The organism is Pseudomonas abyssi (assembly GCF_003444685.1).
Classification (GTDB): domain Bacteria; phylum Pseudomonadota; class Gammaproteobacteria; order Pseudomonadales; family Pseudomonadaceae; genus Halopseudomonas; species Halopseudomonas abyssi.
On the sequence record NZ_LMAZ01000001.1, the window covers coordinates 205,020 to 262,300 of the forward strand.

The 57,281-nt window shown below is 61.1% G+C and carries 46 protein-coding genes and 1 riboswitch (1 of these 47 only partly in view); of the genes, 17 read left to right on the top strand and 29 right to left on the bottom strand.

Annotated elements, in window-relative coordinates; genetic code table 11:
- Positions 1-145: 145 nt before the first annotated feature.
- Together ASB58_RS01065 and ASB58_RS01070 are read right to left on the bottom strand one after the other, a co-directional pair.
- Positions 146-1,468, bottom strand: coding sequence for an NAD(P)/FAD-dependent oxidoreductase (locus ASB58_RS01065; RefSeq protein WP_096003872.1), 1,323 nt, complete (start codon positions 1,466-1,468; stop codon positions 146-148).
- 89 nt (positions 1,469-1,557) lie between these two features.
- The gene (locus ASB58_RS01070) at positions 1,558-1,734 is read right to left on the bottom strand and encodes a DUF3094 family protein (protein ID WP_083727909.1); all 177 of its coding nucleotides are present in this window, start codon (positions 1,732-1,734) and stop codon (positions 1,558-1,560) included.
- 144 nt (positions 1,735-1,878) lie between these two features.
- Between ASB58_RS01070 and ASB58_RS01075 the strand changes: the two genes are divergently transcribed.
- Together ASB58_RS01075 and ASB58_RS01080 are read left to right on the top strand one after the other, a co-directional pair.
- The gene (locus ASB58_RS01075) at positions 1,879-2,562 is read left to right on the top strand and encodes an energy-coupling factor ABC transporter permease (protein WP_096003873.1); all 684 of its coding nucleotides are present in this window, start codon (positions 1,879-1,881) and stop codon (positions 2,560-2,562) included.
- A gap of 62 nt (positions 2,563-2,624) precedes the next feature.
- Positions 2,625-2,840, top strand: a complete 216-nt coding sequence (locus ASB58_RS01080) for a hypothetical protein (protein WP_096003874.1) — start codon at positions 2,625-2,627, stop codon at positions 2,838-2,840.
- Positions 2,841-2,949: 109 nt separating this feature from the next.
- On the opposite strand, the gene ASB58_RS01085 is transcribed toward ASB58_RS01080, so the two are convergent.
- Entirely contained in the window at positions 2,950-3,651 is a 702-nt protein-coding gene (locus ASB58_RS01085) for an SIMPL domain-containing protein (RefSeq protein ID WP_118129054.1), read from the bottom strand.
- Positions 3,652-3,826: 175 nt separating this feature from the next.
- On the opposite strand from ASB58_RS01085, the gene ASB58_RS01090 reads away from it, so the two are divergent.
- Together ASB58_RS01090 and ASB58_RS01095 are read left to right on the top strand one after the other, a co-directional pair.
- Positions 3,827-5,095, top strand: coding sequence for an ATP-binding protein (locus ASB58_RS01090; protein ID WP_118129055.1), 1,269 nt, complete (start codon positions 3,827-3,829; stop codon positions 5,093-5,095).
- The gene (locus tag ASB58_RS01095; RefSeq protein ID WP_096003877.1) at positions 5,095-5,649 is read left to right on the top strand and encodes a response regulator transcription factor; all 555 of its coding nucleotides are present in this window, start codon (positions 5,095-5,097) and stop codon (positions 5,647-5,649) included. Before ASB58_RS01090 ends, ASB58_RS01095 begins: the two co-directional genes overlap by 1 nt.
- A gap of 228 nt (positions 5,650-5,877) precedes the next feature.
- Here the strand turns inward: ASB58_RS01095 and ASB58_RS01105 are convergent, their stop codons facing one another.
- Positions 5,878-6,720, bottom strand: coding sequence for a Tim44 domain-containing protein (locus tag ASB58_RS01105; RefSeq protein ID WP_096003878.1), 843 nt, complete (start codon positions 6,718-6,720; stop codon positions 5,878-5,880).
- Between the two features lie 165 nt (positions 6,721-6,885).
- Here ASB58_RS01105 and ASB58_RS01110 point away from each other — a divergent pair, with 165 nt between their 5' ends.
- Entirely contained in the window at positions 6,886-7,914 is a 1,029-nt protein-coding gene (locus ASB58_RS01110; RefSeq protein WP_118129056.1) for a Leu/Phe/Val dehydrogenase, read from the top strand.
- On the opposite strand, the gene ASB58_RS01115 is transcribed toward ASB58_RS01110, so the two are convergent.
- The 5 genes from ASB58_RS01115 to ASB58_RS01135 all read right to left on the bottom strand — a co-directional run bounded on the left by ASB58_RS01115 (position 7,915) and on the right by ASB58_RS01135 (position 14,100).
- Positions 7,915-8,733: an SDR family oxidoreductase gene (locus ASB58_RS01115; RefSeq protein ID WP_096003880.1), complete on the bottom strand. Its 819-nt coding sequence runs from the start codon at positions 8,731-8,733 to the stop codon at positions 7,915-7,917. It abuts the gene before it with no gap.
- Positions 8,734-8,743: 10 nt separating this feature from the next.
- Positions 8,744-9,214 (bottom strand): multidrug transporter, encoded by a 471-nt coding sequence (locus ASB58_RS01120; RefSeq protein WP_118129057.1) that lies wholly within the window; start codon positions 9,212-9,214, stop codon positions 8,744-8,746.
- 150 nt (positions 9,215-9,364) lie between these two features.
- On the bottom strand, positions 9,365-10,162 hold the full coding sequence (locus ASB58_RS01125; RefSeq protein WP_118129058.1) for a TatD family hydrolase: 798 nt from the start codon (positions 10,160-10,162) through the stop codon (positions 9,365-9,367).
- A gap of 262 nt (positions 10,163-10,424) precedes the next feature.
- Positions 10,425-12,011, bottom strand: coding sequence for a peptide chain release factor 3 (locus ASB58_RS01130; protein WP_118129059.1), 1,587 nt, complete (start codon positions 12,009-12,011; stop codon positions 10,425-10,427).
- 190 nt (positions 12,012-12,201) lie between these two features.
- Positions 12,202-14,100 carry a hypothetical protein gene (locus ASB58_RS01135; protein WP_118129060.1) on the bottom strand — a complete coding sequence of 633 codons (1,899 nt, stop codon included), beginning with the start codon at positions 14,098-14,100 and terminating at the stop codon, positions 12,202-12,204.
- Between the two features lie 104 nt (positions 14,101-14,204).
- Here ASB58_RS01135 and ASB58_RS01140 point away from each other — a divergent pair, with 104 nt between their 5' ends.
- Positions 14,205-15,032: a helix-turn-helix transcriptional regulator gene (locus tag ASB58_RS01140; RefSeq protein WP_118129061.1), complete on the top strand. Its 828-nt coding sequence runs from the start codon at positions 14,205-14,207 to the stop codon at positions 15,030-15,032.
- Here the strand turns inward: ASB58_RS01140 and ASB58_RS01145 are convergent.
- The 10 genes from ASB58_RS01145 to ASB58_RS01190 all read right to left on the bottom strand — a co-directional run bounded on the left by ASB58_RS01145 (position 15,029) and on the right by ASB58_RS01190 (position 30,999).
- The gene (locus ASB58_RS01145; protein WP_118129062.1) at positions 15,029-16,054 is read right to left on the bottom strand and encodes an asparaginase; all 1,026 of its coding nucleotides are present in this window, start codon (positions 16,052-16,054) and stop codon (positions 15,029-15,031) included. The genes ASB58_RS01140 and ASB58_RS01145 overlap by 4 nt on opposite strands.
- On the bottom strand, positions 16,051-17,454 hold the full coding sequence (locus tag ASB58_RS01150) for an aspartate ammonia-lyase (RefSeq protein ID WP_118129063.1): 1,404 nt from the start codon (positions 17,452-17,454) through the stop codon (positions 16,051-16,053). The genes ASB58_RS01145 and ASB58_RS01150 overlap by 4 nt, the downstream gene beginning before the upstream one ends.
- Positions 17,455-17,511: 57 nt before the next feature.
- A complete protein-coding gene (locus tag ASB58_RS01155; RefSeq protein ID WP_118129064.1) occupies positions 17,512-18,942 on the bottom strand; it encodes an alanine/glycine:cation symporter family protein in 1,431 nt (476 codons plus the stop codon).
- Positions 18,943-19,086: 144 nt separating this feature from the next.
- Entirely contained in the window at positions 19,087-22,701 is a 3,615-nt protein-coding gene (gene uca, locus ASB58_RS01160) for an urea carboxylase (protein WP_118129065.1), read from the bottom strand.
- A gap of 88 nt (positions 22,702-22,789) precedes the next feature.
- A complete protein-coding gene (locus tag ASB58_RS01165) occupies positions 22,790-23,428 on the bottom strand; it encodes an urea amidolyase associated protein UAAP2 (RefSeq protein ID WP_118129066.1) in 639 nt (212 codons plus the stop codon).
- An 11-nt stretch (positions 23,429-23,439) separates the two neighbouring features.
- On the bottom strand, positions 23,440-24,156 hold the full coding sequence (locus ASB58_RS01170) for an urea amidolyase associated protein UAAP1 (protein WP_104738922.1): 717 nt from the start codon (positions 24,154-24,156) through the stop codon (positions 23,440-23,442).
- Positions 24,157-24,182: 26 nt separating this feature from the next.
- On the bottom strand, positions 24,183-24,965 hold the full coding sequence (locus tag ASB58_RS01175) for an ABC transporter ATP-binding protein (protein ID WP_118129067.1): 783 nt from the start codon (positions 24,963-24,965) through the stop codon (positions 24,183-24,185).
- Positions 24,965-25,783 carry an ABC transporter permease gene (locus tag ASB58_RS01180; RefSeq protein WP_096003893.1) on the bottom strand — a complete coding sequence of 273 codons (819 nt, stop codon included), beginning with the start codon at positions 25,781-25,783 and terminating at the stop codon, positions 24,965-24,967. Before ASB58_RS01180 ends, ASB58_RS01175 begins: the two co-directional genes overlap by 1 nt.
- 46 nt (positions 25,784-25,829) lie before the next feature.
- Positions 25,830-26,873: a putative urea ABC transporter substrate-binding protein gene (locus ASB58_RS01185; protein ID WP_118129068.1), complete on the bottom strand. Its 1,044-nt coding sequence runs from the start codon at positions 26,871-26,873 to the stop codon at positions 25,830-25,832.
- A gap of 53 nt (positions 26,874-26,926) precedes the next feature.
- A riboswitch (guanidine-I (ykkC/yxkD leader) is annotated at positions 26,927-27,027 on the bottom strand.
- A gap of 189 nt (positions 27,028-27,216) precedes the next feature.
- A complete protein-coding gene (locus ASB58_RS01190; protein WP_118129069.1) occupies positions 27,217-30,999 on the bottom strand; it encodes a DUF1631 family protein in 3,783 nt (1,260 codons plus the stop codon).
- 438 nt (positions 31,000-31,437) lie between these two features.
- Here ASB58_RS01190 and ASB58_RS01195 point away from each other — a divergent pair, with 438 nt between their 5' ends.
- The 4 genes from ASB58_RS01195 (at position 31,438) to ASB58_RS01210 (ending at position 36,052) form a co-directional block, all read left to right on the top strand.
- Positions 31,438-32,664, top strand: coding sequence for an alginate export family protein (locus ASB58_RS01195; RefSeq protein ID WP_181977845.1), 1,227 nt, complete (start codon positions 31,438-31,440; stop codon positions 32,662-32,664).
- A 39-nt stretch (positions 32,665-32,703) separates the two neighbouring features.
- Positions 32,704-34,086, top strand: a complete 1,383-nt coding sequence (locus ASB58_RS01200) for a CmpA/NrtA family ABC transporter substrate-binding protein (protein WP_118129071.1) — start codon at positions 32,704-32,706, stop codon at positions 34,084-34,086.
- Between the two features lie 64 nt (positions 34,087-34,150).
- Complete coding sequence (locus ASB58_RS01205; RefSeq protein ID WP_118129072.1) at positions 34,151-35,170, top strand: ABC transporter permease; 1,020 nt, start codon at positions 34,151-34,153, stop codon at positions 35,168-35,170.
- A 15-nt stretch (positions 35,171-35,185) separates the two neighbouring features.
- Positions 35,186-36,052, top strand: coding sequence for an ABC transporter ATP-binding protein (locus ASB58_RS01210; protein ID WP_328587536.1), 867 nt, complete (start codon positions 35,186-35,188; stop codon positions 36,050-36,052).
- A gap of 61 nt (positions 36,053-36,113) precedes the next feature.
- Here ASB58_RS01210 and ASB58_RS01215 read toward each other — a convergent pair whose 3' ends face one another.
- The 4 genes from ASB58_RS01215 to ASB58_RS01230 are packed head-to-tail and all read right to left on the bottom strand — an operon-like array spanning position 36,114 to position 38,551.
- The gene (locus ASB58_RS01215; protein ID WP_118129073.1) at positions 36,114-36,857 is read right to left on the bottom strand and encodes an energy transducer TonB; all 744 of its coding nucleotides are present in this window, start codon (positions 36,855-36,857) and stop codon (positions 36,114-36,116) included.
- Positions 36,854-37,282: an ExbD/TolR family protein gene (locus tag ASB58_RS01220; RefSeq protein ID WP_096003900.1), complete on the bottom strand. Its 429-nt coding sequence runs from the start codon at positions 37,280-37,282 to the stop codon at positions 36,854-36,856. Before ASB58_RS01220 ends, ASB58_RS01215 begins: the two co-directional genes overlap by 4 nt.
- Positions 37,279-37,674 carry an ExbD/TolR family protein gene (locus ASB58_RS01225; RefSeq protein WP_096003901.1) on the bottom strand — a complete coding sequence of 132 codons (396 nt, stop codon included), beginning with the start codon at positions 37,672-37,674 and terminating at the stop codon, positions 37,279-37,281. The genes ASB58_RS01220 and ASB58_RS01225 overlap by 4 nt, the downstream gene beginning before the upstream one ends.
- Positions 37,664-38,551, bottom strand: a complete 888-nt coding sequence (locus ASB58_RS01230) for a MotA/TolQ/ExbB proton channel family protein (protein ID WP_202974575.1) — start codon at positions 38,549-38,551, stop codon at positions 37,664-37,666. The genes ASB58_RS01225 and ASB58_RS01230 overlap by 11 nt, the downstream gene beginning before the upstream one ends.
- 504 nt (positions 38,552-39,055) lie before the next feature.
- On the opposite strand from ASB58_RS01230, the gene ASB58_RS01235 reads away from it, so the two are divergent.
- A complete protein-coding gene (locus ASB58_RS01235; RefSeq protein WP_096003902.1) occupies positions 39,056-40,219 on the top strand; it encodes a type III PLP-dependent enzyme in 1,164 nt (387 codons plus the stop codon).
- A gap of 301 nt (positions 40,220-40,520) precedes the next feature.
- Positions 40,521-41,432, top strand: a complete 912-nt coding sequence (locus ASB58_RS01240) for a hypothetical protein (protein ID WP_118129074.1) — start codon at positions 40,521-40,523, stop codon at positions 41,430-41,432.
- Between the two features lie 20 nt (positions 41,433-41,452).
- Here ASB58_RS01240 and ASB58_RS01245 read toward each other — a convergent pair whose 3' ends face one another.
- Complete coding sequence (locus tag ASB58_RS01245; RefSeq protein ID WP_118129963.1) at positions 41,453-41,872, bottom strand: very short patch repair endonuclease; 420 nt, start codon at positions 41,870-41,872, stop codon at positions 41,453-41,455.
- Between the two features lie 29 nt (positions 41,873-41,901).
- Between ASB58_RS01245 and ASB58_RS01250 the strand changes: the two genes are divergently transcribed.
- The 5 genes from ASB58_RS01250 to ASB58_RS01270 all read left to right on the top strand — a co-directional run bounded on the left by ASB58_RS01250 (position 41,902) and on the right by ASB58_RS01270 (position 50,677).
- Positions 41,902-43,509, top strand: a complete 1,608-nt coding sequence (locus tag ASB58_RS01250) for a DNA cytosine methyltransferase (protein ID WP_118129075.1) — start codon at positions 41,902-41,904, stop codon at positions 43,507-43,509.
- Positions 43,510-43,586: 77 nt separating this feature from the next.
- Entirely contained in the window at positions 43,587-45,032 is a 1,446-nt protein-coding gene (locus tag ASB58_RS01255; protein ID WP_118129076.1) for an ATP-binding protein, read from the top strand.
- A gap of 11 nt (positions 45,033-45,043) precedes the next feature.
- Entirely contained in the window at positions 45,044-47,869 is a 2,826-nt protein-coding gene (locus ASB58_RS01260) for a Z1 domain-containing protein (protein ID WP_118129077.1), read from the top strand.
- A complete protein-coding gene (locus ASB58_RS01265) occupies positions 47,853-48,869 on the top strand; it encodes a PD-(D/E)XK motif protein (protein WP_118129078.1) in 1,017 nt (338 codons plus the stop codon). The genes ASB58_RS01260 and ASB58_RS01265 overlap by 17 nt, the downstream gene beginning before the upstream one ends.
- Positions 48,869-50,677 carry an AIPR family protein gene (locus ASB58_RS01270; RefSeq protein ID WP_118129079.1) on the top strand — a complete coding sequence of 603 codons (1,809 nt, stop codon included), beginning with the start codon at positions 48,869-48,871 and terminating at the stop codon, positions 50,675-50,677. Before ASB58_RS01265 ends, ASB58_RS01270 begins: the two co-directional genes overlap by 1 nt.
- Positions 50,678-50,686: 9 nt before the next feature.
- Here the strand turns inward: ASB58_RS01270 and ASB58_RS01275 are convergent, their stop codons facing one another.
- The 5 genes from ASB58_RS01275 to ASB58_RS01295 form a co-directional block, all read right to left on the bottom strand.
- Positions 50,687-50,968, bottom strand: a complete 282-nt coding sequence (locus ASB58_RS01275) for a hypothetical protein (protein ID WP_118129080.1) — start codon at positions 50,966-50,968, stop codon at positions 50,687-50,689.
- A 252-nt stretch (positions 50,969-51,220) separates the two neighbouring features.
- The gene (locus tag ASB58_RS01280; RefSeq protein WP_118129081.1) at positions 51,221-52,126 is read right to left on the bottom strand and encodes an SDR family oxidoreductase; all 906 of its coding nucleotides are present in this window, start codon (positions 52,124-52,126) and stop codon (positions 51,221-51,223) included.
- A 205-nt stretch (positions 52,127-52,331) separates the two neighbouring features.
- Positions 52,332-53,684: a sigma-54-dependent transcriptional regulator gene (locus tag ASB58_RS01285; RefSeq protein ID WP_118129082.1), complete on the bottom strand. Its 1,353-nt coding sequence runs from the start codon at positions 53,682-53,684 to the stop codon at positions 52,332-52,334.
- Positions 53,681-55,516, bottom strand: coding sequence for a sensor histidine kinase (locus ASB58_RS01290; protein WP_118129083.1), 1,836 nt, complete (start codon positions 55,514-55,516; stop codon positions 53,681-53,683). The genes ASB58_RS01285 and ASB58_RS01290 overlap by 4 nt, the downstream gene beginning before the upstream one ends.
- Before the next feature lie 85 nt (positions 55,517-55,601).
- A protein-coding gene (locus tag ASB58_RS01295; RefSeq protein ID WP_118129084.1) for a TRAP transporter permease crosses the window boundary here: on the bottom strand, positions 55,602-57,281 show its 3' portion. 507 nt of this gene lie beyond the right edge of the window; only the last 1,680 of its 2,187 coding nucleotides appear in the window; its start codon lies off the right edge, out of view; its stop codon occupies positions 55,602-55,604.

Genomic DNA, 57,281 nt, shown 5'->3' on the forward strand with positions numbered 1-57,281 from the left:
GGGGCGAACCCCGGGTGCACACTCAATCATTCGAGTATTTGGTTAACGGTGTTGGTTGCTTGCCTGTAGCTCTAACTTAGGCTTGCGCGACTCACCAAAACAAAACCCCGCACGCGGCGGGGTTTGTTGGTGGCCTCAGAGGCGCTCAGTGCAGCTTCAGGCGCGGTTCGGTGGGTCGGCCGAACTGGTCGCTCAACATCAGCATCAACGTGCGTGGCACGCCGTACAGAGCCATCTGGTGCATGCGGTAGAGGGAGACATAGAACATCCTCGCCAGACGGCCTTCCAGCATCACGCTGCCGGTCAGGTTACCCATCAGGTTACCTACCGCGCTGAAGCTGGACAGTGAGATCAGCGAGCCGTAGTCGCGGTAGCTGTACTCTTTCTGCGGCTTGTCCTCGAGCAGGTTGCGCAGGTTCTTGGCCAGCAGGCTGGCCTGCTGGTGAGCCGCTTGCGCGCGCGGCGGGACAAACTTGCCGGGTTCATCGGTCGGGCAGGCGGCGCAGTCACCGAAAGCATAGATGCGGTCTTCGCCATTGACCTTCAGGGTGCGGTCGACTTCCAACTGGTTGATGCGGTTGGTGGGCATGCCCAGGCCGGCGAGAAAGGCCGGGGCGCGGATGCCGGCGGCCCAGACCTTCAGGCTGGCGGGAATCTCCTCGCCATTGCCGAGGACCAGGCGGTCGGCCTTGACCTCTTTCACTGGCGAGCCGGTATGCAGGTGCACGCCCAGGTCGCGCAGGATTTGCGTCACCGGCCCGCCAATGCGCTCGGGCAGCGCCGGCAGCAGGCGCGGACTGGCTTCGATGATATTGATGTTGAGGTCTTCCGGGCTGATGCGGTTGAAGCCATAGGCACGCAGCAGCTGGGCGGCGTGGTGCAGCTCGGCGGAGAGTTCGACCCCGGTGGCACCGGCACCGATGATGGCCACATTGATCGGCTCACGGGCGGCGCCGCGTTCGCTGGCCTGCGCTTTCATGTATTGGTTGAGCAACTGGCGGTGGAAGCGTTCAGCCTGGGCACGGGTGTCGAGGAACAGGCAGTGCTCGGCGGCGCCGGGGGTGTTGAAGTCGTTGGTGGTGCTGCCGACGGCGAGGACCAGGTAGTCGTAGTCCAGCTCGCGCGGGGCGATCAGCTCAACGCCGTTCTCGTCCTGAATGGCGGCCAGTTGGATGGTACGGCGCTCGCGATCCAGACCGGTCATGGCACCCAGCTGGAAGGCGAAGTGGTTCCACTTGCCCTGGGCTACGTAGTTCAGCTCGTCCTCGGTGGAGTTGAGCGAGCCGGCGGCGACTTCATGCAGCAGCGGCTTCCAGATGTGGGTCATGTTGGCATCGACCAGGGTGATCTTGGCCTTGCCCTTGCGGCCGAGCTTGCGGCCCAGTCTGGTAACCAGTTCCAGGCCGCCGGCGCCACCGCCGACAACGACAATGCGCGGGGGCGCGCTGGGGTTTGCTGAGTCTGACATCTTGGTTTCTCACGGATAATGGAAACGGGCGTCAGTCTGCGCTCCGGTTGGCTGTCATCAGGCGGGCGGGAGCTGGCGTGGTCGAGTGATCAGACGGCGACGAGCTGGGCCAGCAGGCGTGACAGTAAACCCAGGCCAACAACCGAGCCGACCACCAGGGCGATGAGTATCCAGACCCGGAACGGGCGGCGCTCTACCTGGTGAACCGGTGAGGCGAGGTATTGGTCAACACGCTTCTGGTCTTCGGGGTGTAGACGACTGGGCATGGGCGGCCTTTTTTGTGTGCATTGCAGTGCGTTGCTGCGCCAAGGCTTGACTGACTTTGCGCTCATTCTAGACCCTCGCCCGCCTGATTGCATTACTCCTTTGGAGCTGCCTGCTATCATCGCTGTCACCAATGGGAGGTTGTCATGTTGTCCGCCGCGCTGTTAACACCCGTGCAATCGCTTCTCTGCCTGCTGATTTATGCTGCGGCGACCCTCTGGGCGCTGACCCGGGTCAGTTGGGTCGAGCTGGTGGCCGACAGCCGTCGGCAGCACCTGTTCTACGGCTGCGCCTTTGCCCTGTTTGCGCTGTGGCTGGTACGCCGCGGCTTTGACAGCGGGCTGACGGTGCATTTTCTCGGCCTGACCGCCGTGACGCTGATTCTCGACTGGCCACTGGCACTGGTTGCCGGCGCCATCGCGCAGTTGGCGTTGGTGCTGCTGGGGCTCGACGACCTCGCCGCACTGGGGGCCAACGGGCTGCTGCGGGTGTTGGTGCCGGTCGCCATTACCCTGGCGCTCAGCCGGGCGCTGGAGGCGCGCCAGCCGCGCAATCTGTTTCTCTATATCTTTATCAGTGCCTTTTTTGCAGCGGGCTTGAGCGCGGTGGGGACGGTGCTGACCGGCATGGGGTTGCTGCACTGGTCCGGGCAGCTGGTGCCGCCGGGCAGCCTGGTCGAGTTGCTGGGTTATCTGCTGCTGGTGATGTTTCCCGAGGGATTCGTCAATGGCACGGCAATCGCGGCGCTGATTGTCTTCCATCCGGACTGGGTTGAGACGTTCAATACCGACAGGTATCTGCAGGCGCCACTGGATGACGACAAGCCCTGAGGCAGGTCAATGTCCGGGATTGGCGCCTGTGCTCAAATGCATCATCGAACAGGAGAAAACCGATGTCTGCATACAAGATTGCGCAACAGGTCATGGCCGAGGCTATCGAGAAGGCTGCGGCGGCGGGGTACGACGAACAGGCGCTGGCACGCGCGCTGATGAGTGAAGTGATTGCGGTGTACAAAAAAGGCCGCTCGCAGGCCGATATTGCCAGCGAGCTGGATTTCCTGGCCAACAATCTGGATGACGACCAGGATTACGCCTTCATGCGCCCCTGAGGGGCGCAGAGGGGCTGGCTAGGGTCTGTTGCCGTTTCGTGCGCCTCCTGTTATGGGCGCAACGGCCCCACCGGGCAGGCGGGTGAACCAAACGGCAACAGACCTTAGCTTAGTCGCGCACTTCGATCACGCCGTTGGCGCTGACGCTGACGTCTGACTGACCGCCTTCGACCTGCGGCGCGCTGCCAGCGGCGTCGGAGGCCATCATCAGCTTCTCTGCGCGGTAGCGCACCGGTTGCATGTACTGGGTGTTGAGGTTCAGGTTAACGATCTTGTAGTCGCTGCCGCCGAGGCTGCGCGTGGCGATGTCGGCCCGTGCCTTGAACGCCTCGATGGCTTTGGCGATCAGCTGGTCTTCGGTCTCGCGGCGGCTGTCGGCGGACAGGCTGAACTGCATGCTGCCAAGGCTCAGGTCGCCCAGCAGCTCACCGGTCAGCGCTGAAATGGCGGCAAAGTCGCTGCCCTCGATATTCAGTTCGCCACGTTCGCGCCAGGCAATGATGTTTTCACCTTTCTCGTCATATACCGGATGGCTGCTGCGGCTGCCGCTGCTGACGCGGATGTTCTGGCTCTGGCGGGCGGTTTGCAGCCCGGCATTGAGGCGCTGGGTGATGGTCTCGGCGACCTTGGCCGGGTCGCGATCCTGCGCCTCGGCGTAGAAGGTCACTTGCATGGTGTCATGATTGACCGCCTGCTCGACCTGGGTTTGCAGGGAAATCTGGTTGTAACGTGGCTCGTCGGCCTGGGCGGCGCTGGCCAGCAGGCTGCCGCTCAGTAGCAGGCCGGTCAGGGGCAGAAACAGTGTACGCATGGTGTTCTCCTTGTGCAGTGCTGGATCAGACAGGCGGGTTGCCGGCGGGTTCCCGGACAGCTTGTCGCAGGTAGTTTTTCAGTCGTGCCCCGGCAGTTTATGCGACCCTGTGTCACATCGGCCCCGGCGGCGGGCGCCCTATACTGGAGTTTTTTGCGTGCCCCATCGTACCCTCATGAGTCCCAACACCTTGGCTTTGTCCCCGTCTCGGCAGAACCTCTGGCGCCTGGTGCTGATTCGCCTGCTGGTGTTGCTGGCGCAGAGCGTGTCGGTGCTGGCTGCCTATCTCAGTGGGTGGTTTCCGCTGCCCTGGACACCGCTGCTGGCGGCTCTGAGTGTCTCGGCGCTGGTCAGTATCCTGACGTTGCTAAGGCTGCGCACTCGCTGGCCGGTGACCAGCCTGGAATATGCCCTGCAGCTGCTGTTCGACATGGTCGTTCACAGTGTGCTGCTGTATTACTCCGGCGGGCCCACCAACCCCTTTGTGTCCTATTACCTGGTGCCGCTGACCATCGCTGCGGCAACTCTGCCGTGGTTTTTTACGGCGGTGCTGGCGGTGGTGGCGGTCACCTCCTATAGCGCTTTGCTGGTCTGGTATCAGCCGTTGACGGCCTTTGAAATCCCGCTGGGCGGTGGCTTGATCAATCTGCACGTGATTGGCATGTGGCTCAACTTTGCCATGAGTGCCGGGTTGATCAGCCTGTTTGTGGTACGTATGGCCGATGCTCTGCGTCAGCACGCCGAGCGCCTGGCCCAGCGACGGGAACAGAGCGCGCGCGACGCACAACTGCTGGGCATTGCCAGTGTTGCGGCAGGGGCGGCGCATGAGCTGTCTACACCGCTGTCCACCATGAGCGTGCTGCTCAAGGAGATCAGCAAGGATTACGCCGACCCGCAGCTGCAGGAGGACATGGCCGTGCTGCAAGAGCAGGTCAGGCTCTGTAAGGAAAGTCTGCAGCACATGGTGCGCAGCGCCGAAAGCAGTCGCTTGCAGCCGGAGCAGGACGAGTCGGCGGATGTCTGGCTGCGTGCCCTGCTGGAGCGCTGGCAGTTGATGCGGCCGGAAGCGGCCTGGCAATGGTTGCCGCTGCAGCAGGGCACACCGCCAGTGATGCGCGCGACGCCTGAGCTGGGGCAGGCGGTGTTGAACTTGCTGAACAATGCCGCCGATGCCTGTCCGGACAATATTCAGATCAGCCTGCAATGGGATACCCAGCAACTGACGCTGCGCATTCGTGACCATGGGCCGGGCGTGCCGTTGCATATCGCTGAGCAACTGGGCACGGCCTTTGTCACGACCAAGGGCAAGAAGGGATTTGGCCTGGGGTTATTCCTCAGTCAGGCTGCGGTGGAGCGATTGGGGGGCAGTGTACGGCTGTTCAATCAGGACGGCGGTGGTACCCTGACCGAAGTACAGTTGCCGGTGGCGGCAGGAGAACGTTGATGACCGACGAGTTGAATCAGGAAGAGCAGCCCCGTGTGCTGCTGGTGGACGATGACCCGACTTTTACCCGCGTGATGGCGCGCGCCCTCAGCCGGCGCGGCTTGCAGGTGGATACGGCCGGTGGGGCGGAGGAGGCGATGGAGGTTGCCCGCGCCCAGCGTCCTGATTACGCAGTACTTGATCTGAAGATGGAGGGGGATTCGGGCCTGGTGCTGATGCCGCGCTTGCTGGAGCTCTATCCGGAGCTGCGCATCGTCATCCTGACCGGCTACTCCAGCATCGCCACGGCGGTCGAGGCCATCAAGCGTGGCGCCTGCAATTATCTGTGCAAGCCGGCCGACGCCGACGACGTACTGACCGCCTTGTTGTCCGAACAGGCTGACCCCGAAACGCTGGTGCCCGAGCATCCGATGTCGGTGGACCGGCTGCAGTGGGAGCACATTCAGCGGGTGCTCGCCGAACACGAAGGCAATATCTCTGCCACTGCCCGCGCCCTGGGCATGCACCGGCGGACACTGCAGCGCAAACTGCAGAAGAGGCCAGTGCGCCGCTGAGGCGGCGCACTGGGCGCTAGTTTCAAGCGGCAAGCTACAAGCTGCAAGTAAAACCCGCGCGGTTGCGAATCGCGCGGGTTTTACTTGCAACTAGTCATGGCAGCAAAGCTTGTAGAAATCATTTGACGATCTAGTCGCCCAACCCAAACTAAGCACGCTTGCCGCTTGCCGCTTGCCGCTTGCCGCTTGCCGCTTGCCGCTTGCCGCTAAAGCGCGCCTGCGGCGCGCTTAACCGTTCTGCCGAATACCGGTGATGATCCAGGGTTGGTTGTCGCCGTCGGCGCGTTCCAGTGCCCAGCTTTCGTCGAACCACTGACCGGCATCTTCAGCGCTGTCGCGGTCCAGGCCGCTGAAGCTGACGGTAACCAGGGTGTGGCCGTCGCCTTGGCTGATGCCGTCGAGCCGGACTTCCAGGTGATCGACAAAACCGTTCTCGGTTGGGGGCTGGTATGCGCGCTCCTGCTGCAACTGGCGCACCAGTTGAGGCGTCATGTACTCGCTCATGCCGGCGATGTCATTGTCGCGCCAATGGCGCTGCAGGGTGTAGAAGTGCTCCTTGGCGCCACGCAGGAAAACCTCGGCATCAAACCAGGCCGGCGTGTCGTATGGCTGGGCCGGCTGCGCACGCGAGGCGCTGGCTGTCGGGGTGAACAGTGGCGAGGCTTCGCGCTGCATGCTCGCGGGGCCGCCAGCGGACTGCATCTGCGGCTGCGCGCGGCGACTGAACAGCTTGAACAGGACAAAGGCAATCAGGCCCAGCAGCAGGATGTCGAACAGCTGGATCCCCTCAAAACCGTCGCCAAACAGCATGGCAGCCAGCAGGCCGCCGGCGGCGATACCGGCCAGCGGACCCAGCCAGCGGCGGGCGCCGGAGTTGGCCGCAGCGCCCGGTTGTTGCTGGCGTGGTGCCGCTTGCTGATCACGCGGGGCTTGCTGGCGCTGGGCCGGCTGGCTTTGGTGCGTCGGTGAGCTGCCAAAGCTTTTGCCACCACCCATACGGCGCGCTTCGGCATCAGGAGCGCTGACGGTAATCATCAGCAGCACGGTGAAAAAAGGCAGTAACCAACGCATGTTCAACTCTCCATTAGGCGGGACGGCAAGTTTGCCAAAGCGTCACGGGCAATGGCGGGGAATAGTGTGTATGGTTATTTCACAGGCGATGGCGAACCTTGGCGCTCGCACGCAGGTCGTTTCTCAATCGCCTGATCAGACACTCTGAAAGGTGGGAGAGCATACATGTTTGCAGCCATGCGGTCAGAGCGAATGGAAGCGCTGCATCTGTTCAGCGACCCGGCAACCGGGCTGGAAGCGGTGGTCGCCATACACAACACCCGGCTTGGCCCAGCGCTGGGCGGCTGTCGTTACCTGGCCTACAACTCGCTGGATGACGCCCTGGCCGATGCCATGCGGCTGGCTCGCGGCATGAGCTACAAGGCCGCGTTGGCCGGCCTGGAGCAGGGCGGCGGCAAGGCGGTGATTCTGCGCCAACCCCACATAGCTGACCGTGCGGCGTTGTTCGAGGCCTTTGGCCGCTGCATCGAATCGCTGCGCGGCGGCTACATCACGGCGGTCGACAGTGGCACCAGTAGCGCCGACATGGACTGCATTGCCCAGCACACCGGGCATGTGACCAGTACGACCCATGCCGGCGATCCATCTCCACACACCGCGCTGGGCGTTCTGGCCGGCATGCGCTCGGCGGTCCGCGCGCGCCTGGGTCAGGACTCGCTGGCCGACGTACGGGTGGTGGTGCAGGGGCTCGGCAATGTCGGTTATGCCTTGGCGCAGTTGCTGCAAGCCGAAGGCGCCGAGCTGCTGGTCGCCGATCTGGATCAGGGCAAGGTGCGGCTGGCGGCAGAGGAGTTGGGCGCGCAGCCGCTGGCGCCGGACGCGGTCTACGAAACGCCGTGCGACCTGTTTGCGCCCTGCGGGCTGGGCGGTGCGATCAGTCAGCGCAGTGCGGCTCTTTTGCGCTGTGCGGTGATTGCCGGCGCGGCCAACAACCAGCTGGTGGAGCCGGAGTTGGCCGAGCAACTGGTCGCTCGCGATATCCTGTACACCCCTGACTATGTGATCAATGCTGGCGGCTTGCTGCACGTGGCGCTGACGCATCGTGGCGTAGACGCCGGCGAGATCGCCGCCCGGGTCAAGGGCATTGGCGCACGACTGGACTCGATCTTTGCCGAGAGTCGGGCTGAGGGACGCTCGCCTGCCGAGGTTGCAGATCGTCAGGCTGAGCAGGTGCTGTTCGCCGACGCGACCTGACTACTCCAGTTTGAAGCGTTTGCGCAGGCGCTTGTCGAGGATCGAGGTCGGCAGCCAGCGCTTGAGGCGAACCATGCTGCGCGCGCCTGAGCCGATCAGCGCATTTTCCGGACGTACCGGGTTGCGGATATAGCCGAGCAGTTCGTTGGCGAAGTCGCTGGCACTGGTCGAGCGTGCGTTTTGCGAGGCCTTGGCGCGTGCCTGCACCGCCTTTTCCCAGGGTTTGAACCAGGAGGTTTCTGCCATGGTGATGGCGGCGGTGGCGTTGTTGCCGAAATCCGAAGCAATCGCCCCCGGCATGACGTTCAGTACCTGAATGCCGAAGGGATGCAGCTCCAGGCGCAGGGCGTCGGAGATGGCGTGCAGAGCCGCTTTGGATGCGCAGTAGACGCCGGAGAAGGGGGTTGTGGTAACGCCAGAGACGCTGCCGATGTTGACGATCAGACCCTTGGCGGTGCGCAGCAGATCGGCGCTGTCGCGCACCAATTGCAGTGGCGCAAAGACGTTGGTGTCGAATTGCTTCAGCAGGGTGTCGCGGTCAGCGTCGAGAATCGGCCCCATTGCGCCGTAGCCGGCGTTGTTGACCAGCAGGTCCAGACGGCCGGCTTGCGTGCGGATTTGCTCGATGCACTGCCGGCGTTGCTCCGGGTCGTTGACATCCAGAGCAATGGCGATGGCGCCCTTGTCGGTCAGCGGGGTCAGGGTCTCGGTACGGCGCGCTGCAGCAAATACCTGATAGTCGGCCGCAAGGCAGGCCAGTGCCAATGCCTGGCCGATACCGGACGAGCAGCCGGTAATCAGGGCGACGGGCTGAGTCATGCTTTTCTCCTTATTGTTCTTTGATAAAGTCCGCGCGTACCGTGTCGGCCCGGTATTCCAGCTCGCTCTCACGGTAGCCGCTGCGTAGGCGCGGCAGGCTGTAGCACACCTGGGTATCAGCGCCCGGTTGCAGATCGATGCCCAGGTTGAAACGTTGGTCGCTGCTGGCCACATCGACCAGATTCGAGTTGTACCCGGGCTGGTTTGCCCACAGCTGCCAGCTGATATTGCGCGCCGTCCGGTCGCCGTGATTGCGGATGCTGACAAACAACGGCTGACCGAACGGGCAGCTCTCTGGCTGGTATTGCAGTTCGAACGCCAGCTTGTCGATACGTTGGCCCTGCTGCCACTGCAGAACGCCCATGACCGCTGCGAGCAGCAGGCCGAGAGCGGCGACGATACCGCTGACCGGCAGCATCACGCGGGGGAAGCGCAGCAGCAGTACCAGCCAGATTAGAAACAGTGCAATGCCGTAGGGCATGATGGGTTCCTCGTTGAAGCAGTTTGCCGCGTCGGGCAGGGAGGCCGTATGCCGGCAATTGCATGATGAGCCGCCCGCGCCCGATGCTGGCAGTGTACGACGTGTCAGGGCGCAAGTGGCACCTGTATCACTGTCCCGGTGCTCAGCCTATCAAATCTGGTCTGCTGCACAGGGCCATTGAAACAGCTCGCAACTGTTCTGCCAGCAGCGCGCACTGAACTGGTCGAGCGGCTCGGCGCGCAGCTCGGCCAGCGCCGCGGCAATAGCCGGCAGCAGGGTTGGGCTGTTGCGCTGATGGGCGTGGAAGGCCGGCGCCATATCCGGACTGTCGGTCTCGAGCACGATTTGCTCGGCGGGCAGGGCCGCGACGGTCTTGCGCAGGCGGTGTGCCTGCGGCCAGGTAGCGGCGCCTCCCAACCCCAGCTTGAAGCCGAGCTTGCGGTATTCGCTGGCCTCTTCCGGGCTGCCGCTGAAGGCGTGAATGACGCCGCCTCGGGCCGGGCGATAGCGCTTGAGCGTGGCGATGACGTCAGCGTGGGCCTTGCGGACATGCAGCAGGCTGGGCAGCTTGCAGTCGACTGCCAGTTGCAGCTGGGCCTCGAATAGCTGCTTTTGAGCGGCGCGGTTGGCACGCTTGTCCCAGTAATCCAGGCCGTACTCGCCGACAGCACAGCACTGCGCTGCGCTCAGGCGCTCAGCCAGGTTTTGCTGCAGTGCCGCAATATGCTCCGGCTGATGGTCGGCCATAAACATCGGGTGCAGACCAAAGGCAGCGAACAGGTTGTCGTGCTGCTGACAGAGTCTCCAGACCCCCTCCCAGTTGCTGCGAGTAACGCCCAGCACCACCAGCCGTTCGACACCCAGGCGCGCGCAGTCGCTCAACACCTGATCGCGATCAGGATCAAAGGCAGCGAAGTCGAGATGGGTGTGGGTGTCGATGTAGGGCATGGGGGGGACGCTACGCCTACGCGTAGCGAGCTGCAAGCCGGAAGCCGCTGCGCGGCTCAGCTGCAAGCTACAAGCTACAAGCGAAAAGCGAAAAGCGAGGATCGGCTGTGGGCCTTGCGGGAGTGCGGAGGGGGGGCGCGGTCGTGTGCAGCTGCAGTGCCCTCAAACTACCCGCGCAGCTGGTGACCGCGCGGGTTTTGCTTATAGCTTGTAGCTTGCCGCTTGAGGCTTGCAGCTGAGCATCACTGAGCCGCTGCGCGGCTCAGTGATGCTCTCGCGTCGCGCGGAAGTTGATTTCCGGCCAGCGTTCTTCGGTCAGGCTGAGGTTGACGCGGGTAGGTGCCAGGTAGGTGAGGTGGCCACCGCCGTCAACCGCCAGGTTGTCACTGGCTTTGTTGCTGAACTCGTCCAGCTTCTTGCGATCACTGGAATCGACCCAGCGCGCTGACCAGACGTTGACCGGCTCGTAAATGCACTCGACCTTGTATTCCTGCTTCAGGCGCTCGGCCACGACGTCAAACTGCAGCACACCGACCGCGCCGAGGATGATGTCGTTGTTGCGCTCGGGGAAGAACACCTGGGTGGCGCCTTCTTCGGCCAGTTCCTGCAGGCCCTGGCGTAGCTGCTTGGATTTCAGCGGGTCTTTCAGGCGCACGCGGCGGAACAGTTCCGGGGCAAAGTGCGGGATGCCGGTAAAACCGATCTTCTCGCCTTCGGTGAAGGTGTCGCCGATCTGGATGGTGCCGTGGTTGTGCAGACCGATGATATCGCCGGCCCAGGCTTCTTCCAGATGCTCGCGCTCGGCGGCGAAGAAGGTCAGCGCGTCGGCGATGCGTACTTCCTTGCCGGTGCGTACGTGGTGCAGCTTCATGCCCTTCTCGTAGCGGCCGGAGCAGATGCGCACAAAGGCGATGCGGTCGCGGTGCTTGGGGTCCATGTTCGCCTGAATCTTGAATACGAAACCGGTGAACGGCGCTTCGGTTGGCTGCACCTCGCGCTCATGGCTGGCGCGCGGCTGCGGGCGCGGGGCCCAGTCGACGATAGCGTCCAGCACCTGATCGACACCGAAGTTGCCCAGCGCGGTACCGAAGAACACGGGCGTCATTTCACCCTTGATGAAGGCGTCCTGATCGAATTCGTGGCAGGCGCCCTGCACCAGTTCCAGCTCTTCGACAAAGTTGTCGTACAGATCGCCCAGGTGCGCGCGGGCTTCGTCCGAGTCCAGGCCGTCGATCACCTGCTGCTCGGTGCGTTCGTGGCCGTGGCCCGGCACGTAGACGATGATCTTGTCGTCAGCCAGGTGATACACACCCTTGAAGTCGCGGTAGCAGCCAATCGGCCAGGTGATCGGCGCGGCCTTGATGTTCAGTACCGCTTCGATCTCGTCGAGCAGCTCGATCGGGTCGCGGATGTCGCGGTCGAGTTTGTTGACGAAGCTGACGATCGGCGTGTCGCGCAGGCGGCAGACGTCCATCAGCGCAATGGTACGTGGCTCGACACCTTTACCGCCGTCGAGCACCATCAGCGCCGAATCCACCGCGGTCAGGGTGCGGTAGGTGTCTTCCGAGAAGTCTTCGTGACCGGGGGTGTCCAGCAGGTTGACCATCGCATCGCGATAGGGGAACTGCATCACCGAGGTGGTCACCGAAATGCCCCGCTCCTTTTCCATCGCCATCCAGTCGGAGGTGGCGTGGCGGTCGGATTTGCGCGACTTGACCGTACCGGCCACGCTGATCGCCTGGCCCATAAGCAGCAGGCGTTCGGTGATGGTGGTCTTACCCGCATCCGGGTGGGAGATGATGGCGAAGGTGCGCCGCTTGGCGACTTCTTTTTCGATGGCGTTGGACATGTCGGCTACTGGGCAGTTGGCGGGGCGCGATGGTGGCACGCTTAAGCGTGCTGCGGCCCGGCAAGAAAATTGGCTGCGTATTGTCGCCGATCAACCGGGGGATGACAAAGGGAAAAGCCGGCGGGCGGGCCCGCCGGCTTGAGGGTCTGTTGCCTTCTCGTTCAGCCGCCTGCCGGCAGCCGTTCAGGGGTTACTGGAAAGCCTCGCAATTGGCAGTGGCGATTTGCGTCGGGTCGGTACTGGCCTGATCGCGGATGATACCGCCGTTGAACTGCTGCAGCTCCACCTCGCCGTCGTCGCGCAACAGGATCTGCAAACGCTCCATGGCCGCGCGCTCACCGTTGCTTTCGGCTGCGTAGTAGGCGTTGCGCAGGCTGAAGGTTTCCGTACCTTTCTGGCCGTTGCTGATACCGGGTGTGGTGACGCCCTTGGGATTGAGGTCATAACGCCACGGGTCGGCGATGCTGCCGTCGCCCTCGATCAGCAGGTCAACTTCTTCGCAGAGGGTAAAGCCTGATTGCAACGTGCTGTCGACAAACCCGGTCAGGGTGATCGGGCTGCGCGCCTGCAGGGTCTGGAACAGGGTGGTGATTTGCGGTGCCAGCGGGCGCTCTTCCAGGTCCATGTAGCTGTTGCTGTAGGCGCCGGAGCCGATGCGCGTAGTGATTGCAATGCGCCAGGCGACCGGGCTGCTGCGCTGCTGGTCCAGCGTGATGGTCAGGGTATGGGTCACATCCTCGCTGGGCTTGACGGTGAGCTGGTATACCGGCGTGTTCTGGTAGGGCGAGGTGCTGCCGTTCCAGAAGTTGAAGGTGGGGTCGCTCGGGTCAAAGGTGAAGTCTTCGATGCTGACGACGCCGTTGTTCTGCACCAGCACCTGCGCCTGATCGCCCAGCGTCAGTGCAGTGTCTTCAAAACGGGCGCTGCGGTTGACGAAGGTCGGGGTGTAGGTGCCAGCCAGCGCGCCAACAGCGGTGGCGGCGGGGTTGACCGGTTGCTCTACGCGCAGCTGGCCGAGGAAGGCCGGGATGTTGAACGGCCCGCTGGTATTGCTCAGATCACCCACGTTGATCTCGTTGAAATGCCCCACCTCGTTGTCGCTCAGGGCATAGTCGATGTTGCCGTCCTGCCAGATGATTTCCGGCAGATGCGGGCTGTCGCCAAGAATGCGGTGGATGGGGTTGGTCAGGGTCTTGCCGTTGATGGTCAGGCTGTTGTCGGCACCCAGCACCACGCTGACGGCCTGATCTTCGCTGAAGGCGCAGACACTGCCGCAGCCGGCCCCGCTGCCTTGCTTGAAGACCAGATCGAGACTGCCGACCAGCGCACTGTTCAGGGTGGCCGGCACGCTGCCGCCGCCATTTTGCGAACCGGGCGCTGCCGGCAGGCTGGCGCCGCCGAGCAGGGAGCTGACCAGTGCGTTGTAGTCGGACAGGTTGGGGTTGTCGCTGATCGCCTGGGCCAGCGCTTCAAGCAACTGATCGTAGGGGTCGCTGTTCGGGTCCGGGGTGAACGCGGTGCTGAACGGTGCCGTGGAACCGGCGCTCCAGCTGGCTGGCAGCGTGTAGCCGGCAGCTTCCAGCAGCGTGCGCAGGGTATCGGCGGCGGCGCTGAGCTGAGCGCCCAGGGTTGCCAGGTCGGCGCTGCCGTCATCGGGGGCGCTGAACCAGTCTGCCAGGTTCTGCCCCGACAGGTCGTTGACCTGCAGCGCCAGCGCCAGGTCGGTGAGCGGGGTGATGTTGACGTTGCCGCTGGCGGTGGCCAGGCTGTAGAGCGTCACGCTGGGGGCGCCGCCGTTGATGCGCAGGGCACAGGGCAACGCCTGTGCATTGCTGATCTTGCCGCTCCAGCTGCCGTCGGTATCGGTGGTTACGGTGTCGGTGAACCCCGACCCGTCGGCGCAGACGGCGGTCACCGTGCCGCTGGCAATGGGCGCGCCGGTGGCTGCCGTGCCGCTGACGGTGGTACCTGCTGCGGCGCTGCCGCCATCACTGCCACCTCCACCACCGCCGCCAAGACAGGCACTCAACAGCGCGGCGCCAAGCAGGGTGCCCGGCAGTTTCAGGTAACTCCATGGATGATTGATCATGTCCCACTCCCTTTTCATGTACTTGTTCCGGTAGGCTAGCCATGGGCCTGCGCACCGGGCAGCCCGTAAACAGGGGGGTAGGTGCGAACGCGAAGCGAGGGGTTATGGGCGACGATTTTGGCGACAACCTGCGGCTGCTGTGCAGCTACTACAAGTCCACTGCCGAGGTGTGTCGACGGCTGGGTATCAATCGACCGCAGTTCAATCGCTACCTGAACGGCGTCAATCGCCCCTCCGACAGCACCATGCGCCGGCTGTGTGACTTCTTTGGCGTTGAAGTACACGAGATACTGCTGCCGCATGGGCAGTTCCAACGACTGATTCAGGTCCGTCCGCAGCCGGGAGAGCGGCCAGCGCTGGCGACGCTACAGCCGGCTTCGCTTGAGCAGGACTACCTGGAGCGGCTAAACCGGGTCGGCCAACACGGTCTCGACAAGTATCTGGGTTACTACTTCGAGTACTACCTGTCGATGGCCTATCCGGGCAGCATTCTGCGCACCCTGGTATGCCTGGAAGAGCACGACGGCAAGACCTATTACCAGCGCACCGAGCGCATTCGCGAGCGAGCGGGCAGCAAGCCGTTTCACGGGGTGTATCGCGGCATGGTGCAGTTTCTGTCAGATCGCATCTTTCTCGCTGACTTCGAAACCCTGACCAACTTCGAGATGACCCAGACGGTGCTCTATCCCTCGTTCCGCAACCGGGTGGATCGCCTGACCGGCCTGCGCATTGGCGTATCCGGCAGCGGCGAGCGGGTGCCCTGTTGTACGCGGGTGCTGTACGAGTATCTCGGACGGCAGGTGGATCATCAGCGGGTGCTGGCGCTATGCGGGCTGTACGCCTGTGATGATCCGGCGCTGGATGCCGACATTCGCGCGGCGATCCGCAACGACATCGGCCCGGGAGAGTGGCACTTCAGGGCGCGGTTTTAGAGCGTACGTTCGTCGCTGAGGTTGATTGACCAGTCAGCACGCACGGCCGCTGCGCTGCGACCGCCAGCCAGCAACCAGTGCAGCTTGCAGAACGCCGCCTCCGGCGTCATGTCGCCGCCGTTCAGCACGCCCTGTTCCTGCAGCCCGGCGCTGGCGGCATAGGCGCCGGGGCTGATGCCGCCCTGCAGGCACTGGCTGATGTTGACGATCACCTTGTCACGGGCAGCAGCGCGTTTGATGAAGGCATTGAAAGCGGCATCGCGACTCGGGATATTACCGGCACCGAAGCTTTGCAGCACCACGGCCTTGCAGGCATTGTCGGCCAGAATGGCGTCGTACAGGGCTGCCGGCATCGACGGGTGCAGAGACAGCATGGCCACCGCGCCCGGCTGGAAGTCGAGGGCGGCGGCTTCGCGCGGATGGCGGCTGGCGGTTTCTTCGCCCAGCAAGCGCGCGCTATGCAGCTGCGGACGGATATTCAGCTCGGCCAGCGGCGCTGCGTTCGGGGTGTCGAAAGCCGGAAACTGCTGGCTGCTGACCTTGCGCAGGCGGCTGCCGTTGAGCAGGCGGTTGTTGAACACCAGGCCGACATTGCGCAGGCGCGGTCCCGCAGCCAACTGCAGCGCGGCCTGCAGATGGGCAACCGCGTCACTGCGCGGCAACCCCAGGGGCACTTGCGAGCCGGTGAACAGCACGTTGCGTTCGCTGGCGCCGAGCATGAACGACAGCGCCGCAGCGCTGTAGGCCATGGTGTCGGTGCCGTGCAGAATGATGAAGCCGCGGTAACGATCCCAGTGCTCGGCCAGCAGGGCCGCCAGCTGCTGCCAGTGGCCGGGTGTCAGGTCGGCGCTGTCGATTAGCGGGTCGAGCTCCAGCAGGTCGAAGCCGGGCAGCAGCGCAAGACTGCTGCCCAGTTGCTGCTCGATCCGCTGCTGCAAGCCGGCGGCGGGTGCCAGCCCGTTCGGGCCGGGCACCATGCCGATGGTGCCGCCGGTATGCAGGATCAGCACCTCGGCAGTCATGAGGCGCTCTTCTGGGGAGCCAGCATGGACTGCGGACTCAGCAGTCGGTTGAGTTCTGATTCGCTCATCAGATTCTCCTCAATGATCAGTGCCTTGACCGTGTTGCCGGTCATCAGCGCCATGTGGGCGATACGGGACGCATTGCTATAGCCGATGTGCGGCACCAGTGCGGTAATGATACCGATACTGTTCTCTACGTGCGCGGCGCAGGCCAGCTCGTTGGCCTTGATGCCGCGAATGCAGCGGTGCTCCAGCATGTCGCAGGCTTCCTTGAGCATCTTCAACGAGTTGAGCAGGTTGTAGATGATCATCGGCTCCATCGCGTTGAGCTGCAGCTGCCCGGCCTCCGCCGCCAGGGTGACTGCCAGATCCGCGGCAATCACTTGATAGGCCGTCTGGTTCATCGCCTCGGGGATCACCGGGTTGACCTTGCCCGGCATGATCGAGGAGCCCGGTTGCATCGGCGGCAGCTGGATTTCACCAAACCCGGTGCGCGGGCCGCTGGAGAGCAGGCGCAGGTCGTTACTCATTTTGCTCAGCTTGATCGCCAGGCGCTTGAGGATGCCGGAGAAGAACACAAAGGCGCCCATGTCGGACGTGGCCTCGACCAGGTTGCTGGCCGGCACCAGCGGCTTGCCGGAAATGGCCGCCAGGCGGGCAACGACCTTGGCCGAGTAGCCTTCGGGCGTGTTGATGCCGGTGCCGATGGCGGTGCCGCCAAGGTTGACTTCACACAGCAGCGCGCAGGCTTCGCGGATACGGTCCAGGTCTTCACCGAGGTTCACCGCAAAGGCGTCGAACTCCTGACCCAGGGTCATCGGCACGGCGTCCTGCAATTGGGTTCGGCCCATCTTCAGGATATGCGCGAACTCGCGGCCCTTGTCTTCCAGCGCGGCCTTGAGCGAGGCCAGCGCCGGCACAAAGTTGTCGGCGGCAAACTGAATGCCGAGACAGGCGGCGGTCGGGTAGGCATCGTTGGTTGATTGCGAGCGGTTGACATCATCGTTGGGGTGCAGGTGGGCGTATTCGCCACGCGCGTGTCCCAGCTTGGCCAGCGCGACGTTGGCGATCACCTCGTTGGCGTTCATGTTGGTCGAGGTGCCGGCACCGCCCTGGATGACATCAACGATGAACTGATCCAGATACTGGCCGGCGGCGACATCCTCGCAGGCCGAGACAATCGCCTCGGTCTTGGTCGCGTTGAGCAGGCCGTAGTCCTGGTTGGTCAGTGCTGCTGCCTGCTTGACCATCGCCAGCGCGCGAATCAGTTCCGGAAAGTGGGAGATGGGCACGCCGGTAATGGCGAAGTTGTTGGCAGCGCGTTGGGTCTGGATGCCGTACCAGGCATCAGCGGGTACGTCGAGATAACCGAGCAGATCGTATTCTGAGCGGGTGTTCATGGGATGTGCTTCCGCAGGGAAACGGAGCGCCGGAGGGCCCGGCGCTCTCAGGTGGTGTCAGGGGTGTTTGGTGTCGCGTGCGACGGGCCAGGATTCGGCGTCCAGCGTCAGGTCGGCAAACTCTTCGGCGTGGAAGGTCGGTACCTTGTTGCCGCTCTTGAGCTGACGGTCGTAGTCACCGAGTACGCGCTTGCCGGTCTTGAACAACAGCGCCAGGGCAATCAGGTTGACCAGCGCCAACAGGCCCATGGTCAGGTCGGCAAAGCCGAATACCGTGCCCAGGTCCATGATCGCGCCCAGGCAGCAGAGGCAGATCACCACGACGCGGAAACCGTTCATGACGAATTCGTTGCTGCGGCCGGTAGTCAGGTAGCTGACGCTGTTCTCACCGAGGTAATAGTTGTAGAGCACAGTGCTGAAGCCAAACAGCAGCATGGCGATACTGACGAACACCCGGCCCCACTCACCGATGTGGGTGGCCAGCGATGCCTGGGTCAGGGCCACACCCTGGCTGGAATCGGCCAGACTCGGATCGTAGGCCGTGCCCATCAGAATGATCAGCGCGGTGCAGGTACAGAGGATGATGGTATCGATGAATACCGAGAAAGACTGCACCACGCCCTGGTTGGCCGGGTGTGGCACGTACGCAACGGCTGCCACGTTGGGCGCACTGCCGAGCCCTGCCTCGTTGGAGAACAGGCCGCGTTTGACGCCCATCAGGATAGCTGCGCCTATGCCGCCGCCGACAGCCGGACCAATGCCGAAGGCACTTTCCACGATCAGCTTGAGGGTGGCGGGAATCTCGGTGACGTTAAGACCCAGCACCACGATAGCGATCAGCAGGTAGCCGCCAGCCATGATCGGCACCAGCACCTCGGCAACCTGCGCGATACGCTTAACGCCGCCAAAGATGATCAGACCGACGACGAGCGCCAGACCGATGCCGCTGTAGTACAGGGGAATGTCGAACGCATCTTGCAAAGAGGTGGCGACTGCATAGGATTGCAGCGCGATAAAGCCGATACCGAAGGTGACCAGCAGCAGAACTGAATAGACTACGGCGAGCCATTTCCAGTTACTGCCAAGACCGCGCTCGATGTAGTGTGCCGGGCCGCCGCGGTAGGCGCCGTCTGGCTCGGCGGTCTTGTAGACCTGTGCCAGGGTGCATTCGATAAAGCTGGTTGCCATGCCCATCAGGCCGACAACCCACATCCAGAAGATTGCGCCGGGGCCGCCGAGGGTGATGGCGACCGCGACACCGGCGATATTGCCGCCGCCAACGCGGCCAGCGACCGACAGGATAAGGGCTTGAAAGGAGCTGAGGTGGCGTCCGTCCGCCTCATGATGGTTGGCAGTGAGAATGCCGAACATCTTGCCGAAGTAACGAAACTGCACGAAGCGGGTAGCGAAGGTGAACCAGATACCGATGCCGACCAGCAGAGCAATGAGGACCTTGCTCCACAGCAGGTCGCTGAGGGCGGATAGCATGACTAACTCCTTTCGGTGAGCCGAATTTTATTGTGGATTGGGCAGGCTCATTGAAGCGTGTGACACCACGCTTGGGGAGTTTGTAACTTGGTACGACATGATGCTTTCTGATGCTTATTAAGCACCAGAAAGCATCTTTTTTGCTCAGGCGACGGTCTCCAATGCCTCGTCGCGCAGCACCACCAGCGGCTGACCGGCCTGTACCCGGCCGCCGGGCTGCTGCAGTACATGGGTTACCACACCCGCGCACGGCGCCTGCAGCGGAATCTCCATCTTCATCGATTCGAGAATCAGCAGGGTTTGCCCGGCCTTGACGGTATCACCGACCTTGACCTCGGCCTGCCACAGACTGCCGGACACCGGGCTGTCGACGCCGACGCTGTCTTCCGGCCAGCTGACATCCTCGTCGCTGCTTTCCAGCTCTTCGCTTTCGAAGTTGAACTGGCCGTTGGCGTGCCACTGGCGCAGCTCTTCGGCGAAGGCCGCGTTGCGCTGCTGCTTGAAGGCGTCGATGTCGTCGGCGTTGTCGTTGATGAAGGCTTCGTGCTCGGCCAGGCTGAACTGGCTTTCCTCGATGCGCAGCGGATAGCGCCCCTGCGGGAAGTCGCGGCGAATCTGCTGCAGCTCCTCGTGGCTGACTTCATAAAAGCGGATCTGGTCAAAGAAGCGCAGTAGCCAGGGCTTGCTGAACTCGCGGGTCTGACGGTAGCGGTTCCACATCTGCAGGGTACGACCTACGAACTGATAACCGCCGGGGCCTTCCATACCGTAGACGCAGAGGTAGGAGCCGCCAATGCCGACCGAGTTCTCGGCAGTCCAGGTGCGCGCCGGGTTGTACTTGGTGGTCACCAGCCGGTGGCGCGGGTCGGTCGGTGTGGCCACCGGCGCGCCGAGGTAGACGTCGCCCAGGCCCATGACCAGATAGGACGCCTCGAACAGAACCTTTTTGACGTCGTCGATGCTGTCCAGGCCGTTGATGCGGCGGATGAACTCCAGGTTGCTCGGGCACCAGGGCGCGTTCTTGCGCACCGACTGGGTGTATTTCTCGATCGCCAGCTGGCAGGCCTCGTCATCCCACGACAGCGGGATGTGCACTATGCGCGAGGGCACCGCCAGCTCGTTGAGTCGTTCCGACAGCGCCTGCTCGGCCTTGAGCAGGTGATCGAGCAGGGCGTCATGGCTCAATTGCTGGCTGTCGAAATGCACCTGCAGTGAGCGGATGCCCGGGGTCAGTTCACGCAGACCCGCCACCGGGTTTTGCTGCAGCCACTGCATCAGCGCGTGGGCGCGGAAACGCAGGCGGATATCCAGCATCTGCTCGCCGTATTCGACCAGCAGGAAGTGGTCACCAGCGGCGCGGTAGACGATCTCGTCACCGAACTGCTCGGCGGGCAGGCGCTTGAGGATCGGGCTGTCGATCGCCACCGGTTGCCAGTCAACCGGCTTGGCGGCCAGCGCGTCGATCTCGCTGATCTGCGCCGCTTCCAGTGCGACCGCCTGTTCGATGCTGACCGGTAAAAAGCGCACGGTGTCGCCGGCGCGCAGCTGGCCGAGCTTCCACAGGTCGGCGGTGATCACGGTCGCGGGGCAGACGAAGCCACCCAGTGACGGGCCGTCCGGGCCGAGGATCACCGGCATGTCGCCGGTAAAATCAACGGTGCCGAAGGCGTAGGCGTTATCGTGAATGTTGGACGGGTGAAGGCCGGCTTCGCCGCCGTCCTTGCGCGCCCACTCCGGTTTCGGGCCGATGAGACGGACCCCGGTGCGGCTGGAGTTGTAGTGAATTTCCCAGTCGGTGGCGAAGAAGCTGTCGATGTCCTTGCCGGTAAAGAAATCCGGCGCGCCGTGCGGGCCGTAGATTACCCGCAGCTCCCACTGGTTGCTGATCGCCGGGCGCAGCTCGCTCGGTACCTCGGCAGATGCGACCGGGCTGGCCGACGCGCTCAGGTGCAGCACGTCACCGGTGCGCAGCGCGCGGCCGTTGTGGCCACCGAACTGGCCGAGGGTAAAGGTCGATTTGGAGCCCAGATAATCCGGGCATTGCAGGCCGCCGAGCACCGCCAGATAGGCGCGCGCGCCGGCGTCCTTGATGCGACCGAGGGTCAGGGTTTGCCCCGCGGCAATATCAATGACCTGCCAGGCGGCAATTGGCTGGTCATCCAGTTTGGCGTCAATCGCGGCGCCGCTCAGCACGATCTGGCTGGCGCAGGCAAAGCGCAGGGTCGGGCCTTGCAGGGTGATTTCCAGCCCGGCGGCGTCGGCCGGGTTGTTCAGCAGGCGGTTGCCGAGGCGGAAGGCATAGCTGTCGAACGGGCCGGACGGAGGCACGCCGACATCCCAGCTGCCGGTACGGCCCGGAAAGTCCTGAATGGTGGTCTGGGTGCCGCCAGCCAGCACGTCGATGCGCGCCGGCTGGAAGCGGAAGCTGTTGAGGTAGCGGGTGGTAACCTCGCCAGCCAGCAGCGCCGGATCGCGGGTCAGCGCACGGAGGTAGTCGAGGTTGGTTTCGCTGCCGTACAGGCGGGTCGCGTCCAGGGTGTTCTGCAGTTTACTCAGCGCGGCAGCGCGGTCCTCAGCGTGGACGATGACCTTGGCCAGCATCGGATCGAAGTAGGGTGGCACTTCCAGCCCGGATTCGATCCAGTGGTCGATGCGGATGCCGTCGCCGGACGGGAAGGCCACTTCGCTGAGCAGGCCCGCGCAGGGCTGGAAGTCGCGAAACGGGTCTTCGGCGTACAGACGCACCTGAATCGCGTGGCCTTTGGGCGCGAGGCTGGCGCGGCGCGCGTTCAGGTCCAGCTTCTCGCCGGCGGCCAGACGCACCATCCACTCGACCAGATCGACGCCGTACACCTCTTCGGTGACGCCGTGCTCCACCTGCAGGCGGGTGTTCACCTCAAGGAAGTAGAACTGATGGCTGTCGGCGTCGTAAATGAATTCGACGGTGCCGGCGTTGCGGTAGCTGACGCTGGACAGCAGTTTCTCGGCGGTGGCGTGCAGCTCGCTGCGCACCGCGTCGCTCAGGTTCGGTGCCGGACATTCTTCCACCACTTTCTGATTGCGGCGCTGGCTGGAGCAGTCGCGCTCACCGAGTGCCAGCGCGTTGCCCTTGCCGTCGGCAAACACCTGCACCTCAATGTGGCGGGCGCGGGCGATGAATTTCTCCAGGAACACGCCGTCGTCGGCAAAGTTGCTGGCGCCGAGGCGCTTGACGCTGTCGAAGGCGCCGACCAGTTCGTCTTCACTGTGGCACAGTTGCATGCCGATACCGCCGCCGCCGGCTGTGCTCTTGAGCATGACCGGATAGCCGATGCGCGCAGCCTCGGTTTTGGCGGCAGCCAGATCGGTCAGCAGGTCGGTGCCCGGCAGCAGCGGCACATTGGCCTGCTCGGCCAGCTCGCGAGCGCGGTGCTTGAGACCAAAGGCCAGCATCTGTTCGGGTGTCGGGCCGATAAAGGCGACACCTGCGGCCTCGCAGCGGCGCACGAAGTTGGCGTTCTCGCTGAGGAAGCCGTAACCGGGGTGGATGGCCTGGGCGCCGGTCTCGGCGGCGATGGCCAGCAGTTTGTCGACCTGCAGGTAGGTGTCGGCGGCAGCGCCTTCACCGAGGCTGTAGGCCTCGTCGGCCAGCCGCACGTGCAGGCTGTCGGCGTCGCATTCGGCGTAGACGGCAACGGAGCCGACGCCGAGCTTGCGCAGGGTGCGGATGATACGGGTGGCGATGGCGCCACGGTTGGCGATCAGAACCTTGTTGAACATGTCGCTAGCCTCTGCCGGGCCGTCCCAGGCTGCTTCTTACGACAGTGGTCGTCCACTGAAGATGTGATTCGTGTGGCGTAACCGGTGCTTAGTTCCAGACCAGCAACTCAACCGGCGTCGGGTTATAGCCGTTGCACGGGTTGTTCAGCTGCGGGCAGTTGGAAATCAGGATCACCACGTCCATCAGCGCGGTCAGCTCGACGTATTTGCCGGCGCCGGAGATGCCGTCTTCAAAGGTCAGGCCGCCCTCGGTGGTCACCGGGACGTTCATGAAAAAGTTGATGTTGTGGGTGATGTCGCGCTTGCTGATGCCGTACTGCGGGTTCTCCGCTACGGCCAGCATCCAGCTGTCACGGCAGGAGTGCATGCAGCGCTTTTCCAGGTCGTAGCGCACGGTATTGCTTTCGCTGGCGCAGGCACCGCCCAGGGTGTCGTGACGGCCGCAGGTGTCGGCGACGATTTCCAGCATCGGGTTGTTTTCGTTCGAGCGGATTACCGAACCGGCGGTCAGGTAGACGTTGCCCTGTTCGCGGATGGTGTCGGTGGCGCTGTAGCGCTCGACCGGATTGGCGGCGCTGAAGAACAGGGTGTCGGCGGCCTGATTGCCTTCCAGATCCAGCAGACGCAGGGTCTGACCGGCCTTGACGATGCCGATGTAGTAATCGCCCGCGCCGATGGTGGTGCGCGAGGCGGCGTTTTCGGGGAGCAGGGAGCTGTGCTTGATCATGGTGTCCTCGCTTACTTGCCCAGGTGGTACAGGGCGTTGTTCTGGAAGCCGCGCTGGTTTTCCGGGCGGAAGTTGCGGCAGAAGTCGTCATCACTGACCGGCGCGGCCTGGCTCAGCTCGATGCGTACCGGGGTGTAGGGGTAGCTTTCAGCGTTGCTGAGCGGGTGCGGGCAGGTATGCAGCACGACCAGCGTGTCCATTTCGAAACGCAGGGCGACCTGACTGCCAGCCTTGCTGTGGCCGCTGACCAGTTGCATGCGGCCTTCGTCGTCGGTGGCGACCTTGCTGAACAGGTTCAGGTTGGCGGCCATGTCGGCGCGGCCCAGGCCGTATTTGGCCAGCTCGACGAGGAAGGCGTCGTAGCCGTTCTGGTGCCATTCGTTGCGGGCGTTCTGATAGTCACGCGCGCCCCAGCGCTCGGCCACCTGCGCGGCGTTGCTGTTGCCGCAGACGCTTTCGTGCCAACCCAGATCGTCTTCGACGATGGAGGCGAAGATGCGGCCCATGTCGGAGTACAGGCAGTTGCCACGGGTCAGTTTGAAGGTGTGCTGGCACTTGAGGGTGTCGGGCGCGTTGTAGCGCTCCAGCAGGTTTTCCGGGTTGTAGAACAGCATGCCGACGTTGGCGTCGCCGGCCAGGTCGGTCAGGCGCATCAGGGTGCCCTTGCGTACGCGCAGGGACCAGTGGCTGGCGCCGGGGATGTCGGTGGTATAGGTATTCAGCGTCATCTGCCTTGTCTCCGTGATTCGGTGGCTCAGCTGGCGGCTTCGGCCAGCAGCGGGGCAATGGTTTGTTCGGTGGTTTGCGGCGCCGGCTGCCGGGCGCGGTGGTCGATCGGCAGGTCATAGGTGATGGTGGCCCCAAAGGCTTGCGGTGCGTGCGGGTCGTGCCGCACCTTGTCGAAGACCCACAAGCGGGTGCCGAGGTGAAAGCCTTCCTTGATGTCGTGGGTGACCATGAAGATGGTCAGCTTGTGTTCCTGCCACAGGCGCAACACCAGTTCATGCATGTCGGCGCGGATGCCTGGGTCTAGCGCACCGAAGGGCTCATCCAGCAGCAGGATGCGCGGCTTGCCGAGCAGCGCCTGGGCAATCGCCAGACGCTGTTTCATGCCGCCAGACAGCTCGTGCGGGTACTTCTTCAGCGCGTGGCCAAGGCCGACTTCGGTGAGGATGGCTTCGGCATCAAGGCGGGCCTGCTTGCGCTTGCTGCCGAACAGGTAGCCGGTCAGCCCGCGTTGGGCAAAGCCGACCGCCGCCATGACGTTCTCCAGCACGGTCATGTGCGGGAAGACCGAATACTGCTGGAAGACGATGCCGCGGTCCGGTCCGGGTTCCGAGGCAATCGGCTTGCCGTCGAGCAGCAGCTCGCCGCTGGTCGGTGATTCGGTGCCCAGCAGCATTTTCAGAAAGGTGCTCTTGCCGCAGCCGGAGGCGCCGACCAGGGTGACGAACTCGCCTTCGGCGACGTTGACGTTGAGACGCTCCAGCACCGGGTTGCCGTCGTAGCTCTTGCCGACGTTCTTCACTTCAATCATCAGTGGGCTCCTTGGGCATTCCACGGGAACAGGCGGCGCGACAGGGTCGCCAGCAGCCAGTCGAACAGGAAGGCCAGCAGGGTGATCCAGGCGACATACGGCAGGATCACGTCCATCGACATGTAGCGACGGACCAGGAAGATGCGATAACCCAGACCGTCGGTGGCGGCGATGGCCTCGGCGGCGATCAGGAACAGCCAGCCCGCGCCCAGCGACAGACGCACGGCGTCGATCAGCTTGGGCATCAGTTGCGGCAGCAGCACGCGGACCATGATCTGGCTGGTGTTGGCGCCGAGGGTCTGCGCCTTGACCAGTTGCTCGCTGGGGATTTCCTGGGTGCGGCGCTGCAGGTCGCGGGCGATGAACGGGGTGATGCCGATGGCGATCAGGATCACCTTGGAGGCTTCACCCAGGCCGAACAGAATGAACAGCACCGGCAGAATCGCCAGCGGCGGTATCAGTGACACCACCGTCAGCAGCGGGCTGACCCCGGCGTGTACCAGCGGCAGGGCGCCGGTAAACAGCCCCAGCGCCAGGCCGATGGCGGCAGCGATCAGCACGCCCAGCGCGAGGCGCTTGAGGCTGCTGGCGGTGTCCTGCCAGAACAGGTATTCGCCGGTGCGCTTGCTCGGCTCCAGTGCCATGCGGTCGATGGCCTCACCCATCTGGCTGAAGGCGGGCAACAGCTTGTCGTTGGCGTTCTCGGCCAGCCGCGCGTCCGAGGCCACTACGTAGAGCAGGAGCAGCAGGGCGAACGGCAGCAAGCCGAGGAACAGTTTGCTGGCTGGTGGCGGAGTGAGGTTGATCAGTCGCTTCATATGCATCCCGCTGGGGCGCGCAGCCGCGCCCGGTGTGTTTCAGGGCTCAGAGCGCGCCGTCGGCAGCCATCTGCATGTAGGTCGGGTCAAAGCGCAGCTTCAGGTTGCTGTTGTCGCCGTAGTCGCCGGCGGGCATCTGCACGCCGATGAAACCGGCATCCGGTGCGCCTTCACCCAGCAGGCCGTGGTCGAAGGAGAACTCGGCGACGTACTGCATGGTTTGCTTGAGCTGCGCGTTGTTGGTCAGCTCCAGTGCGGCGGCCGGTGTATAGAACATCTTGGTCGCGGCGAGCTGGGCTTCGTAGCCGGCCAGATCGGTGCCGGAGGCTTCAGCCATGTAGCTGCGGGCGGCGACACCCTGCTCGCTGTCGCTGCTCATGGTCGCCATGATGTCGTACCAGGCGCCGGTCAGGGCCTTGCCCAGTTCAGGGTGCGCGCTGAGGGTATCGGTGTTGATCACCAGCAGGTCGATGATCTCGCCCGGAATCTGCGCCGAGTTGAACACCACGGTGCTGTTCGGTTGCTGGCTGATTTCGTTCAGCAGCGGGTTCCAGGTCGCGACCGAGGTGACATCGTCGGTGCCGTAGATCGCGACCATGTCGGCGTCCGAGGTGTTGACCACCTGCACATCGGCTTCACTCAGACCTACCGAGTCCAGTGCGCGGGCCAGCAGATAGTGGGACACGCTCAGCTCGACCAGATTGACGTTCTGACCCTCTATGGCGGCCAGCTCGCTTTCACCCTTGAGCACGATGCCGTCGTTGCCGTTGGAGAAGTCGCCGACGATCAGCGCAGTGCTGTCGACGCCGCCGGCGGCCGGAATGGTCAGGGCATCCATGTTGGTCATGGTGCATGCGTCGAACTCGCCCACGCTGTATTGGTTGATGGACTCGATGTAATCGTTGATCTGCACGACCTCAATGTTGATGTCGTACTTGTCGGCCCATTTCTTGACGATGCCGCTTTCGGCGCCGTAGGCCCAGGGCATCCAGCCGGCGTAGATCGACCAGCAGACCTTGAAACTGTCTTGTGCCTGGGCGGTGGTGGATAGCAGCAGGGAGCTGAGCAGCAGGGCGGAGAATCTTTTCATCACAAACCTCTCAATCAATGTCACGTGGAGCACTCCTGGCAGTGTTGCCAATCGTCTCCCGGGCTTTTATCCCGCCGTGTAACCTTTGTTTGAAAGGTCGAGTGCTCTCGGACCAGTCACCGCGATTGCGGTCGGAACCCTAGCGCTCTATTTGCAAATTGTGTGTTGCGCAGTGGTACGGAGTGCGAACACCTGTTGCAAAGCAATTTGCAGACCAAGAGCGCAGAAGGCCGCAGTGACGCGGTTTGACGGTCGGCGCCTGGTGGCCGGTCGAAGGTGGTGCGCACTGGTATGGTGCGGTTTGGGTGGTGGGGGTGGTCTGCTTTGGTGCGCGTAGCGGCGGTTAGTGAGGGCGCAGGTCGAGCGTTTCAAGCATCAGCGGTTGGCCGAACAGGTAACCCTGGGCATAGTCCACGCCCAGCTCGGCCACCGTGTTGAGGGTGGCCTGGTTGCCGACGTATTCGGCGATGACCTTCTTGCGCAGGTAATGCCCCATCTCGGTGATGGATTTGACCAGTGCGAAGTCGACGTCGCTGTTGTTGATATCGCGCACGAAGTTGCCGTCGATCTTGATAAAGTCGACCGGCAGCTGCTTGAGGTAGGAGTAGGAGGACTGGCCGACGCCAAAGTCGTCCAGCGAAAAGCGACAGCCAATGCCACGCATCTCGCGAATAAAGTCGGCGGCATCGTCCAGGTTGGTGATGGCCACTGTCTCGGTGATCTCGAACACCAGCTTCTCGCGGGGTACCGGGTAGCGGACCATGGCGTCGAAGATGAAGTCCAGAAAGGTGTCGTCGTTCAGGCTCTGGCCCGACAGGTTGACGGAGAAACCGCCAAACAGCGGTAACTGCTCGGGATTTTCATGCATCCACAGCAGTACGTGCTCGATCACCCAGCGGTCCACAGCCGCCATGCGGTTGTACTCTTCGGCCACCTTGATGAACTCGGCGGGAGGCATGGCCTCGCCCTGGTCATCCAGCACGCTGAGCAGTATCTCGTAGTGGGGCAGGCTCTTGTTGCCGCCAATCGGGGTGATCTGCTGACAGCGCAGGGCCAGGTTGTCGTTGTCCAGAGCGCGATTGATGCGGGTGACCCAGACCATGACCTGATCCAGGGCCTCGAGCTGACGGTCGCCGGGGCGCACCATGAGCACGTCCTTGTAGCCTTTCTTCTTGGACAGACTGGCGGCGGCCTCGACCGAGCGCAGGCGCTCCATGGCCTGATTGCTGCCGCGGGCGATACCGGCGACGGCCAGGGCACTGGTAATGACAAAGCTGTGCTCTTCGTAATGAAAGCGCGCTTCCTCAATCACCGCCTTGAGCTGGCGGGCGCTGGCGTAGCCCTGGGTTTCCACTTCTTCGTCCAGCAGCAGGGCAAACTGGTCAGCCCCGAGCCGGCCAATCAGCGTGCCCGGGGGCAGGAAGTTGGCAAGTCGCCGTGATAGCTCGTTGAGGAACTGATCGCCGGCGTCGTAGCCGCAGGCGTTGTTGATCACCTTGAATTGCAGAATGTCGATGAACACCAGGCTGCAATGACTGGACTCCTCATCGGGCGCCGGTGAGGCGATCTGCTGTGCCAGGGCGCGGCAGAAGGCCTTGCGGTTAAGAAAGCCGGTGAGCGGGTCATGGCAGGAGTCGAACGCCAGCTTGTCATAGACTTTCTGCACTAGCGCATCCAGGCCTTGCTCTACGGCGGGCATTGCCGCTTCGCTGAGCAGGCTCAGGCGGCCGTCGCGCAGGGCCATGGCGATCTGCTTCTGCCCCAGATCCAGGCTGCGGGTGCCCTGGTGGTTGGCAAACACGAACAGGCCGTAATCGTCGGCTATCCAGACCAGCTGCAGCAGGGTGTCGGGTTGCCCCTCCTGGCTGTACTGGAACCACTGATTGCTGCGCAGAGCGCGGGCACGACGTATCCAGCGTTGCAGCGCCGGGGTGGGGTTGGCGGCCGGCGGCTGGTCATCGGCCAGCAGCGGCGGCACCTCGACGCTGACCAGTGGCACGCCGGCCGGGTCGCAGGCCAGCAGGCTGGCGACCTGCTTGAGTTGTTGTTGCGCGCTGAAGTGCAACGTCGGGATTTTCGCCAGTCCCTTTTCCACCACCTGCAACAGCTCGGCGTCGTCCAGCACACGTTCCAGCGCAGTCAGATATTGCGGATCGCGATTGGCCGCGAGTTGCTCAATGACCTGCAGGGTCATCGACCAACTGCGGCTGGCTACGCCTTCACGCAGGTAGCTCAGTAGCAGCAGGCTGCGCCAGCCGTGCTCCAGCAGGTCGGGCACCGCCTGCGGTACCGGCTTGGACAAAATGCGGCTCAGCTCCTGGTGGATCTGGCGATTGGCGTGGCGCAGCCGCTGTTTGCCGTCGCAGCTCTGGCGCAGGCGCTGCAGGTTGCGCTCGATCAGACGTTTCTCGCGGGTCACCAACTGGTCAAGCTGAGCCATGCCCTGGGTGAAGCCGGCATTGCTGGAGCTGTCGCCCAGGATGCCGTTGATGGCGTCGAGAATGACCGGGGTGTTGGCCGCCAGGTTGCTGCTGCCGCGGTCGGCCAGCAGGGCGATATGGTTCAGTGCCTGCCGCGCCGGGTGGCTGTCTTCGGCAAACAGGTCCGGGTTGTCCAGCAGGCTGCGCAGCAACGGCACCTGTAGTTTGCGGAACGCGCTGGCCAGCTCGCCGTCGATGCGTTCGCCCTGCATGATGTTGTCGAACAGGCTTTCGACCGTGTCGGCGGCGTCCTGCTCCTGTTCTGACAGTAACTTGCCCAGCCCCTTGGCCTGTTGCAGCAGTTGGCGCAGGCCGCCGCTACGTTGCAGGCGGTCGCCATCGGTCATGAGCTGCTGCTGCAGTTCGGCCAGTTGCGCCAGCGTCGCCTGCTGCTGCTCGGGTGAGTTGGTGGCGCCGGTGCGCTGGCCCTGGGCCTGGCGGTGCAGCGCCATCAGCTGGCTGGCGGTGCCGTACGCGGTGGCCGCATTATTGCTGCGGCGCGCAGGCGCAGCAGGCTCGGGCTGCGTCCTGGGCGTTTGCTCGGCAGTCGCCGGCTGTGCTGTCTGGGGTGTATCGGGCTGGGCAGCGGCGGCGGGCCGCGCCTGATCGGCCAGATAGCGGGTCACGTCGATACCGGGCAGGATGTCGGCGTCGATAAACAGCTGGTTCAACTGCCGGTAGAGTGGCTCCAGCCCTCCAAGAACGGTCTGCTGCAATACGCCGTAGACGACTTCAAGCTGCGGGTTGCCCAGCTCCAGATGGCGAATCTGGTCGAAAAAACCGTTGCACAGCGCTGCTGGTGAAAAGGGGTTGGTATTGCGCTTGCCGCCAGGGCGGCCGAAGGCGGCGTCGAGCCGAATCTGCAACTCGATCAACTCGTTGCGCAGGCGCAACTCAAAACGCGAGATGATCACCCGCACCAGCAGCCAGTCTTCAAAGTCGTTTTTGGTCACCAGCGCCAGTGGTGCGTTCTGTTGCGGATCGGCCGGGGATTCGGGAACGTCGCCCCGGCTGAGTGCCAGAGCATGGGTGACCAGGCTGCGGCTCAGCGCCGTGAAGATACTCTGACGCTGCTGACGAAAGGCGCGCTGGGCAATTAGGAAGTGCTGTTGCGCCTCATTGGTCAGCTCCTTGTCGGCCGCCGCGAGCAGGGCGTGATCAAGCTGGTGGCAGAACCCGGAATAGTGCTGGTGCAGATATTGATGGATGCGGCTGCAGGCCGCCTGCATGAGGTGCTGTTTCTGCCGTGGTGACAACATCGGCTGACGACCTTGCAACGCGCCTGGGGAGGCGCCGTGGTCATCCTGCTGGGCGGCCTGCGCGGCGGCCAGGTGTTGCAGCACGTGATAGATCGCCGGGTCCGGGTGACGCAGGCTGAGGCCCACGTAGTGCTCGCCGATGTGCATCAGGGTGACAGGTAGATGCAGCGGCTGGCGGCCCTGCTGGAAGCTGACCGTAGCGGTGCCGTGCAAGCCGGGACGCAGTGACAGATGACGCAGCACACGCGTGGCCTCGGTTGGAGCAAAGGTTAGGCGCAGCCCGTTGCGGCTGTACTCACTGATGATGCAGCGGTGGGTGTCGCTATCCGTGATTGCCAGCACTGCCTCTACTGCACAGGCGTGACGTGGCTCTTTGCGTAGTTCCATGGTCCTGGCTCGAGATGACCGCGCATGCCGTATGTCGTGTTCGGGGCGTTGTCGCCTTCGCGTTGTTGGCCCTGTGAATAGAATAACGGCTCAATGCCTGTTGCGTCTCGCCTTGGCGAAAAAAGGTGCGCCGCACAGACTCTGTCAGTCTAAGGGCTGGCCAGCCAAAAGTCTGCCCGCCTTCGGTGCGTGTGCCGGGCCGTTTGCACCGTGGTTACTCTTCCTCCGCTGGCGATTGGCTGGTTGGCGGCAAGCGTTGCAAATAAAAACAATGACTTGAAAGAACTGGCACAGGGCTTGCCTTGGGTCTTGCGTCAGCGAGCCCAACGGCGGGCCGCGATCACAGGTTTTCGGACAAAGGCGTCCACCCACATGTCTGCGTGCAGCAGCCATGGCGGTGGGCGCTTTTTTTTGTGCTTTTTTCGGGGAGGGGCGGATATGCAGAGACAGAACGAGTGGGGCGCGCAGACAACCGCAGCCTGGCTGATGGGCGTTGCGCTGGCGCTGGGCGGCGGCCTGGCCCAGGCCGAGGTCAGTTCCATCAGTGAGGCGGTAACCGGCGGCAAGGCGGGACTGGATCTGCGCTATCGCTATGAGTACGTCGATCAGGACGGCATCGACAAGAGTGCCGGAGCATCGACACTGCGCACCCGAATCAATTTTGCGACTGCGGCGTATCGCGGCTTTGGCGCCTTTGTCGAGGCGGACGACGTTACCGTGATCGGCAGCGAGCGCTACAACAACGCCACCGGCCTGCCGAGCGCCAAGACCCAGTATCCGGTTGTTGCTGACCCGGACGGCACCGAGCTCAATCAGGCCTGGCTGAGCTACACCGGTCTTGATGCCACCACCCTGAAGTTTGGTCGCCAACGCCTCATCTACGACAACGCGCGTTTTATCGGTAACGTCGGCTGGCGTCAGAACGAGCAGACTTACGACGGTTTCAGCCTGAGCAATAGCAGCCTGAGTCACACCACGCTCAATTACGCCTACGTCTACAACGTCAACCGTATCTTTGGCGAAGACTCGCCCAACGGCGACCTGGATACCCGTGCACACTTTGTCAATCTGGCCTATGACGGTTTTGCCTCGGCGCGGCTGGTGGGTTACGGCTACTTCCTCGATCTGCAGGACGCGCCAGCGGCCTCCAACAAGACGTTGGGTGTGCGCCTGACGGGTGCGCCGGCCGTTGTCTCCGGCCTGAGCCTGAGCTACGCGCTGGAATATGCGCGCCAGAGTGATTACGCCGACGGCGCCAACATCGGTGCCGACTACTCGCTCGGGGAGCTGGGCCTGAAACGGGGCGGCTGGCAGCTGACCGGCGGCTATGAGCTGCTGGGCGCCGACGACTCGGCCTTCAGCACGCCGCTGGCCACCGGTCACGCCTTCAACGGCTGGGCGGACAAGTTTCTTGCTACACCGGCAGACGGCCTTGAGGACCGTTACCTGCGCCTGGATGGCAGCCTCGCCGACTTCAAGCTGAGCGCCCGCTATCACGATTTTTCCGCCGACCGTGGCAGCGCCGATTACGGCAGCGAAGTGGATCTGCAGGCCGCTCGCCGCTTTGGCGACGTGACGCTGCTGGCCAAGTACGCCAGCTACAACGCCGACGACTTTGCCACCGATACCGTCAAGTTCTGGCTGATGGCGCAGGTCGCCTTCTGAGCCGCGATGCCTTTGATCACTGTTTAACGGAGCACAACCATGAACACGTTTAAGCGCAAATCCCTTGTTGCCACCCTGTCGCTCGCTGTGTCGCTGGGCCTCGGCAGTCTGCTCTCGACCTCGGTGCAGGCGGTTGAGAATCTGGAGAAGGAAGACCTGAAGTTCGGCTTTATCAAACTGACCGACATGGCACCGCTGGCGATTGCCTACGAGAAGGGCTTTTTCGAGGACGAAGGGCTGTATGTCACCCTCGAAGCCCAGGCCAACTGGAAGGTGCTGCTGGACCGGGTAATTGATGGCCAGCTGGATGGGGCGCACATGCTGGCCGGCCAGCCGCTGGGCGCGACCATTGGCTTTGGCACCCAGGCCGACATCATCACCGCCTTCTCGATGGACCTCAACGGCAACGGGATTACCGTGTCCAACGACGTCTGGCAGGAGATGAAAAAACACATCCCGCTGGATGCGGACGGCAAGCCGCAGCACCCGATCAGCGCCGCGGCACTCAAGCCGGTGATCGAGCAGTACCGCGCGGACGGCAAGCCGTTCAACATGGGCATGGTATTCCCGGTGTCCACCCACAACTACGAGCTGCGCTACTGGTTGGCGGCGGGCGGCATTCACCCGGGCTATTACGCTCCGCACAAGGGCGATACGTCGGGGCAGATCGACGCCCAGGCGCTGCTCTCGGTTACCCCGCCGCCGCAGATGCCGGCCACGCTGGAAGCCGGCACCATTTATGGCTACTGCGTGGGCGAGCCGTGGAATCAGCAGGCGGTGTTCAAGGGCATTGGCGTGCCGGTGATCACCGACTACGAGATATGGAAGAACAACCCCGAGAAGGTATTCGGCGTCAGCCAGGCCTGGGCGGATGAGAACCCCAACACCCATATTGCCGTAGTCAAGGCACTGATCCGCGCAGCCGCCTGGCTGGACGCGGACAACAACGCCAATCGCGGCGAGGCGGTAGAGATCCTCTCGCAGCCGGCTTACGTGGGCGCCGATGTCGAGGTGATCGCCAACTCGATGACCGGCACCTTCGAGTACGAGAAAGGTGACGTGCGCGAAGTGCCCGACTTCAACGTGTTCTTCCGCTACAACGCGACCTATCCCTACTACTCCGACGCCATCTGGTATCTGACCCAGATGCGTCGCTGGGGGCAGGTCGGTCAGGCGCAGCCGGACAGCTGGTACATGGATGTCGCCAAGAAAGTCTACCGTCCGGACATCTACGCCCAGGCGGCGCAGGAGCTGATCGACGAGGGCACATTGCCGGCAGAGGCCTTCCCCGACTTTGCCAGCGAGACCGGCTTCAAGCCGGCGACCAGTGAATTTATCGATGGCGTGACCTACGACGGCAGCCAGCCCAACGCCTATCTGCAGCAGTTCGAGATTGGCCTCAAGGGCGATACCCAACTGTAACCCCAACAGCGTCCTGGCCCTGGCGGCCGGGACATCCATCCCGTGATGGCGGAGGTAAAAGGCTATGAGCAACAAGCTGATCAACTATCTGGAAACCGCTGGCCTGAACTGGGCCGTGCCCGTGGTGCGGCTATGTCGTGGTGAGGATGCCCGCGAGCAGGCCGGTGAACTCTTTACCAAGGTCGGTTTGCCGCTGATCGCCGTGCTGGTGTTCCTGCTGGTCTGGTCGGTTGGCGCCTCTCAGGTCAAGACCAGCCTGGGCGTGCTACCCGGCCCGGCGGCGGTGTGGCACCAGGCGGTCAATCTCTACGATGAGCATCAGGCACAACGGGAGAAGGCCGACGCCTTCTATCAGCGCCAGGAGGAGCGCAACGCAGCCAAGCTGGAGCGCGACCCCGATGCTGAGATCAAGTGGCGCGATTACACCGGCAAGCCGACCTTTTTCGACCAGATCGGCACCAGCCTGCTGACCGTGTTTACCGGGTTTGTGCTGGCCAGTCTGATCGCTATCCCGGTGGGTGTTGCCTGCGGTCTCAGCCCGAAACTCTACGGCGCCATCAGTCCGCTGGTGCAGATATTCAAGCCGGTGTCGCCGCTGGCCTGGTTGCCGATTGTCACTATGGTGGTCAGCGCCGTGTATATCTCCGACGACCCGCTGTTTCAGAAGTCGTTTATAACCTCGGCGGTCACTGTGACTCTGTGCTCGCTCTGGCCGACGCTGATCAACACGGCCGTGGCGGTGGCCTCCATCGACAAGGACTGGATCAACGTTGGCCGCGTGATTCGTCTGAACTGGCGTACCCAGGTCTTCAAGATCGCCATTCCCGCCGCGCTGCCGATGATCTTCACCGGCCTGCGTCTGTCGCTCGGGGTGGGCTGGATGGTGCTGATTGCCGCCGAGATGCTGGCGCAGAACCCGGGCCTGGGCAAGTTCGTCTGGGATGAGTTCCAGAACGGCAGCTCCGACTCCCTCGGCCGCATCATGGTGGCAGTCATCACGATTGGCATCATCGGTTTTCTGCTCGACTGGCTGATGGTCACGCTGCAGAGCCTGCTGTCCCACCAGAAGCCCGCGGGCCATTGATCAGGAGAGAATCCCATGTCTGTTATCGCCATGCGTAAAGAACACCTGCACGAGTTGCCGGCCGAGACCGCCGGTGAAGCACCGAGCCGCCCGCGCGCCTTTCTTGATCTGTCCGGCGTATCTATCGACTTTCCGACCCGCAAGGGGCCGTTTCGCGCCCTCAACAACGTCAGCCTGAAGATCGCCAAAGGCGAGTTTGTTTCCATCATCGGGCACTCCGGTTGCGGCAAATCGACGGTGCTGAACATTGTCGCCGGCCTGTATCAGGCCACCGAAGGCGGCGCCATTCTCAATGGCCGCGAGGTGAATCAGCCGGGACCAGAACGCGCGGTGGTATTTCAGAACCACGCACTGTTGCCTTGGCTGACCTGCTATCAGAACGTGGAACTGGCAGTAAAGACCGTGTTCAAGGGCCGCAAGAACAAGCGGGAGATGCGCGAGTGGATCGAGCACAACCTCAAACTGGTGCACATGGATCACGCCATGCACAAGTATCCCGCCGAGATTTCCGGCGGGATGAAGCAACGGGTAGGGATAGCAAGGGCGTTGGCAATGGAGCCCTCAGTGCTGCTCATGGATGAGCCCTTCGGGGCGCTGGACGCGCTGACCCGAGCGCACTTGCAGGACTCGGTCATGGAGATTCAGGCCGATCTGAACAACACGGTGATCATGGTGACCCACGATGTCGACGAAGCGGTGCTGCTGTCAGACAAGATCGTGATGATGACCAACGGGCCGGCGGCGACTGTGGGAGAGGTGCTGGAGGTGGACCTGGCGCGGCCGCGTGACCGACTGGCGCTGGCCAGTGACGAGCGCTACAACCACTTCCGCTCGCAGGTGCTGAGTTTTCTGTACGAGCGTCAGCGGCGCCCGGTGGAGTAATCTGCACCACCTGAAACGACAAAGGGCCCTGTGTAGGCCCTTTGTCGTTGTTGCCTCAGGGTTAGCGCCCGTTGACCACTTCGAAGTTGACCGGAATGGTCAGCGCCAGTTGTTGCTCCAGCATGTCATCCGGGAACGGCGGGAAGGGCGATGCCTTCTCCAACATCTGGATAACGGCGCGGTCCAGTCGGGCGTAGCCCGAGCTGCGCTTGATTTCTGCACCGGTTACGCTGCCATCGCGATGGATGACAAAGCTCAGCGTGGCAACGCCCTCTTCACGGCGCCGGCGCGAGGCCTGCGGATACCGCTTGTGGCGCGCCAGCTGGGCGGCGATCTTTGACTTGTAGTCGGTCGAGGCGCCGCCGGCTCCGCCGGTGGTGGTCGCACTACCCACACCGCTGGAACGGCTCAGCTGCGCGCGATTGTCCGACTGCCCAGGCTCGACAGCTTCGTTGGTCGAGGGTTGCTCGGGTGCCGGTTCCGGGATGACTTCCTCCTCACGCGGCGGCTCCGGCTTGGGCTTGGGCTTTTCACGCACCTGCGCCTGGGCCTGTTGGCGCGGTGGCTCCGGTGGCGGCGGTGGGGGCGGTGGCGGTGTCGGCTTGGGCGGCGCGACTTCTTCCGGCTGCTCGGTTTCTTCGGCCTCACCGAGATCGCCGAGCATACCCAGGTCGATCTCCACGCCCAGCACACCCTCGGCGGCCGCTGTAGCGGCTGGCGGGTTGAAGGCAATATACGCGAAGACTCCCAGGTGCACGGCCAGGGCAATCGCCAAGGCGATCAACCAGTGTTGAGGACGAATCATGGCTGTTCCTCACCGGGCTGCGTCAGCAGGGTGATACGGCGGAAGCCGGCGGCCTTGATACGCTGCATCAGTGCCTGCAGGGCTTCGACGGGAACGTCACCGTCAGCCTTGATGGCCAGGCTGAAGCTGTCCGGGTTCTCGACCTGTTCGAAGGCGGCGATCAGCGGCGCGTCCAGGTCTTCCAGGGCGATTTGCTCATCGTTCAGCCACAGTTGTTTGTCGGCATCGAGCAGGATCTGCAGCGCCTCGTCATCGACATAGGCTTCGCTGATGGACTCGGGCGGAGAAACGAACGCAGCGTCTGACTTGCTGATCTGACCGGCGACCATAAAGAAGATCAGCATCAGAAACACGATGTTGATCAGCGGGATCAGCGCATCGTCACCGTTATCCTTGCGGTGGGTGTTTTCGGCAACCAGCTTCACGGCAATACTCCGGTCATGGATACCTTCTGGGCACCGGCACGATGCAGCTGATCCAGCAGGCTCACCAGAGTCTGGGTCTTGACCTCGGGCGCTGCCTCAACGGCGTAGACCGCTTCAGGTGCTGCTGCCACCAGAGTGCGCAGGCCGTCCAGGTCAGTCAGCTGGTAGGTCTTGCCATCATGGGTCACGCGGCCGGCGTCAGACTCCACCCGCACGATTTCAATCTCATCGGGCTTGTTCTCGGTCTGGTTCGCCGAGGACAGGGAAATCTGCCGCCAGTGCATGAAGTTGGACGAGAGCATGAAGAACAGCAGCAGAATGAACACCACATCAATCAGGGGTGTCAGGCTGATGCCGCGTCGCTTCTTGCCCGGAAAGGCCTCAAGCTGCATTGACCACCTTCCCGCTCGCGCTGGACTGCGCCTTGGGCTGGTGGGTAAAGACCTGGGTGACCGCGTCGTTGATGCTGGCCGCAACGCGCTCAACGCGGCGCTCAAGCCAGCTGTGTACGGCAACGGTCGGAATCGCCACGGCCAGACCCACCGCCGTGGTCAGCAGCGCCTGCCAGATACCGCCAGACAGAACCGAGGGGTCAACACGGCTACCGGCTGCTTCCATGTTCTGGAACGCGACGATCATGCCCAGTACGGTACCCAGCAGACCCAGCAGCGGAGCCAGGTTGGCGATGACTTCCAGCGGACGCAGCAACATTTTCAGCTGGTTCAGACGGAAGGTGGCAACGCGTTCCAGCTCTTCACGCAGCAGGGCCAGGTCGGTGCCGTTGCGCTTGCCGCGCATGGCCAGCAGCAGCACCGAGGGGACGGTCTGGCGGGTGTTGAGTTGCGCGATGGCATCGTCTGTATGGCCCTGGTGCCAGAGCGCCAGGCTGCGACGGACCGCGCGGGTACCCTCGGGAGCGGGTAGGTAGAATTGCCACAGCTTGATCAACAGGATGGTCAGGGCGACCACCGACATACCCAGCAGAATCCAGACCACCGGACCACCGACGACCAGCCAGTCCTGCAGGGTTTCGGCCAGCGAGCGGGCTGTCTCGGCATTGTCAACTGCAGCGGCCATACTGGGGTCCAGGGGGGCACCGGTCAGAGCATCGGTGGCACCGGTCAGATCACCGCCGGGCAGGGAGCCCTCAGCGCCCGGAGTACCTTGGGTTGCCGCGTCTACCGGGGTGCCGGAAGCGTCCGTCGCCGTGGTCTCAGGGGTGGTGGAGGTGGTTTCGGTTGCGTCTGGAGCGGCGGCTTCGGTGGTCACAATGGCCTCCAAGAGGGAAAATTAAGGCGCAAATGATAGAGGTTCTCATTTCTTGGTGCAAGTGCTTGTGACCGGATGTTGCCAATCGAGGGAATTTGATCTGACCAACGGAGTCAACAGAGAAATTAGCGCCCACTTTAGCGCCCACTATTGACCGCCGGATCGCTTGGTTTTAAGGTTCGCTCCGAACGTTGAGGCTGGCACGATCCATACGGCTCAAGTACTGACGACGAGACAGCAAGACTGCCTTTTATAGACAGACTTATTGCTTTCGGCGCACGCCTTGGGAAGTAGGCGAACCAAAGTGGGGATACTGATCAGACGTTCGCACCCCCGGGTTGTGTGTTGGCTGAAAACGTTCAGAGTCGCTTCCGTCGGAAGGCGTACTGCAGGTTCCTGCTCAGGCGAGCGGAGGGCACGCGTGCACCTCTGCCCTGCATATCTGATCCTCTATTCGTCCTCACACGGTCCGTCACCAGAACTTAATGCTTTGGAGCCGACGCCATGTCCATCAAACTGGAAGACTATTTCGACCGCGACACTTTCGGTCGCATCAAGGCCTGTGCCGATCAACACGAAACCCCCTTTCTCGTGGTTGACCTGAAAACCATCGATCGTGCCTACGACGACCTGGTCGACGGCTTTCCCTTCGCCAAGGTCTATTACGCAGTCAAAGCCAACCCGGCCAATGAAGTGCTCTCGCTGCTGCGCGACAAGGGCTCCAACTTCGACATCGCCTCCATCTATGAGCTGGAGAAAGTACTGGCGCTGGGCGTCAAGCCCGAGCAGATCAGCTTCGGCAATACCATCAAGAAAGCCCGTCACATCCGTGCCTTCTATGAAAAGGGCGTGCGCCTGTACGCCACCGACTCCGAAGCCGACCTGCGCAATATCGCCAAGGCCGCCCCTGGCTCCAAGGTATATGTCCGCATTCTGACCGAAGGCTCGACTACCGCCGACTGGCCGCTGTCGCGCAAGTTCGGCTGCCAGACCGATATGGCGATGGACCTGCTGGTGCTGGCCCGTGAGCTGGGCCTGGAGCCCTACGGCATCTCCTTCCACGTCGGCTCGCAGCAACGCGATATCGGCGCCTGGGATGCTGCCATCGCCAAGGTCAAGGTGATCTTCGAGCGTCTGAAGGAAGAAGACAACATCACCCTGAAGATGATCAACATGGGTGGCGGCTTCCCGGCCAACTACATCACCAAGACCAACACCCTGCAGACCTACGCGGAAGAAATCACCCGCTTCCTGCAGGAAGACTTTGGTGACGAACTGCCGGAAATCATCCTCGAACCGGGCCGCTCGCTGATTGCCAACGCCGGTATCCTGGTCAGCGAAGTCGTGCTGGTGTCGCGCAAGTCGCACACCGCACTGGAGCGCTGGGTCTACACCGATGTGGGCAAGTTCTCCGGCCTGATCGAAACCATGGACGAATCCATCAAGTTCCCGCTGTGGACCGAAAAGCAGGGTGAACTGGAAGAAGCCGTCATCGCCGGCCCGACCTGTGATAGTGCCGACATCATGTACGAACACTACAAATACGGCCTGCCGCTGAACCTGGCCATCGGCGACCGCCTCTACTGGCTGTCCACCGGTGCCTACACCACCAGCTACAGCGCCATCGAGTTCAACGGCTTCCCGCCGCTGGAAGCGTTTTACGTCTAAAGCGCGTAGCGCTTTAGACAGCCGCAAGCTGTAAGCTTCAAGCTGCAAGTGAAAACCCCGCGTCGGCAACGGCGCGGGGTTTTTGTTTGTGGGGCACGCTAGGGAGTAATGGCATGTGTACTTGAATGAGCTGGAATGGCGGGGCAGTATTGGGTCTGGAGCGACCTGATGGCACATCGCTTGCTAGGGTATATACGGATTTGGGTGACGCGATATGGACGTGTGTGTACGAGTCATTTCCGAAGGCGTGGAAGTAGACAGTATTACTCGACCGTTGAGAACGGATGATGGAGTTCCTACGGTGACTTATCGCAGCCGGCAGTGGCCTGTGGTGAACGGTTGTATTAACCTCGATGAGCAGGAGGCGCACGCTGGAGACGCGGAGCTTAAGTGGGCCTTCCTTATTGCCAGCATCCTTCCCGAGGTGTTGCCTAGTGAGCAGGCGACTTGTTCCGAGCTTGTTCAGCAACTCTGCAATCGTGCGTTACCTGACGGCGTTGCAAACGCAGTGGGTTACCTGTGTGAGATGGGGCACGAGCCGGCGGCTCGGCTGTTGCTGATGGACTTTCTTAAGGAAAAGCACGATAGCTCACGGTTGTATAAAGTCTTGAAAATGCGGCTTTTGTTTCGTGAGCGTGTCGCCCAGGTACGCAACCGCAATTCCGTTGCTTCAACTCCAGAGCTGATCAAGGAAAAGGGGGCGGCACCTTCGCCTGAGGCTTCCCAAGAGACGGACGATGATTTTGGCTGGGTTCCTGCTTCAGATGATGCTCTATACGCTCCATCCATGGATGACTCGGCTATCAGAAGAGCTGCCTTAAGTGTTCAGTCCGGAATTGGTCATTACATCGCATCCGAGCACGACGCAGAGCCCTTGGATCTTGGGGAGCTTGGCGATGTGGATGATCTGGATTGGAAAGTGGATGAAGGGGGTGAGGAGGGCTCTGGCAACGCGGTTAAAGCTGAGCATGTCATTGCCGACAGGATTGCTGCGCTGGGTGATATGGCTGTCGAGTTGCTGGTTTACTTCGCGGATAACCCGGGGGACAAGTCTATTCATGCCGAGTATGTGCTCGGGTACCCGCTCGTCGAGATCAATAAGTTACTAAATGGTGCCTTGAGGGACTATGTTCGGCGATTACCCTCGGGTGGCTGGGAGTGCCACAGCTGGGCGCTAGGAGTACTTGCGGTGCTGGTTAAACGATCTCCATGAGCTCAGTCTCAAGGTGTTTCTCAACCTCTGGAGGCCCTTTCCAGCGCAGCCAGAAGGCGAGGGAGTCCTTGTGCGCGCCCCTTCAGCTCGCATTCCCAAACTGTCAGTACAGACCAGCCAAGTCGACTCAGTGCGTCGTTTGCTTTTTTGTCTCTATCTTTATTTTTTTTGAACTTGGCTTCCCAGAAATCAGGCCGGGTCTTGGGTATGGTGGCATACTTGCAAGCTTCATGTTGATGCCAAAAGCAGCCGTGGACAAAGATACATATCCTGAGCTTCGGCAGTACAATGTCGGGCGTGCCCGGCAGCTCCTTACGGTGGAGCCTGTAGCGATAACCCTGAGCATGGAGGAACTTTCTTACCAGCAGCTCAGGCCTCGTGTTTTTTCCTCTGATACCGGACATCATTTCCGATCTTCGGGGGGGGGCAACGATATCCATTCCGATATATACCTGCACAGCGTGGTTTCATGAGCGTCACCCACCCCATTCAGATTGTCGACCTTTTTGCGGGGCCTGGTGGCCTCGGAGAGGGATTTTCCGCCCATCGTTTTACTTCATCTTCCTTTGATACTTTTGAAATCAAGGTCTCTGCCGAAATGGAAGCGTCGGCGCGATCTACCTTGCGTCTTAGGGCTTTTTATCGGCTTTTGAGGCGGAAAATGCCAGAACGACTTGATGAGTACTACAAGGTCTGCTCCCAAGGAGGGGCTATCGATAGCCTATCTCCAAGCGTTAGGGACTTGTGGTTGCATGCGGGTGAAGAGGCTCTCCAGCTTGAGTTGGGCAAGCCTGAGGACAACGCTAAACTCGACGAGGTACTCAGGAAAAATCTCGATGCGAAGAGACCATGGGTTTTGATTGGCGGGCCTCCTTGCCAAGCGTATTCTTTAGTTGGCAGGGCCCGGAATCGCGGAGTTGCGGGATACCAGGCAGAGAACGATCATCGACATTTTCTCTATCGAGAGTATCTACGCATCATCCAGCAGAATCGGCCGGCTGTTTTCGTAATGGAAAACGTAAAGGGAATTCTCTCTTCCGAGGTCGGTGGGGAAAAAATATTTCCGAAGATACTTCAGGACCTGAGCGACCCGGATCGAGCTCTTGCCGAGCCGACCAGTGGGAAGCGGTACAAAATCTTTTCGCTGGTTTCAGATGATGTTTACGAAAGTGAAGCTTCTCCAAACAGTGTAAAACCGGCAAATTACGTCATTCGATCCGAGGAGTATGGGGTTCCTCAAGCGAGGCATCGGGTTATTCTTCTGGGCGTACGGGAAGATTTTGCACCCGCCGCGGGAGCCTACAAGTTGCACCCAGTCCCGGGCCCTGGAGTCGAGCAAATTATTGATGGTCTGCCCAAGCTGCGTAGTGGGCTGACCAAGGAGCCCGACTCTCCCGAAGCATGGGAAATCGCTGTGCGCGACAACCTTGGCAGTCTTGCTAGGGAGTGTATTCAGGTCAACTGTGACAAGCCGGGAAGGCGAGCCTTGGCTTCCAAATTAAAGACTGATCTTGGCAGCTTCTCCGTCGAGGGACTTACACGCGGTGGGCTGAGGGTAAATAAGTCTAGATGGGCAGATGGCAGGACTGGCACTCATCTTGATTCCTGGCTTCTCGACGATCAGTTGCCGCTTTGGTTAAATCACGAAGCGCGCAGCCACATGAAAGCAGATCTGCGACGCTATGCGTTTGCAGCTGCCTTTGCCGAAGTGTATGAACGCTCGCCCAAGGGGCATCAGGATTTCGATCTGCCGAGTCTTGAGCCTGATCACAAGAACTGGAAGTCCGGCAAGTTCAGTGATCGCTTTCGTGTTCAACGCCGTGGCTCTCCATCGACTACGATAACCAGCCACATCGCTAAAGATGGTCACTACTTTATTCATTATGATGTTGAGCAGTGTCGCAGTCTTACCGTTAGAGAAGCCGCACGATTACAGACATTTCCCGACAACTATTTCTTTTTGGGTAACCGCACGCAGCAGTTTCATCAAGTTGGAAACGCTGTCCCTCCTTATTTGGCATGCCAGATTGCAGATGTAGTCGCAAATATCATCAACAAGGTTGCACCCGTCAGTTAGCAGCCCACAGACCGACAGGGAGTCGTGCTTTGACAGCGAAGTACATAAGCCGCAGTGCCCCCCCAAAGGCTAGCGCGATGGTTGAGGCTCTCAGAGGGCTGGGTTACAACGCTGCGACCGCGCTTGCTGATATCGTGGACAACAGCGTCGCCGCCGGTGCCACTGAGGTGAAAATCACCTTTTGTTGGGACGGCGAGAACAGTCATGTCAGTTGCTTGGATAATGGTGTTGGCATGAATGCAAACGTGCTGGATCGTGCGATGAGACTCGGCGAGCGCAGTCCGCTTGAAGAGCGAGAAGCAGGCGATCTCGGGCGTTTTGGTTTGGGTTTGAAAACAGCTTCTTTCTCTCAGTGCAGACGGTTGACTGTCGCGTCAACACGCGACTCCGAAACCAATGTTTTGCGCTGGGATCTGGATTATCTCGCCAACAGCTCCGACGATGGCTGGCATCTGCTTGAGGGCTGTCATCCGGGCTCGGAGCGCATCCTGGATAGTGTCGCCGAGGCGGAGCGAGGCACTCTCGTTCTCTGGGAGGTGCTGGACCGTGTGGTCACTGCCGGGAGTACTGTCCAGGACTTTCTGGATCTGGTTGATCGCGTTGAGCTGCATTTGGGCATGGTATTCCATCGGTATCTGGAAGGCACACATCCGCGGCTTTGTATCCTGATTAATGGTCAACGCATAAGGCCTTGGGATCCCTTTATGAGTGGGCATCCGGGAAAGCCCTACAATCCTCCGGCTTTCTCTTTTCCGGGGCATCCGGATATCCAGGCAGAATGCCATGTCCTTCCGCATAAAGACATGCTGACACCCAAAGAGTACGACTCTCTCGCAGGGCCCGAGGGATGGACCGCGCAGCAGGGCTTCTATGTTTATCGAAATGAGCGTCTGCTTGTTTCCGGTAGTTGGCTCGGTCTTGGGTCTGGCCGTTCTTGGACGAAGGATGAGGCGCATCGACTGGCGAGAATCCGTCTTGATATCCCAAACTCAGCTGACGCGGATTGGAAAATCGATATCAGAAAATCGACTGCAAGGCCTCCTGTATATCTTCGGAAGTGGCTAACCCGGCTTGCCGAAGAAACGCGGTCTCGTGCCCGGCGCGCTTTTGCTCATAGGGGAAGACCTGCTCTGAGCGGTAGTAAGCAGGTTGCGGAGGCGTGGAAAGTAGAGAAGTTGGCGCATGGTATCCGCTATCGAATCGATTCGGAGCACCCGGCAGTGCGAGCGGTTCTTGATGAGGCAGGGTTACTGCTTCCGCAACTCAAGGCGATGCTGCGGGTGATCGAGGAAACCGTTCCCGTCCAACGCATCTGGATAGATACGGCCGAGAACAGGGACACCCCACGCACTGGTTTTGATAAGTCGCCCCCAGATGAAGTGCAAGAGACGCTGTTGATCTTGTATCGCAACATGCTGGAGAAGAAGGGGTACTCTCCTGCTTCGGCTAGGGAGCAGTTGCGCTTGACTGAGCCGTTCCATTCTTTCCCGGCGCTAATCGACGCTTTGCCGGATGTTTTATAAGGATGTGATTCATGAATGAGAATAACTGGAGTGTAATCAAGTTTGCTCAGGAGCTCCTTTCTTTAGGTGGTGGAGCGGATGCGATTACACCAGCGGCCATCTCTGAGGCGGTCAGCAGGGTTCTGACTATCATGCCGGGGAAGGCCGAAGGCCTAGATGAAGATTTTGTCGTTGAAGAACTGATGAGGCGGTCGAGTGTATGGGTCGGGAACGACAGCTCTATCGTTGACAACGCTGGTCATGAGCCTTGGTTCAGTCCAGAGCTGAAAAAGGACTGGCGCTATTGGCGGCGTTATCGTGAATGGCAGGAGGTGAAACTTCCTTCTGTGGCCGTCGAGGCGCTGGATAAGACCACAGACAATGTTCTTTCCATGCTGGAAGACCCCAAGCGCGAAGGCTATTGGGATCGTCGGGGCATGGTGGTAGGGCATGTGCAGTCAGGGAAAACGGGAAGCTACACCGGGCTAATATGTAAAGCGGCTGATGCGGGATACAAAATAATTATTGTGTTGGCAGGTCTTCACAATAACCTGCGTGCTCAGACCCAGATGCGTTTGGACGAGGGATTTCTCGGATATGAGACAAGTGCGGTAGAGGGTGAGGGGAGCAGGTTGATCGGTGTGGGGAGGATTGACTCTTCTCCCGCTCTCAGGCCGCAATATGTCACAAACCGATCTGAAACGGGCGACTTCAATACAAAGTTTGCCAAGAACCTGGGGGTTTCGCCCGAACAAAGACCCTGGTTGTTTGTGGTCAAGAAAAACAAGACCGTTCTTACGCGCCTGCTGAAATGGATACAAACACACGTGGCGCAATCAATGTCTCCTGATGGGGACAGGCCGCTAGTGACGCACCTTCCGTTGTTAATGATTGATGACGAAGCGGATCATGCTTCGGTGGATACTGGAGAAAGGGTTGTTGATGAAAATGACAATCCCGATCTCGAGCATGAGCCTAAGGCGATAAATAGCTTGATACGGCAGATCCTGCACGCGTTTTCAAGAAAGGCTTACGTGGGCTACACCGCTACGCCATTTGCCAATATCTATATCCATGAGCATGGTGAGACCAACAAGGAGGGGCCAGACCTTTTTCCTGCAGCGTTTATCACCAATATTTCCGCACCCTCCAGTTATGTAGGCCCCTCTCGTGTATTTGGGTTGGCGGCGGAGAGTGGGCGTGTTGGTGCATTGAACCTGGTAAGGCTCGTCGATGATCAGTGCTCAGAGGATGGCAAGCTGGGGTGGATGCCTATTGGTCACAAGAGTTCGCACTCACCCTTGATCGATGGTCGGGATGCAATGCCTGGGTCCTTGGTTGAAGCGGTGCATTCGTTCATCTTGGCCTGCTGTGTTAGAGCTCTGCGTGGTCAGGGTGGTGAGCACATGTCGATGCTTGTACATGTCACGCGTTTTAATGCGGTACAGCAGCATGTGCATAGGCAGGTGGAAAGCTATGTGCACGGCCTGAAACAGCGGATGCGGCGGCGTACGGACTTTGAGGCGTTTCTCGCGGAAATGCGTCATTTGTGGGAACGTGATTTTCTGGCAACCAGCCATGAGATCGGCTTGCAGGATAGTGAGCTGGGTGGGCAAGTCGGCTTTTCTTGGCCGGTGATTGAAGAACTGTTAGTCGATGTCCTTGAGCAAATTGATGTGCGCATGATCAATGGCAAGGCTGGCGATGTTCTTGATTATGCAGACAGCCCCACCGGCCTGAAGGTTATCGCAATCGGTGGGGACAAGCTTGCGCGAGGCTTGACGCTGGAAGGGCTGTGTACCAGCTATTTTCTACGAGCTTCGAAGATGTATGACACGCTCATGCAAATGGGGCGTTGGTTCGGTTACAGGCCCGGGTACCTGGATCTTTGCAGGCTCTACACGACGCAGGATCTGGTCGAGTGGTTTGAGCATATTGCCGACGCAGCGGAGGAGTTGCGCGCGGAGTTTGATTACATGACAGATAGCCGGCTTACACCCCGAGAGTATGGATTGAAGGTGAAGTCGCACCCTGTTCTTCTGGTTACATCCCCTCTCAAGATGCGCACAGCCACGACCCTGCATCTTTCTTTTAGTGGTGACCTTGTTGAGACGGTCAGCTTTTACACCAGTCAGGAGAAGCTACAGGCGAATCTTGATGCGCTCGATTCACTGTGCTGCCGTTTGGGCGGATCTATAGCGATTCCACCTCAAATACGCGCTGGCCGAAAATATAGCTGGAACGGTTTGCAATGGACCAGCGTTGGCTCGCACGAAGTTGTTGAGTTTTTGCGTTCATACCAAGTCCATCCGGATTCTCGCAAGGTGAGAAGTGACTTGCTGGCCAATTTTGTTGAGCAGATGAGCTATTCCGGGGAGCTTACCTCATGGACCGTTGTTGTGCTTGGCGGTGAGGGCGCGCCCACGCCTGTCGGAGATGGTTCTGTAACGCTGATGACGCGCGCCGACAAAGCTGTGGATAACGCTGAAAAATACTCAATTGGTCGGTTGCTCTCACCGAAGGACGAAATGTTGGATCTTGACGAGTCTGGGTGGAACACTGCTCTGGAGATAACTAGGCAAAGGTGGAGAAAAGATCCAGGACGCTCAACTAGAAAGACTCCTCCGGATGAGCCGGCCGGACCTGTGATTCGACTTGTAAAGGGTTTGGGGGCGGACAATGTGGCTCCGCAACCGCAGAAGGGGCTCTTGATGATTTCCTTGCTCGACCCGGAAGCAGCTGGATCTTCAGTGCCAGTAGTCGCATTTGCTATCAGCTTTCCGTCAAGCAAGTCCGGTAAGTCCGTGCCTTACGTAACCAATTCGCTTTGGGAGAGGCAATATGGCGCCAGTGAGTGAGGCCGAGATTCTCAGAGTCTGGCGGGCATTGGCCGGGCACTCAAGCGGTCGTGGTTGGAGAGCTCTTGATCTTGTTGCGGTAGCCACTTCATGCAGAGTGAAGGCAGCCCGACTATCTCCGGGGAATGAGGAAGCGGTTCTTGTGGGGTTCCCGAGTTTGAAGGCTGGTTCTGCAACCAAGCTGCCTCAAGGGCAAGGTTTCAGAATGGAGCGCGCTGCACTTGGCGACGCGGGTGATGGATGGCAATGGTTGGCGTTAATCAGGCAGCCTTCAGGTAGTCTTGAGCTATTCGCGAAAGTCGCGGCCGATGTCGCTGCGGTTCTGCAGTCATCCAGCGATTTACCTGAAGAACATCTTTACCAGCGATTTCTCGGCCGAGTACGGGGCTGGCAGGAGTTTATGCGCCGAGGTCGCGAGGGGCTGACAGAAGAGAAAGAGCTGGGTTTGGTCGGCGAGTTGTCGATCATTCATATGCTGGTTGACTGCAAAGTACCGCTTTTTACAGCCATTGACGGCTGGAAGGGGCCTCACAATGGCCTGCATGACTTTCAGTTGGGCATTGGTAGTCTTGAGGTGAAATCTACTCTTGCAACGGAAGGATTTCCTGTAAGGATTGCCTCCTTGTCGCAGCTTGACGAGACAAATTGCCCCCCGCTGTTCCTGGCAGGACTGCGATTTATTTTGCACGACACAGGACGCACGCTTGCGGAGATGGTTGACGCCACTAGGGAGCGAGTGGCGGTAGATTCGGCTGCAAGCCGTTTGCTGGAACAGGGGCTGCTGAGTGTTGGGTATCTTGATATCCACGCTGAACTCTACACGAGGCGTTTTGCTTTCAACGAGGGGCGTTTTCATTTGGTGGACGCTGCCTACCCGCGATTGGCACCTTTCAATGTTCATCCGGCAATTCGTCGAGCCGCTTATGATCTGGATCTGGCATTGGTCGAAGCAGACAAGTATTCATTGGATGAAGTACTCGAACAGTTGGGAGTCGTTTGATGGAGTTGATTGATTTTTTACTTGAGACCCAGGTAGCTATCAGGGACGAGGTGGAGAAAGACGTTGGGCCCGGAGAGATTCCGGTGCCTCCTGAAGTGATTTTTACCGAACGTCTTATGGCTCACATGGCAGATGAAGGAATAACCTTTGATCCTGTGGTCTGCCACTTCGAGGCAAAGGTTTCCAGTCATAATCTCAAAATAAGTGGGTATGCGGTTTCGGACACAACAGATGAGTCGGGAAACCCGGACCGCTTGGACTTGTTCGTGAGTTTGTACAAGAACGCCTCTGAGTTGGTATCAGTTCCTGACTCCGAGATTCGAACTGCTGCAAAAGAAGGAGTCCAGTTCCTGAGATTCTGCGCGGCAGGTAGGCTTTCGGGAAAAATAGATGAAACCAACGATGTTTACTCGCTTGTCGTGGACGTTGAACGCATCTTCAGCGGGCTCGATAGTATTCGAATCTTTGTGATCACAGACGGGGTTGCAAAAACCCGTAGCTATGAGCCGCTTGATGTCGCGGGCAAGCAAGTCCGCTTGGAAATCATGGATATACAACGACTGTTCAACCACGTACAGCAAGGGCGTCCGAGGGACGAGCTGGTGGTTAACTTCGAGCAGATTTGTGGAACCGCGTTGCCCAGCGTATGGGTTCCGGGTAGTGGAGATGATGAGTATGACTATGCTTTGACAGCTATTCCGGGTGAGGCGCTGAGATTTCTATACGACAAATACGGCCCGCGAATTCTCGAGGCGAATGTGCGGTCTTTTCTTGGCGTCAGCAGCAAGGGCGTTAATAAGGGGATTCGTGATAGCTTGCGGGATCACCCGGATCGATTCATGGCTTACAACAACGGTATTGTTGTAGTTGCGGATGAGGCGAGGCTTGCCAAAGCTACAGATGGCTCAACCGGTGTCTTGTGGTTGCAGGGTATGCAGATTGTAAATGGGGGGCAAACTACCGCATCTATCTATTTCGCCAAGAAGAAACACCCGGAAATTAGCTTGGCCAATGTCCGAGTACCGGCAAAAATCATCGTTCTGCGCTCAGGGCAGGATAACGACGAGGAGCTGATCGCTAACATTTCCAAGTATGCGAACAGTCAGAATGTTGTAAAACAGTCCGACCTGTCAGCGAATAAGCCTTTCCATCGTGAAGTGGAAAAGCTGTCCATGCGTACCTACTGCCCTGATGGCGTTGGTCGGTGGTTCTACGAAAGGTCTGCGGGCAGTTACAAGGTCATGTTGGAAAAAGAGGCCACGACGCCAACCCAGAAGAAAAAATTGCAGCAGGCGATTCCTCCCTATCGAAAATTGACCAAACCGGATTTGGCGAGGTTTATCAATGCTTGGGATCAGAAGCCGCACATTGTCAGCTTGGGTAGCCAGAAAAACTTTCAGGCATTTATGGACGAACTACAGAGCTTGGAAGAGTCGGGGCAGGAGATGACTCCTACCCAAAGCGATTTTAAAAAAATGATTGCAAAGGCGATTTTGTTCAAAGCTGCTCACAAGGTCATTCGGCCCAAGTTTCCAGCCTTTCAGGCAAATATCACGTCATATACCGTATCTGTTCTCGCAATGTTGCTTGGTGAACGCCTCGACCTGAATCGTGTCTGGGATCGTCAGGCTATCTCAACTGAGTTGCAGCAGCAGATCGCCATTTGGGCTGAAGAGGTAAATGAAGCTCTGCACTTTGGAGCCGGGGGACGAATGGTATCCGAATGGGCTAAAAAGCCGGAGTGCTGGATGAGGGTCAAGACAGCTCAGTACTCGCCGCCGCTCCGAGGAATACCTGAAGTGGTGTGAGTTGCATCATCATGGGCTTGTTTTTGACGCTGCAAGGATGTCTCGCATGGCTTTGGCACCAGCGGTATAGGTGAGCGTACCGTGAGTGTTTTCCATCCTTGAGTAAATCTCGCGGAGCTTGTCGCAGGCCTTGGAGTCAAAGAAACGGTCGTTGTTCTTGACGTACACAATGGTGGCAGGATCGTCATCCGGGTGATGGATAAGCCCGCTTTTCGCCATATCTTGCCACCACTTAAACAAGCCTGAGCGAGATGTGTCGTCCCATGAAGGTATTTCGCTGGCCGTGTGCATGCTTGAGTTCCGTCAGTCGATATAGTTTGACTGTATGCGCATACACCAATATTGCAAGCCGGGATCGAGCTTTTTGCTAAGTGATCGCTCTTTCGTTCTAATGGCAGTCCGTTACATTCGGGGAGTGGCGGCGGCGACCGGTAAACAAAAAGCCCGTCTCTGAACCCAGGGGCGGGCTTTTTAACATCGGTCAGCGCTTTTGCCGTTAGCTTGTCGCTTGAGGCTTAAAGCTTGCCGCTCCAGAAGTGGCCGTCAGGCAAACTTCTGGATGTTGGCCATCAGTTCGCGCAGGGCTTCGATGTTATCTTTCGGGTGGACGGCGCCTTCGAAGCTGCACAGCTGTTCGAAGTTGGCTGCAACGTCTTCCGGGGTGAAGCCTTCGTCGGGGTTGAAGCCGATACCCAGGGAGCGCTCCCAGCGTACCTTGCCCATCCAGCCGCCGCCGACTTCGAACAGGCTGCCGGTTTCCTTGCACTCTTCGGAGCACAGGTAGGCGACCAGCGGGCTGACCAGTTCAGGCTTCAGCTTGTCGAATGCGCCTTCCGGGAACAGACCTTCGGTCATGCGAGTGCCGCCAGTCGGGGCGATGGCGTTGACGAAGATGTTGTTCTTGCGGCCTTCGATCGCCAGGGTACGGGTGAAGCCGTACAGGCCCAGCTTGGCCATGCCGTAGTTGGCCTGACCGAAGTTGCCGTAGATGCCGGAGGTGGAGGAGGTGAAGATGATGCGACCGAAGTTGTTGTTCTTCATGTGGTCCCAGGCGGCCTTGGTAGTCTTGTAGGCGCCTTCGACGTGGACTTTGTAGATCAGGTCCCAGTCGGCATCGGTCATCTTGGCGAAGCTCTTGTCGCGCAGGATGCCGGCGTTGTTGACGACGACGTCGATGCGACCGAAGTTGTCCATCGCGCACTCAACGATGCGGTCACCGTTGATGACGTTGTCCGGGTTGGCAATCGCAGTGCCGCCAGCGGCCTTGATTTCTTCGACAACCTTGAGCGCAGCTTCGCTATTGGCGCCTTCGCCGTTGGCGCTGCCGCCCAGGTCGTTGACCACAACTTTGGCGCCGTGCTTGGCAAACAGCAGGGCGTGGGCGCGGCCAATGCCGCCACCGGCACCGGTTACGATGACGACTTTGTCGTCGAAACGGATATCGCTCATGGGTTGTCCCCTAAATTCGTGTACGGATGAAAAAACGCCGATCAGTGTCGAACACTTGTTTGAACATGGCAAGGGGGTGAGGCGGCGGTGAATACTGGCTCATAAATGGCGCGGGCGGCGACGTTGGGGCCGTGCGGGACATATGACCGGCCAGGTGGCAGGCAGTCAGGGCGCAGGGGCGCGGCGGTCGCGCCCGCAATCCGGGTCAGTCCTTGTAATCGGCCTTGTCGAGGCCGTGGCGTTTCATTTTGTCGTACAGCGTCTTGCGGGCCAGGCCGAGCTGCATCATGACCTGCTTGATGCTGCCATTGCAGGCGTTGAGGGCACTGGCGATCAGGCTGCGCTCGTAGGCATCGACCATTTCGGCGAGGGTCTGCTGGCTGCCGGCGGCTGGCAGCTGGGCGCTGTCGGGGTCGTTCAGGGCGGCGGCTCCCATCAGCACATAGCGCTCGGCCATGTTGCGCAGCTCGCGCACGTTGCCGGGCCAGTCATGCTGCATCAGGGCGGCGGCTTGGCTGGCGTCCAGCGGGATGATCTCGCGGTCGTAGCGGGAGGCGGCGATCAGTGCAAAGTGGTGGAATAGCAGCGGTACGTCCTGGCGGCGCTCGCGCAGCGGCGGAATATTGATGCGCAGTACGTTGAGGCGATAGAACAGGTCAGCGCGGAAGTCGCCGGCGTCGCTCAGTGCCTTGAGGTCGGACTTGCTGGCCGCGATCACACGCACATCCACCGGGATCGACTGGTTGCTGCCCAGTCGTTCGATCTTGCGTTCTTCCAGCACACGCAACAGGCGCACCTGCAGGTTCAGCGGCATGCTTTCCAGCTCATCGAGAAACAGGGTGCCTTGATGGGCGTGCTCAAACTTGCCGATGCGGCGCTTGTCGGCCCCGGTGAAGGCGCCGGCCTCGTGGCCGAACAGTTCGCTTTCGATCAGATTCTCCGGCACCGCACCGCAGTTGATGGCGACAAAATTGTGCTCGCTGCGTGGGCTGTTCTCGTGAATGTAGCGGGCAATAGCGTCTTTGCCGGCGCCGGTTTCGCCGTACAGCAGGATGTCGGCAGCGGTGCCCAGCAGAGGGTCGAGCAGTGCCAGCAGGGTCTGCATGCTGCTGGAGCTGCCAAGCAGGCGCGGGCCGGGGCGGGCCAGCACGCGCAGCTGGGCCTTGAGTCGGCGGTTCTCCAGCGCCAGGCGGCGCTTGTCCAACGCGCGCTTGAGAATCTCGATCAGGCCGTCGTGGTGGAAGGGTTTTTCGATAAAGTCATAGGCACCCTGGCGCATGGCGGCCACTGCGGTGCTGATATCGCCCTGGCCGGTCAGGATGATCAGCGGAATGCTGTCATCACAGGCGCGTACCGCTTGCAGTACGGCGAGGCCGTCCATGCCTGGCATGTGATAGTCGCAGAGGATGATGCCGGGGAAGTCGGCGTTCAGCTCGGCCAGCGCACTGGCACCGTCGGCGAAGGCGCGTACCGGCAGGCCTTCCAGCGCCAGGGTCTGGGTGATGGCCTGACGAATGCTGGCGTCGTCGTCGATAAAGAAAATCACGGGCTCGCTCATGGCCTCTCCGCCGGTTGTGCAGTGCTGCGTGTCTGAAAGCGCAGGATGAATTCGGCGCCGCGGGTATCGCGGCGGTTCTGGCCGGTCAGGCTGCCGCCCAGCGCATCCATGATCTGCCGCGAAATTGACAGCCCCAGACCCAGTCCCTGCTTCATCGACTTGGTGGTGTAGAAGGGCTCGAACAGTTGCTCGCTGTCGGCCGGCAGGCCGGGGCCATTGTCGCGTACGTGGCAGGTGACCTGTCCGTCATTGTGGCTGATTTGCAGGCTGATCTCGCCGTTGGGCTGGGCTTCCACGGCGTGCACGGCATTGGCAATCAAGTTGACCAGCACCTGCTCGATACGAATCAGTTCGCCGTGCACGGGCACCGGTTGCTCGGGGCGTTGCCAGTGAATCTGGATGCCCCGGCTACTGTCCTGGGCGCTGATGATCTTGAGGGCGGCGTCGATCGGCTGGCGCAGGTCGACCTGGGAGGGCAGACCGGATGACTTGCGTGCAAAGACTTTGAACTGCCGGGTCAGCTCGGCCATGGTGTCGCACAGATTGACGATCTCGCCTAGATTGGCGGCGACCGTATCTTGCTCGCCGCGTTCCAGAAAGCGCTGGCTGTTGCGCGCATAGGCCTGAATGGCGGTCAGCGGCTGGTTCAATTCGTGGTTGAGGCCGGCGGACATCTGCCCGAGTACAGCCAGCTTGGCCGCCTGGATCAGCTCCTGCTGAGCGGCTTTGAGCTCATTCTCGGCGCGCTCGCGCTCGCTGATTTCCGCCAGCAGCTGACGGTTGGAGGCCTCCAGATCGGCGGTCCGCTCGGTCACCCGTTGCTCCAGCAGCGTGCTGCGCTGGGCCAGCTCGGCCTCGCGGCGGTGACGTTCGCGCAGATACAACCAGGCCAGCAGCATGCCGGCGACCAGCAGACAGCTGACCAGCAGAAACAGGATGCGGGTCCAGAACACCGGCCGGCTGTCGCTCAGCACGCGCAAGGTCCAATCCTCTCTGGGCAGCGGCAGGCTGACGCTGAGGTAGCTGTGCTGGCGTTGTTGCTCGGCGATCATTAGGTACTCGGCGTCGATACCCCAAGGGGTCGGCAGGGTGGTGGTGATCAGCGGAGTAATCGTCTGGCGGTCGTAGCGCTGCTCTTCGACCAGTTGGCGCTGCAGCCAGCTGTCCATGGGCTTGATGCTGCGATACAGCCAGTCGGGGCGGCTGGCGATAAAGCTGACGCCTTGGGCATCGGTGATCAGCATTTCGCTGTTCTGGCCGGCGTCAGGGCGTTGCCACTGTTGTTCCAGTGTCGTGACCTGCACCTTCATGGTAATGACCCCGATGGGCTCGTCGCTGCCGTCACCGGCCATCACCGCCTGGGCAAAGTACAGGCCGCGGACCCGCGAGGTAGTGCCCAGGGCAAAGTAGAACGCCGGCGCGCCGGGGTCCGCCATGGCGCGGCGAAAGTAGGGGCGAAAGGCGAAGTTGCGGCCAATGAAGCTGGCGCTTTGCTGATAGTTGCTGGCGGCGATGGTGTGGCCGCTGGCGTCCATCAGGTAGACATCCGAGCTGGCCACGATGGTCGCCATGGTCTGCATGATGCTGTTGGCGGCGTCGATATGCTGCGCCTGCTCGGGACTGTTCAGGGCCTGGCGCAGCTGTGGGTGTTGGGCGGCCAGGGCCACAATGGGTTCGTAGCGCTTGATCTCGTTGCTGATCAGCTGGCTGTAGCGGAAGGCCTCATCGCGTCCGTGCTGCTCCAGTTGGCGATAGCCAAAATGACCGCCAAGCTGCCATGCCAGCAGGGCGATCAGACTGAAACACAGGGCGATGGGCAGGTTTTTTTTCATGGTGTGGTGTTCGTGGGCTCCACGCGAGCGTAGCCCCAGCCAGCAGGCCGGACAACCCGCAATGTGCAGGTTGTCCGGTTTTGGCTCAGGCGGCAGGGGCCAGCTGACGCGCGCCGAGTTTCTTTTGCAGACCGGCGGCGAGCACGGCTATGGCGATGCCGACCAGGTCGGTCAGGCCGCCGCCTTCGATCATCAGGAAGGCCGCCGCGATCAGCAGGCTACGGACCAGCCAGTTGGTGCGCAGATTCATAAACCAGCCTTGTACGCCGGCAGACAGCAGGTAGACGCCGGCGCTGGCGGTAATCAGCGCTTGGGCAATGGCCGGGATACTGTCGTTCATCAGCAGCGCGCCGTTGTAGAAGAACATGAACGGCACGATGAACGCGGCCAGACCGATCTTGAACGAGGCCATTGAGGTCTGCATCGGGTTGGCACCGGAGATGCCGGCCGCTGCGAATGAGGCCAGAGCCACCGGTGGGGTGATGGCCGAGACCACCGCGAAGTAGAACACGAAGAAGTGTGCGGTCAGCGGGTCGATGCCGAGCTGGATCAGGCCGGGCGCGACCACCGAGGCGGCGACCGCGTAGGCGGCGGTGGTGGGCATGCCCATGCCCAGCACGATGGAGATCAGCATGGCGAACACCAGTGCCAGCAGCTGGCTGGCATCGGCCACGCCCAGCAGCATCGAGGAGAAGCGCGCGCCCACACCGGTCAGCGCGATGACGCCAACGATCACGCCGGCGCAGGCGCAGACCACGATGATCTGGATCGACATGATACCCGCCAGCTCCAGCGCCTTGAGCATGCCGCGCAGGCCCATCTTGTTGGGCGACAGCCAGCTGACTACGGCGGCAGCAACAGTCGCCAGGGTGCCGGCACGGATCACCGAGTAACCGACAAACAGGGCGACCACCAGAATCAGGATGGGTACGAACAGGTAGACCTGACGCAGCAGGGCCTTGAGCTGCGGCAGCTCTTCCTTGCGCATGCCACGCATACCGGTCTTGGCGGCTTCCAGGTCAACCATGAAGTACACCGAGGCGAAATACAGAATCGCCGGGATGACCGCCGCAATGGCGATCTCGGTGTAGGGGATGCCGGTGATCTCGGCCATGATGAAGGCACCTGCGCCCATGATCGGCGGCATGATCTGCCCACCGGTGGAGGCAGCGGCTTCCACCGCGCCGGCGGTCTTCTTGCTGTAGCCGACCTTCTTCATCAGCGGGATGGTCAGCGAGCCGGTGGAGACCACGTTACCGGCGCTGGTGCCGTTGATCATGCCCATCAGGCCGGAGGCGAAGATCGACACCTTGGCCGGGCCGCCGCGCGAACGGCCGGCGCAGGCAAAGGCGAAGTTGACGAAGTAGTCGCCGACCTTCGATGCCTGCAGGAAGGCGGCGAAGATGATGAACAGGATGATGTAGGTCGAGGACACAGCGGTGGTCGGGCCCAGTACGCCGATGTCGGTGTAGACCTGGCTGAAGAAGCGCTGAATGCTCAGCCCCGGGTAGCCCAGAAAGCTTGGCAGGTGCGGGCCGGCAAACACGTAGGCGACGAACAGCAGGGCAATCACCACCAGTGCCAGACCGGCGACGCGGCGGGTCATTTCCATGATCAGCGCGGTGCCGGCAACAGCAGCGAAGCTCATGCCGATCGGCGCAAACGGGGTGCCGGTGCTCATGCGCAGCGGAGAGTTGAAGATCACCAGGAAGTAACCGGCGCTGGCCAGCGAGCAGACAATCAGCACCAGGTCAGGCAGGTTGAA

What these genes read in the sequence shown, in the direction of transcription:
- ASB58_RS01065 (WP_096003872.1), bottom strand. Translation starts at nt 1,468, where the DNA reads ATGTCAGACTCAGCAAACCCCAGCGCGCCCCCGCGCATTGTCGTTGTC.
- ASB58_RS01070 (WP_083727909.1), bottom strand. Translation starts at nt 1,734, where the DNA reads ATGCCCAGTCGTCTACACCCCGAAGACCAGAAGCGTGTTGACCAATAC.
- ASB58_RS01075 (WP_096003873.1), top strand. Translation starts at nt 1,879, where the DNA reads ATGTTGTCCGCCGCGCTGTTAACACCCGTGCAATCGCTTCTCTGCCTG.
- ASB58_RS01080 (WP_096003874.1), top strand. Translation starts at nt 2,625, where the DNA reads ATGTCTGCATACAAGATTGCGCAACAGGTCATGGCCGAGGCTATCGAG.
- ASB58_RS01085 (WP_118129054.1), bottom strand. Translation starts at nt 3,651, where the DNA reads ATGCGTACACTGTTTCTGCCCCTGACCGGCCTGCTACTGAGCGGCAGC.
- ASB58_RS01090 (WP_118129055.1), top strand. Translation starts at nt 3,827, where the DNA reads ATGAGTCCCAACACCTTGGCTTTGTCCCCGTCTCGGCAGAACCTCTGG.
- ASB58_RS01095 (WP_096003877.1), top strand. Translation starts at nt 5,095, where the DNA reads ATGACCGACGAGTTGAATCAGGAAGAGCAGCCCCGTGTGCTGCTGGTG.
- ASB58_RS01105 (WP_096003878.1), bottom strand. Translation starts at nt 6,720, where the DNA reads ATGCGTTGGTTACTGCCTTTTTTCACCGTGCTGCTGATGATTACCGTC.
- ASB58_RS01110 (WP_118129056.1), top strand. Translation starts at nt 6,886, where the DNA reads ATGTTTGCAGCCATGCGGTCAGAGCGAATGGAAGCGCTGCATCTGTTC.
- ASB58_RS01115 (WP_096003880.1), bottom strand. Translation starts at nt 8,733, where the DNA reads ATGACTCAGCCCGTCGCCCTGATTACCGGCTGCTCGTCCGGTATCGGC.
- ASB58_RS01120 (WP_118129057.1), bottom strand. Translation starts at nt 9,214, where the DNA reads ATGCCCTACGGCATTGCACTGTTTCTAATCTGGCTGGTACTGCTGCTG.
- ASB58_RS01125 (WP_118129058.1), bottom strand. Translation starts at nt 10,162, where the DNA reads ATGCCCTACATCGACACCCACACCCATCTCGACTTCGCTGCCTTTGAT.
- ASB58_RS01130 (WP_118129059.1), bottom strand. Translation starts at nt 12,011, where the DNA reads ATGTCCAACGCCATCGAAAAAGAAGTCGCCAAGCGGCGCACCTTCGCC.
- ASB58_RS01135 (WP_118129060.1), bottom strand. Translation starts at nt 14,100, where the DNA reads ATGATCAATCATCCATGGAGTTACCTGAAACTGCCGGGCACCCTGCTT.
- ASB58_RS01140 (WP_118129061.1), top strand. Translation starts at nt 14,205, where the DNA reads ATGGGCGACGATTTTGGCGACAACCTGCGGCTGCTGTGCAGCTACTAC.
- ASB58_RS01145 (WP_118129062.1), bottom strand. Translation starts at nt 16,054, where the DNA reads ATGACTGCCGAGGTGCTGATCCTGCATACCGGCGGCACCATCGGCATG.
- ASB58_RS01150 (WP_118129063.1), bottom strand. Translation starts at nt 17,454, where the DNA reads ATGAACACCCGCTCAGAATACGATCTGCTCGGTTATCTCGACGTACCC.
- ASB58_RS01155 (WP_118129064.1), bottom strand. Translation starts at nt 18,942, where the DNA reads ATGCTATCCGCCCTCAGCGACCTGCTGTGGAGCAAGGTCCTCATTGCT.
- uca (WP_118129065.1), bottom strand. Translation starts at nt 22,701, where the DNA reads ATGTTCAACAAGGTTCTGATCGCCAACCGTGGCGCCATCGCCACCCGT.
- ASB58_RS01165 (WP_118129066.1), bottom strand. Translation starts at nt 23,428, where the DNA reads ATGATCAAGCACAGCTCCCTGCTCCCCGAAAACGCCGCCTCGCGCACC.
- ASB58_RS01170 (WP_104738922.1), bottom strand. Translation starts at nt 24,156, where the DNA reads ATGACGCTGAATACCTATACCACCGACATCCCCGGCGCCAGCCACTGG.
- ASB58_RS01175 (WP_118129067.1), bottom strand. Translation starts at nt 24,965, where the DNA reads ATGATTGAAGTGAAGAACGTCGGCAAGAGCTACGACGGCAACCCGGTG.
- ASB58_RS01180 (WP_096003893.1), bottom strand. Translation starts at nt 25,783, where the DNA reads ATGAAGCGACTGATCAACCTCACTCCGCCACCAGCCAGCAAACTGTTC.
- ASB58_RS01185 (WP_118129068.1), bottom strand. Translation starts at nt 26,873, where the DNA reads ATGAAAAGATTCTCCGCCCTGCTGCTCAGCTCCCTGCTGCTATCCACC.
- ASB58_RS01190 (WP_118129069.1), bottom strand. Translation starts at nt 30,999, where the DNA reads ATGGAACTACGCAAAGAGCCACGTCACGCCTGTGCAGTAGAGGCAGTG.
- ASB58_RS01195 (WP_181977845.1), top strand. Translation starts at nt 31,438, where the DNA reads ATGCAGAGACAGAACGAGTGGGGCGCGCAGACAACCGCAGCCTGGCTG.
- ASB58_RS01200 (WP_118129071.1), top strand. Translation starts at nt 32,704, where the DNA reads ATGAACACGTTTAAGCGCAAATCCCTTGTTGCCACCCTGTCGCTCGCT.
- ASB58_RS01205 (WP_118129072.1), top strand. Translation starts at nt 34,151, where the DNA reads ATGAGCAACAAGCTGATCAACTATCTGGAAACCGCTGGCCTGAACTGG.
- ASB58_RS01210 (WP_328587536.1), top strand. Translation starts at nt 35,186, where the DNA reads ATGTCTGTTATCGCCATGCGTAAAGAACACCTGCACGAGTTGCCGGCC.
- ASB58_RS01215 (WP_118129073.1), bottom strand. Translation starts at nt 36,857, where the DNA reads ATGATTCGTCCTCAACACTGGTTGATCGCCTTGGCGATTGCCCTGGCC.
- ASB58_RS01225 (WP_096003901.1), bottom strand. Translation starts at nt 37,674, where the DNA reads ATGCAGCTTGAGGCCTTTCCGGGCAAGAAGCGACGCGGCATCAGCCTG.
- ASB58_RS01235 (WP_096003902.1), top strand. Translation starts at nt 39,056, where the DNA reads ATGTCCATCAAACTGGAAGACTATTTCGACCGCGACACTTTCGGTCGC.
- ASB58_RS01245 (WP_118129963.1), bottom strand. Translation starts at nt 41,872, where the DNA reads ATGGATATCGTTGCCCCCCCCCGAAGATCGGAAATGATGTCCGGTATC.
- ASB58_RS01250 (WP_118129075.1), top strand. Translation starts at nt 41,902, where the DNA reads ATGAGCGTCACCCACCCCATTCAGATTGTCGACCTTTTTGCGGGGCCT.
- ASB58_RS01255 (WP_118129076.1), top strand. Translation starts at nt 43,587, where the DNA reads ATGGTTGAGGCTCTCAGAGGGCTGGGTTACAACGCTGCGACCGCGCTT.
- ASB58_RS01260 (WP_118129077.1), top strand. Translation starts at nt 45,044, where the DNA reads ATGAATGAGAATAACTGGAGTGTAATCAAGTTTGCTCAGGAGCTCCTT.
- ASB58_RS01265 (WP_118129078.1), top strand. Translation starts at nt 47,853, where the DNA reads ATGGCGCCAGTGAGTGAGGCCGAGATTCTCAGAGTCTGGCGGGCATTG.
- ASB58_RS01270 (WP_118129079.1), top strand. Translation starts at nt 48,869, where the DNA reads ATGGAGTTGATTGATTTTTTACTTGAGACCCAGGTAGCTATCAGGGAC.
- ASB58_RS01275 (WP_118129080.1), bottom strand. Translation starts at nt 50,968, where the DNA reads ATGCACACGGCCAGCGAAATACCTTCATGGGACGACACATCTCGCTCA.
- ASB58_RS01280 (WP_118129081.1), bottom strand. Translation starts at nt 52,126, where the DNA reads ATGAGCGATATCCGTTTCGACGACAAAGTCGTCATCGTAACCGGTGCC.
- ASB58_RS01285 (WP_118129082.1), bottom strand. Translation starts at nt 53,684, where the DNA reads ATGAGCGAGCCCGTGATTTTCTTTATCGACGACGACGCCAGCATTCGT.
- ASB58_RS01290 (WP_118129083.1), bottom strand. Translation starts at nt 55,516, where the DNA reads ATGAAAAAAAACCTGCCCATCGCCCTGTGTTTCAGTCTGATCGCCCTG.